Below are 54,681 nucleotides of genomic sequence, written 5' to 3'. Positions count from 1 at the left end.
GCGCAGGATGGCGGCAGCGTGAAGCTCGGGCTGCTGCATTCGCTCTCGGGCACCATCGCAATCGCCGAGGCCTCGCTGGTCGACGCCGAGAAGCTGGCCATCGAGGAGATCAACGCGGCGGGCGGCGTGATGGGCAAGAAGATCGAAGCCGTTGTGGAAGACGGCGCGAGCGAGAACCCGGTGTTCGCCGAGAAGGCGCGCAAGCTGCTGGAGCGCGACAAAGTCGCGGCCATCATCGGCTGCTACACCTCGGCCTCGCGCAAGGCACTTCTGCCGGTGCTCAACCAGGCCAAGGGGCTGCTGTTCTACCCGACCTACTACGAGGGCCAGGAGCAGGACAAGCGCGTGTTCTACCCCTCGCAGGAAGCCACGCAGTCGGTGATCGCGGCGGTCGAGTGGATGGCGCGCGAGAAGGGCAAGAGCTTCTTCCTCGTGGGCTCCGACTACATCTACCCGCGCACCTGCAACAAGATCGCCAAGCCCGCCATCGCCAAGGCCGGCGGCAAGGTGCTCGGCGAGGAGTACGCGCCGCTGGGCCACACCGAGTTCTCCTCGATCATCAACAAGATCAAGGCCGCCAAGCCCGACTGCATCTACAGCACCGTGGTGGGCGGCTCCAACGTGGCGTTCTACAAGCAGCTGCGCGCGGCGGGGCTCGATGGCGCCAAGCAGGTGCTGCTGTCGACCGTGGTGTCGGAGAACGAGATCGACGGCATCGGTAAGGACAACGCCGCGGGCTACTACGCCTGCATGGGCTACTTCCAGAGCATCAAGTCGCCGGCCAACGAGAAGTTCGTGAAGGCCTTCAAGGCGAAGTACGGGCAGGACCGCGTGATCGGCGACCCGATGGAGGTGGCCTACAACAGCGTGTACCTCTGGAAGCTGGCGGTGGAGAAGGCCAAGTCCTTCGACGTCGACAAGGTCACTGCCGCCGCCGCCGGCGTGGAGATCGAGGCGCCCGAAGGCACGGTGCGCGTGCACGCCACCAACCACCACGTGTGGAAGAAGGTGCGCGTGGGCCGCGCGCGGCCCGACGGGCAGTTCGACATCGTGTGGGAATCGCCCCAGCTCGTCGAGCCCAACCCCTTCCCGAAGGTCTGAGCGCGATGAACTTCGACATCGCGGTAATGCAGGTGTTCAACGGCGTGAGCCTGTTCACCATCCTGCTGCTGATGGCGATCGGGCTGGCCATCGTGTTCGGCCTGATGGGCGTCATCAACATGGCGCACGGCGAACTCATGGCCCTCGGCGCCTACATGACCTACCTGGCGGCGCGCTTCTTCGAGCACTTCGCGCCGGGCCTCATGGACCTGTACCTGTTCGCCGCGATTCCGTTCGCGTTCGCCGTGACCTTCGCGTTCGGCTACCTGCTGGAGCGCGGCTTTATCCGCTTCTTCTACGACCGGCCGCTGGACACCCTGCTCGCCACCTGGGGCCTGAGCCTGATGCTGCAGCAGGCCTACCGCTCGATCTTCGGCGCGCAGGAGGTGAGCGTGCCGCTGGCCTCCTGGCTCGCAGGAGCGTGGGAGCCGACGGCGGGCATCCAGCTGCCGCTGAACCGCATCTTCATCGTGGGGCTCACCGCGCTGGTGGCGACCGGCGTGTACCTGCTGCTGTACCGCACGCCCTGGGGACTCAAGGTGCGCGCGGTGACACAGAACCGCGCCATTGCGGGCGCGGTGGGCATCGACACGCACCGTGTCGACGCCATGACCTTCGCGCTGGGCTCCGGCCTCGCGGGCATCGCGGGCTCGGTGTTCACCATGATCGGCTCGACCAACCCGGGCACGGGGCAGCTCTACATCGTCGACTCGTTCATCGTGGTGGTGTTCGGCGGCGTGCAGAGCCTGGTGGGCACCGCGCTCTCGGGCTTCTCGATCGCGCAGTCCCAGACCTGGCTCGAGTACCTGATGAGCGGCTCGATGGCCAAGGCGACGATCCTGCTGCTGGTGATCGTGGTGCTGTACTTCCGCCCCAACGGGCTGTTCGCGATCCGTTCGAGGAGCTGAGCATGCTGTCCAAGCTCTCTCCCCAACGCAGGAGCGACATCGGCTCGATGGCCGCCGTCCTCGTTCTGCTGGCCCTGGTGCTGCCGCTCGCGCTCGACGCCTTCCGCCTGAACCTCGTGGGCAAGTACCTGTCTTTCGCCTTCGTGGCCGTCGGCGTGGTGCTCACCTGGGGCTACGGCGGCGTGCTGAGCCTGGGCCAGGGCATGTTCTTCGGCCTGGGCGGCTACATGATGGCCATGTTCCTCAAGCTCGAAGCTTCGGCGCCCGAGCTGCCCGACTTCATGGTCTGGAGCAGCGTGGAGCAGCTGCCCGCGTGGTGGCAGCCCTTCCACTCGCTGGGCTGGACCGTGGCGGGCATCCTCGTGGTGCCGGCGGTGCTGGCCTACGTGTTCTCGTACGCGATCTTCAAGCGGCGCGTGAGCGGCGTGTATTTCGCGATCGTCACGCTGTCGCTGGCGCTCACGCTCACCGTGGTGGTCATCGGCCAGCAGGGCGACACCGGCGGCGCCAACGGCATCACCGACTTCCGCACGCTGCTGGGCCTGGACATCGCAAGCGACGAGGCCAAGCGCACGATCTATTTCGTGGAAGTGCTGGCCATCGCGCTGGTGATGGCGCTGTCGCTGCTCGTCGTGCGCAGCCGCTTCGGCAAGATCCTCATCGCCATCCGCGACCGCGAAGACCGTGTGCGCTTCAGCGGCTACAACACGGCACACATGAAGGCCTTCGTGTTCGCGGTGGCCGCGGTGCTGTCGTCGATCGGCGGGGCCTTCTACAGCCTGCAGGTGGGCCTGATCGCGCCGGGCGTGATCGGCGTGGTGGCATCGGTGGAGATGGTGATCTACGCGGCGGTCGGCGGGCGGTTGTCGATTCCGGGCGCGGTCGTCGGCGCACTGCTGATCGGCTTTCTCAAGTCGTACCTGTCCGAGACCTTTCCCGAGGGCTGGCTGTACTTCCTCGGTGCCGTGTTCATCCTCGTGGTCTGGGCCATGCCCAACGGCCTCGCGGGGCTGGGCGGGAAGCTGCTGCGCCGTCGCGGCGCGGAGGCGGCGCCATGAACGCGACGATGACGATGCCCAATGCCAACTCCAGTGGCGGCTTGCCGCGCGCCGCTTCGGCGGTGCCGCCCTCCAGCGAGCAGATCCTGCGCGTGGAAGACCTCACCGTGTCCTTCGACGGCTTCAAGGCGGTGGACGGCCTGAGCCTCGCGGTGGAGCGCAACGAGCTGCGCGTGATCATCGGCCCCAACGGCGCGGGCAAGACCACGCTGCTGGACATGGTGTGCGGCAAGACCAAGCCGAGCTCGGGCCGCGTGCTCTTCAACGGCGCAGACCTCGGGCGCATGAACGAGCACGAGATCGTGCGCGCCGGCGTGGGCCGCAAGTTCCAGACGCCCTCGGTCTACGAAGACCTCACGGTACTGGAGAACTTCGAGATCTCGCTGCCGCGCATGCACGGCCTGCTGCAGTCGCTGACATTCCGCCGCACGGCCGCGCTGCGCGAGCGCATCGATGCGATGGCGGCCGACGTGTTCCTGCTCGACCAGCTCGACCGCCGCGCGGGCCAGCTCAGCCACGGCCAGAAGCAGTGGCTGGAGATCGGCATGCTGCTGATGCAGGAGCCCGAGCTGCTCCTGCTGGACGAACCGGTGGCCGGCATGAGCCCGCGCGAGCGCGAGCAGACCGGCGACCTGCTGCGGCGCATCGCCTCGGGCAAGTCGCTGGTGGTGATCGAGCACGACATGGATTTCGTCAAGCGCATCGCGCACCGCGTGACCGTGCTGCACCAGGGCCGCCTGCTGAGCGAAGGCACGGCCGCCGAGGTGCAGGCCGACCCGCGCGTGATCGACGTGTACCTCGGCCACTGAGCACGGAAGGAAGAACGCAGATGCTCGAAGTTTCCGGACTCAACGTGGCGTACGGCGAATCGCACGTCATCCGCGACGTGTCGCTGCATGTCGCGCCCGACGAGGCGGTCGCCGTCATGGGCCGCAACGGCATGGGCAAGACCACACTGCTGAAGTCGCTCATCGGCCTGCTGCCCGCGCGCAGCGGCCACATCCGCCTGGGCGGCGCGGACATCACTGCGCTGCCCAGCTACCGGCGCGTGGCGCAGGGCCTTGCCTTCGTGCCACAGGGGCGCATGGTGTTCCCCTTCCTCACGGTGGAGCAGAACATCCTCTCGGGCGCCGCGAAGTCGGGCCACCGCACAGTGCCCGAATACCTCTACCGGTTCTTCCCGGTGCTCAAGGATATGCGGCAGCGCAAGGCCGGCAACCTATCGGGCGGCCAGCAGCAGATGCTGGCGATCGCGCGCGCACTGATCTCCGAGCCGAAGGTGCTGATCCTCGACGAGCCGACCGAGGGCATCCAGCCTTCGATCATCAAGGAGATCGCGCAGACGCTGAACGTGCTGCGCGCCGAGCGCGGCTTCGCGGTCGTGGTGTCGGAGCAGGTGCTGAGCTTCGCGCTCGACCTGACCGACCGCTTTCTCGTCATCGACCGCGGCCGGCTCGTGCACGACGAGGCCCGCGCCAGCCTCGACCAGGACAAGGTCAGGTCCTTCCTGACCGTGTAGCCCTCTTTTTTCCTCAACCCCTCTTTCAGGAGCAGTCCCATGAGACACGGTGATATTTCGAGCAGCAACGATTGCGTGGGCGTCGCGGTCGTCAACTACAAGATGCCCCGCCTGCACACCAAGGCCGAGGTGCTGGACAACGCACGCAAGATCGGCGAGATGCTGGTCGGCATGAAGAAGGGCCTGCCGGGCATGGACCTGGTGGTGTTCCCCGAGTACTCCACGCACGGGATCATGTACGACGCGAAGGAGATGTACGACACCGCCGCCATCGTGCCCGGCGAGGAGACGGCAATCTTCGCCGACGCCTGCCGGCGCGCCAACGTGTGGGGCGTGTTCTCGCTGACCGGCGAGCGCCACGAGGAGCATCCGAACAAGGCGCCCTACAACACGCTGATCCTCATGAACAACAAGGGCGAGATCGTCCAGAAGTACAGAAAGATCATGCCGTGGGTGCCCATCGAGGGCTGGTATCCGGGCGACTGCACCTACGTGAGCGAAGGCCCCAAGGGCATGAAGATCAGCCTGATCATCTGCGACGACGGCAACTACCCCGAGATCTGGCGCGACTGCGCGATGCGCGGCGCCGAACTCATCATCCGCTGCCAGGGCTACATGTACCCGGCCAAGGAGCAGCAGATTCTGGTGTCGAAGGCCATGGCCTTCATGAACAACACCTACGTGGCGGTGGCCAACGCGGCCGGCTTCGACGGCGTGTACTCGTACTTCGGCCATTCGGCGCTCATCGGCTTCGACGGCCGCACGCTGGGCGAATGCGGCGAGGAGGAGATGGGCATCAACTACGCCGAGCTGTCGATGGGCCTGATCCGCGACGCGCGCCGCAATGGCCAGTCGCAGAACCACCTGTTCAAGCTGGTGCACCGCGGCTACACCGGCACCATCAACTCCGGCGACGGCGACAAAGGCGTGGCGGCCTGCCCCTACAACTTCTACACGAAGTGGATCAACGACCCCGAGGGCACGCGCGAGATGGTGGAGTCGTTCACGCGCAGCACGGTGGGCACGCCCGAGTGCCCGATCGAGGGCATTCCGAACGAACCGGCCAAGCACCGCTGAGGGAGCCGCGACGCACGATGAACGCACCCGTCCACGATCCGCTGGCCAGCTACCGCATCGAGACCGAGCCCTTCTACCGGCCCGCCGGCAACGAGGTGGCGCTCTACCGGCAGGCGTACCGCCACCGCATGCCGCTGATCCTGAAGGGGCCGACCGGCTGCGGCAAGACGCGCTTCGTGGAGCACATGGCGTGGTCGCTCGGGCGGCCGCTGGTGACGCTGGCCTGCAACGAGGACATGACGGCCTCGGACCTCGTCGGGCGCTACCTGCTCGACGCCAACGGCACCGCCTGGCACGACGGGCCGCTGACGCTGGCGGTGCGGCACGGGGGCATCTGCTACCTCGACGAGGTGGTGGAGGCCCGGCAGGACACGACGGTGGTGATCCACCCGCTGACCGACGCGCGGCGCATCCTTCCGCTCGACAAGAAGGGCGAGCTGGTGCATGCGCACCCGGACTTCCAACTCGTGGTGTCCTACAACCCCGGCTACCAGAGCAGCGCGAAGGACATGAAGCCGTCGACGCGCCAGCGCTTCGCGGCGCTGGAGTTCGACTACCCGGCGAGCACGCTGGAGGCGGAGATCGTCGCGCACGAGGCCGGGGTCGGGCTCGACCTGGCCTCGAAGCTGGTGGCCATCGCGCACTGCTCGCGGGAGCTCAAGCATCGCGGGCTCGACGAGGGCGTGTCGACACGCATGCTGATCTATGCGGGCGTGCTGATCCGCGACGGCGTGACGCCGCGCGAGAGCTGCGAGATGACGATGACGCGGGCGCTGACCGATGACCCCGACATGGCGAGCGCGCTGCAGGGCTTCGTCGAGGCGCAGTTCGGATGAAGGATGGACTCGCCGCGCTGGCCCTGCTGGCGCGCGGACTGGCCGGCATCGACGTGGAAGTGCAGACGCTGCCGGGCGCGCGCGCCGTGCTCACCGGTCGCAAGCTGCTCTTGCCGGAAAGCGCTGGCGGGCCCGGACTTCGCCGCGCCATGGTCGCGCATGCGGTCGCGCACCTGCGCCATTCGCAGACCGCGCGGCCGGCGCACACGCTCAGGCCCATGGGCATCGCCATCGTCTCGGCCATCGAGGATGCGCGCGTCGAGCGGCTGCTGTGCCGCGACTTTCCCGGCCTGCACGGCTGGTTCGCCGCGTCGCTGCCGCCAGCACCCGATCTGCTCGACCTGGGCTTCGCGGCACTCGTCTCGCGCATGGACCGCCTGCTTCTTCTGCCCGCGTCGCAGGACGACAACCACTGGGTGAACAAGGCACGCCGCCTGTTCGATGAGACCGCAGCCAACGCAGGGCTGGAGGACTACGACGCCTTCCGCGCCATCGCCTCGGTTCTCGCAAACGACCTCGGCCAGATGCGCGTGCGCTTCGAGCCCCGCGACTACACCGTGCCCGCACCCTGGCGCGACGACAACAGCTACCTGTGGGATTTCGGCGAGGCCGACGTGCCGCCCGACGAGGCCATCGCTTTGCAGCAGGCAGGCGCGCGCCCGCCCCCTCCGTCCGATGCGGGCGATGCACCGCCCCTCGAAGCCGGGAGCGACATGGAACTCGGCCGCTATACCTATCCCGAGTGGGACCGCAAGCTCGAACGCCTGCGCCCCGACTGGTGCACGGTGATCGAGAAGCTGCCGACATGGCAGGGGCTCTCGCCCGCACGCGAAGAGGCCGCGCTCAACGGCGAGCGCATCCAGCCGCTCGCCCTGCCCCGCGCGCGCCATCTCGACCGCACGCATCGCCTGCGCCGCCAGTGGGAAGGCGACGACATCGACCTGAACGCCGCCATCGAGGTGCTGGTCGACCGGCGACTGCGGCTGCGGCCCGACGCGCGGCTCTTCATGCGCGCGGGCAAGGGGCCGCGCCCGTCGAGCGTGCTGGTGCTGCTCGACCTCTCGGCCTCGGCCAACGACCCCGGCGCGAATGCCGCCTCGCTGCTGGACATCGAGAAACAGGCGGCGCTGCTGCTGGCGGCGTCGAACGCACGCGGCATCGACCGGCTCGCGATCCACGGCTTCTCGTCGAACACGCGCGCCGAGGTGTACTACTACCGCCTGCTCGAATCGGGCCGGCCGCTGGACGCGCCCGCGCGCGCCATGATCGGCGCGGTGCGAGGGCGCTACTCGACCCGCATGGGCGCCGCGCTGCGCCATGCAGCCGCGCTGATGCGCGACGAGCCGCCGGGCCAGCGCGCGGTGCTGCTGGTGACCGACGGTGCGCCTTCGGACATCGACGTGCACGACCCGCGCTACCTGATCGAGGACGCCCGCCAAGCCGTGGCCGAGGCGCGAGAGGCCGGCGTGCGCGCGGCCTGCATCGCGGTGGACGGCGCGGCCGACGCCTATGTGCGGCGCATCTTCGGCTGGCGCAACTATTGCATCGCCGACGATGCGCGCAGCCTGCCGGCGCGGCTGGCGCGTATGAGCGCACGGCTCGCGGCGGCGCACTGAAGCCCACTGCAGAGCACCGAGCGAAGACTATGATGATCCGACACCCCAGGAGACTTCAGCGTGGCTGACAAGGACCCCATTCGCGTCGGCATCCTCTATTCGGAAACCGGCGTCACATCGACCATCGGACTCTCGCAGCTGCAGGGCGCGCTGCTCGGCATCGAGGAGATCAACGCGGCCGGCGGCGTGGACGGCCGCGAGGTCGTGGCCGTGCGCTACGACCCGCAGTCCAACCCCGCGCGCTACGCCCAGCTGGCCGAGAAGCTGATCGTGCAGGACCGGGTCAACGTGATCTTCGGCTGCTACATGTCGAGCAGCCGCAAGGCCGTGATCCCGGTGATCGAGAAGTGGAACAAGCTGCTCTTCTACCCGACGCTCTACGAGGGCTTCGAGTACTCGGGCAACGTGATCTACACCGGCGCGGCGCCCAACCAGAACAGCGTGCAGCTGGCCGAGTTCATGACCACGAATTTCGGCGCGCGCGTGTACCTGATCGGCTCCGACTACATCTACCCCTACGAGTCGAACCGCATCATGGGCGAGCTGGTGATGCAGCGCCCCGGCAGCGAAAAGCTCGGCGAGCGCTATGTGGCACTGGACGCGGACGAGCGCGACTACCGGGCCATCATGGACGACATCCGCGACAAGCGGCCCGACTTCATCTTCTCGACCGTGGTGGGCGATTCCACCGCGAGCCTGTACCGCGCCTACGCCGAGGCCGGCTTCGACCCGAAGACCATGCCCATCGCCAGCCTCACGACCTCGGAGGCCGAGATCTCGCAGATGGGCCACGGCGTGGCGACAGGGCACTTCACGGCGGCGCCGTATTTCCAGTCGATCGACTCGGCCGCCAACCGGCGCTGCCTGGCGATGCTGCGCGCGCGCTTCGGCGACGGCTGCGTGCCCAACCTGTGCTGGGAAGCGTCCTACTTCCAGATGCACATCTTCGCCAACGCCTACCGGCAGGCGGGCAGCGACGGCATCGCGGAGATCCTGCCGCACATCCTGGGCAGCGAGTTCGACGCGCCGCAGGGGCTGGTGAAGATCGACCCGACCAACCACCACACCTGCCTGTATCCGCGCATCGGCCGGGTCGATGCGCACGGCCGCTTCACCATCGTGCGACAGGCGACGCGGGCGGTGTATCCGGACCCTTATCTGGTCACCCACTCGCTGGGCGACTGGACCGCCAGGCTCGACACGCTGGAGACCTGAAATGTGCCCCCACGCTCATCACTGCGTGTATTCGCTGCCCCCCGAGGGGGTGCCGGCCTCCCTTGGGGCGGCCCGGCGGGAGGCCTGAGTGGACAGCCCCGCCCCGAAACGGCACACCCTGCGCGTGACCCCGCCGCAGCTCAAGGAGCTGCGGCTGCTGAAGATCGCGGTGATCCACCCCGACGACAGCGACGGCCGCCAGCTCACGCAGCAGCTGCAGCGCATCGGCTGCCAGGTGCAGGCCTTCTGGCCGCCGGTGCAGGTGCTGCCCGAGGGCATCGACGTGGCCTTCATGGCGGTGCGGCCGGACTTCATCAACCTGCGCTTCGAGTGGACGAAGAGCGAGGACGCGCCGGCCATCATCGCCGTCGTGACCTACGAGAACCCGACCATCATCGAAGCCGTGCTGGAGATCGGCGCCAAGGCGGTGCTGCCCTCCCCGGTGCGCTCCTTCGGGCTGTTCTCGGCGCTGGTGGTGGCGCGCGAGGTGCACAAGGAGGCGCGCTCGCTGGCCAAGCGGCTGCGCAAGGTGGAGGCCAAGCTGCTGGGCCAGCGCCGCATCACAGAGGCCAAGGCGATCCTGATGAAGACGCACGACGTGTCGGAGGGCCAGGCCTACGACCTGATCCGCGACCAGGCCATGAGCAAGCGCACCACCACCGAAGAGATAGCGACGGCCATCGTGAACGCCAACGAGATCCTCTCGCTGGGCATGCGCAAGCCCGACGCGGCCTGAGCCGGGGCGGCGCGTTCTTTCAGGCCTGGCTGAAGGTCTTCAGCACCTCGAGCACGCTCAGCGTCGCGCCGTCGAGCAGCGCATGCTGGCGGTGCGCGATGCCCACGCGGCGCGTGAGCTTCGGGCTCACCGGCAGGATCTGCATGCGGTCGTTGCTCGGCAAGGTATCGGTGGACTGCTGCAGCGGCAGCAGTGCGGCGCCGTAGCCGGCGGCCACCAGGCTGCGCATGGCGGCGTCATAGTTGAGCTCGATGCGCGCGCGCGGCGCGAAGCCGGCGGCGGCGAACCACTCCATGGTGAGGCGGTACATGTGCGTGGTCGCCTCGTTGAAGATCAGCGGCTGCGCCGCCAGCCAGGCCGGCGTGACGCGCTTCGGCGCCTTCCAGCGGCGAGGCACGAAGGCCATCATGGGCTGCTCGCACCAGGGCGTGACGACGATGCCGCGCAGCGGCGGCTGCGGAATGGCGACCAGGCCGATGTCGAGCGTGCCCGCGGCCAGCCGCTCCATGGCCTCGAAGGAGCCGCGGATGCTCACCTCCACGTCGATGCCCGAGTGCTCCGCGCCCAGCGCCTCCAGCACCTGCGGCAGCAGGTCGACCAGCACGCCAGTGGAAGTGCCCAGCCGCACCCGGCCCACCCGCCCCTCGGCCTGCCGCTTGACCGCCTCGACCGCGTCGTCGGTGTCGCGCAGCAGCTTGCGCCCACGCTCGACCAGCGCCGCCCCGGCCGCCGTCGGCGTGATGCGGCGGTTGCCGCGCACCACCAGCGGCGCGCCCAGGCGCGATTCGAGTTCGCTGATGTGCAGGCTCACCGTGGGCTGGGCCAGGTGCAGCGCCTGGGCCGCGGCCGAGAAGGTGCCGAGGTCGACGATGGCGATGAGGGTGCGCAGTTGGTCGAGGTTGAGCTGTCGCATCGGAAGGTTAGGTATCAGGAAGCCTGATTGGCAGGCTCAGAATTCTCAACTTCCACAATATCACGCCCGGCGGGAAGATGAGCTCACCAACCAAGGAGCCCATCGTGACAGCGCACAAGCCAACGTCCTTTCATCAACGCCTGATCCATGCCCTGCGCGGCTGGCGCCGCCGCGTGGTGAATCGCCGCCGCGCACGCGCCGACTCGCGGCATCTCGCCGGCATGAGCGAACACGAGCTGCGCGACCTGGGCATCGGGCGCAGCGAAGTGCCCGGGCTGCTGGACGAGCACCGGTACTGATCCTGCACGCTCGTCCCCGGCATCTTCTTCAGGTAGCGCCCCGTTTTGAGGTTCAAATCGGGGCGTGCCCAAGCCAGCCCCACACGCCAACCAGGTTTCCATCGAACTCACCTCGCCGCAGTCGGTGAACGGCCGGCGCGCGGCCTTCCAGTCGCTGTGGCTGCTGGTACGCATGCAGCATGCCCACGAGGCCGGCGCCGATGTCGTGCGGCTGGCCGACCTGCGCGGCGAGGTCTCCGACGCCAGCACCCTGCGCATGGTGGTGAGCCGCGCGTTCCGCGACTTCAAGGCCTGGGGCATCGACGCCGGCTGGGGCGAGGACACGCAGCGCGAGCCCCGCTTCCTGAATGCCGAGCGGCGCAGCCAGGGCCCCTTCTGGCTGCCCGCCGCCGAGGCGAAGCGCCTGCGCGTGCTGGTGGAAGGCCGCGCGGCCACCGCGGCAGAAGTGGCGTCCTTCCTCGGCCTGCGCTCGCGCGCCTCGCGCCAGGCCGCTGGCTCGCCGCCGCCCGACGCGGTGCACCTGCAGGACGCGGCGTTCTGGAAGCAGCTCGTCGCCTCGCAGCAGGCGGCGCGGCAGGGGCGGCTGATGGCGCCTGTCGCAGGCGAGAAGGCCAGCGAGAACGCAGGGGGCAACGCCCTCGAATCGATCCGCCTCGCCGGCACGCTGGCGGCCACCGACTTCCAGCGCGCGCTGGTCACGCTCAACGAGGCCATGTTGTGGCGCCGCCTCGGCGACAACGAGCAGGCGCGGCGCCGGCTGCAGGCGCTCAAGAAGCAGCGGCTCGCGCACCACGTGGCGGGCAACGACTACCTGGGCGCGATGGAGTGCATCGTTTCCGCATGGTGCGCCTACACCGCGCGCGACCTGCCGCTGGCGCAGTCGCTGCTGAGCGGCATGGCCGAAGACGCGGTGCGCGCCCTGGTGCTGCGCCACCATCCCGACGTGCGCTTCGAGTGGTGCAACCTGTGGGCGCTGGCCTGCCGCTCGCGCGCGCTGGCGCTCGCGGCCGACGACAAGCCCGCCGCCGCCGCGCTGGCCGAGGAATCGCTGCAGCGCTTCGGCGAGGCGCTGGCGGCCGCCTTCGAATCGCACTCTTTCGACGCCGCGCAGCACGTGGCCGCCAACATGGGCATGGCCGCATGGCTCTTCGACCGCGTGGGCCTGGCCGACCTGCCGGCACTGGCGCACGACGGCAACGCCGACACCACCCGCCGCGCGGTGCAATGGATCGCCTTCAGCGAATGGCTCTGCGGCCACACCGACGGCCAGGGCCGCTCGGCATGGAACGCGATCTACCTGATGCGCATCGCGCGCGGCCACTGCCGGCCCGAGCGGCAGCCCACGCTCGCGCAATTCCGCGCGCAGAAGCCGCTGGACCCGGCCGCCATCTCGAAGCTGGCCGGCCCGCTCGCCGACGCCTTCGACGCGGCCAACTGGCCCGCGCGCTGGGTGCAGGTGGCGCAGGCGCGGCTGGCCGACCACCAGGCCGGACGCCGCCGCTACCCGGGCCTGCAGCACTGCAGCCTGCTCTTCGAGCACGCCTGGTACGCGGCGCATGCGGGCGAGCTGAAAGCGGCCGAGCAGTCGCTGGCGCTGCTGCGCGAGGCGCTGCCCCAGCTGGTGCCCAGCGACCGCGCCTACTTCACCGAATCGTGGAACGACCAGCTGCCGGCCGAGCTGGTGCTGGAGGCGAAGCCGCCGCGCCGGCCCGCCGCGCGCAGGAAACCCACGTCGCGCGCAGGTGTGGCACGCTAGCCGGATACGTTCTCACCAGAGCATGTCCGACAAGCCCAACGACCCCATCGACCTGGCCGCGCACCGCGAACGCCGCGCGCGGCTGCAGCAGCAGCGCCAGCGGGACGGGCGGCGCGACGCCGGCACGCCGCCGCCGGAGCCTGGCCCCGACGACGTGCCCTGTGCCCGGTGCGGGGAGCTCATCTACGGCAAGGTGCGGCAGTGCCCGCACTGCGGCGTGCACTTTCTGGGCGGTGCCGCGGTCTTCGCGCCGAAGCCGAAGATGTCGCTGCGCAGCAAGTGCATCGTCGTGCTGGTCACGCTGGTGCTGCTCTACATGGGCCTGAGCGACGACATCGCCCGCTGGTGGTGGTAGCGGCAGCAGCGGCGAAGGCTCAGCGCGTGCCTGCCGGCGCGGCGGTCGACTGGCGCACCACCAGCTCGGGGCGCAGCACCACGGTCGAGGCCGACATCGAATGGCCGTCGATCTCCTCGAACAGCATCTCGGCCGCGCGCCAGCCCAGCTCGCGGTGCGGCAGCCGGATGGTGGTCAGCGGCGGGTCGACCATGTCGACCAGGGGCATGTCGTTATGGCCGGTGACTGAAATGTCCTGCGGCACGCGCAGGCCCGCCTCGCGCAGCGCGTCGTAGGCGCCCAGCGCAACCAGGTCGTTGCAGCACACCACCGCCTGCGGCGCGGCTCCCGCCTCGAGCATCTGCTTCATCGCTGCGGCGCCGGCTTCGCGGCTGTAGCTCGCGCACTCCACCACGCGGAAGGGCTTCATGCGGTGGTCGCGCAATGCCTGCTCCACACCGAGGCGGCGGCCCACGCCGGTGGGAATGGTCTGCGGGCCCGCGAGGTGCGCGATGCGCTTGTGGCCCAGGCCCACGAGATGGTCGACCGCGAGCTTCATCGCGAGCCGGTCATCGCTCACCACGGCCGGCAGGCGCCCGGTTTCGTCGGCGCGGTTGACCAGTACGGCCGTCATGCCGGCTTTGGTGACGAAGTCGACCAGCGGATCGTCGCGCGTGGCGGTGGCCATGACCACGCCGTCGACGCGCTGCGCCAGCATGCGCTCCAGCACCGGCCGCGCGAGCGCATGGTCGACCACGTTGGTGACGAACACGAAGTAGCCGCGCGCGGCGGCGCTGGCCTCGATGCCCTGCAGGATCGGCGGGAACACCGCGTTGGTGATGTCGGGCACCAGCACGCCGATGGTGTGGGTGCGCCCCGTGCGCAGCGCCGAGGCCGCGCGGTTGGGCCGGTAGCCCAGGCGCTGCGCGGCCTCCTCCACCACGCGCAGCACCTCGTCGCTGATGAGCGAGCGCTTCTCGGGGCTGAGCGCGCGCGAGACGGTGGACACATGCACGCCGGCCTCGCGGGCGACGTCGCGGATGGTCACTGTGGCTGGTGTGGAAGGTTGATTGGCGCTCATTGGTGCAAACGATTGTCGCCGGGCTGCATGGCTTCGGGTGGCTTTCCCTCATTCCTGAAGTCCGGATTCCCTCCATTTTACTTTTCGGCGATTTGGACTAATATCATGCAAACGATTGCAAAGACCCGCCATGAACATCGCCACCTCCCCCCAATCGGTGCTGGGCCATGTGCTCGACGCCATGCGGCACACGCCCGACCCGCGGCTGCGCACCGTGATGGAAGCAGTCACGCGCCACCTTCACGCACTGGTGCAGGAAGTGAAGCTGACGGAAGAGGAGTTCGAGCAGGCGCTCGAATTCATCGTCGCCATCGGCCAGGCCACCGGCGAGACCAAGAACGAGGTCGTGCTGGCTGCCGACATCCTGGGGGTGTCGACCGTGGTCGCGCTGCAGAACAACCAGGACCCGCAGGGCGAGTCGCCGGCCGCGCTGCTCGGCCCTTTCTGGCGCGCCAACGCACCGGCCTGCGCGCAGGGCGAGAACATCGCGCGCTCGGGCACGCCGGGCACTCCGCTCGAAGTGACGGGCACGGTGCGCGACCACGAAGGCCGGCCGGTGGAAGGCGCCACCGTCGACGTGTGGCAGGCCTCGCCGGTCGGCCTCTACGAGAACCAGGACCCGTCGCAGGAGAACATGAACCTGCGCGGACGCTTTGCCACCGACGCCGAGGGCCGCTTCCACTTCCGCAGCGTGCGCCCCGCCGGCTATCCGGTGCCGACCGACGGCCCCTGCGGCGTGCTGCTGCGCGCGCAGAAGCGCCACCCGAACCGGCCCGCGCACCTGCACTTCATGGTGAGCAAGCCGGGCCACAAAGTGCTGATCACGCAGGTCTTCGCCGATGACGACGAGAACCTGGAAAGCGACCCGACCTTCGGCGTGACGCGCAGGCTCATCGGCCGCTTCGCGCTGGCTCCTGACGGCAAGAGTGCGTCACTCCACCACGACTTCGAGCTCGAACCCGGCGAGATGAAGTTCCCCCGCCCCCCCATTCCCTGACTCCACTTCCCACACCGACATGAGCTTCGACCCAGTCTCCAGACTCGACGGCAAGGTCGCCGTCATCACCGGCGGCCTCGGCGCCATCGGCTATGCCACGGCCACGCGCCTGGCCGCGCTCGGCGCCACCTGCGTGCTGCTGCACCGCAAGGGCGACGATGCGGCTGCGCGCGCGGCCGCCCTGCCCTCCGCCAGCGGCCAGCGCCATGCGGCGATCCGCGCCGACATCGTCGACACGCCCAGCCTCGTGGCCGCCGCCGCCGAGGTGAAGGCCACGCTCGGACGCTGCGACATCCTCGTCAACAGCGCAGGCCACACCAAGCCGGTGCCGGCCGGCGACCTCGACGCGCTGACGGATGAGCTGATCGACGACATCGTGCGTTCCAACTTCCGCGGCGTGTTCGCCACCATCCGCGCCTTCGCGCCGCTGCTGAAGACGAGCGGCGACGGCCTCGTGGTCAACATCTCGTCGATCGCGGGCTTCACCGGCGTGGGCAGCAACCTCGCCTACGTGGCGGCCAAGGCGGGGCTCGACGTAGTGGGCGACGCGCTGGCCAAGGCGCTGGCGCCGGCGGTGCGCGTGGTCTCGGTGTCGCCCGGCGCGGTGGAGTCGGGCTTCGTGCCCGGGCGCGGCGCGGAGTTCGCCAGCAAGATGGCCAGCACCACGCCGCTGGGACGCATCGGCCAGCCGGAGGACGTGGCCGCCACGGTCGAGGCGCTGGCCACCACCATGCGCTTCGTGACCGGCACGCGCATCGTGGTCGACGGAGGGCGCCACCTGTGAGCACCGCCAAGACCCTCATCACCTGCGCCGTCACGGGCAACCTCGTGAAGCCGGAGCAGACGCCGCACCTGCCGATCACGCCGGTGCAGATCGCCGACGAATGCCTGGCCGCGGCCGAGGCCGGCGCGAGCCAGGTGCACATCCACGTGCGCAACCCCGAGACCGGCAGGCCCTCGATGGAGGTCGATCTGTACCGCGAGGTGGTCGACCGCATCCGCCGCGGCAACCGCGAGCTGATCGTGAACCTCACGACCGGCCCCGGCGGGCGCTTCATTCCGAGCGAGGACGACCCGAAGATCGCGGCGCCCGGCACGACGCTGCTGCCGCCCGAGAAGCGCGTGGAGCACATCGCGCTCATCAGGCCCGATGTGTGCTCGCTCGACCTAAACACCATGAACTCCGGCCCCGACGTGGTCATCAACACGCCGCGCAACGTACGGCGCATGGCGAAGGTGATGCGCGAGGCGGGCGTGAAGCCCGAGCTGGAGATCTTCGACTCGGGCGACATCAACCTCGCGCTCGACCTGATCGCCGACGGCACGCTCGACGGGCCGGCCATGTGGACCTTCGTGCTCGGCGTGAAGTACGGCTTCGCGCCGACGCCCGAAACGCTGCTCTACGCGCGCAACATGCTGCCGCGCGGCGCCTTCTGGAGCGCCTTCGGCATCGGCCGCATGGAGTTCCCGATCGTCGCGCAGGCCTGGCTGCTGGGCGGCCACGTGCGCGTGGGCATGGAGGACAACATCTACCTGGAGAAGGGCGTGCTCGCCGAGAGCAACGCCCAGCTGGTGGCGAAGGCGCACGACATCCTCGTGAGCCTGGGCGGCGAAGTCGCCAACCCGCGCGAGGCCCGCGCCATGCTGGGCCTGCCCGATGCGAGGAGCTGAACGATGAGCGACACAGCCACGCACAGCCCGCGCGCACTTCGCTTGAACGAGAAGGCCGCCGACCTCGACGCGCTGAGGCTCGAAGCCGCGCCACAACCCGAACCTGTGCCGCCACCCGGCCACGCCGTGGTGCGCATCGCCGCCGCCGCGGTGAACCCCAGCGACGTGAAAGCGACGCTGGGCATCATGCCGCAGGCCGTGTGGCCCAGAACCCCCGGCCGCGACTTCGCGGGCACCGTCGTCAGCGGGCCTTCCGAATGGATCGGCCGCGAGGTCTACGGCTCCGGCGGCGACGTTGGCATCACCCGCGACGGCTCCCATGCGCGCTACCTGGTGCTGCCCGAGCAGGCGCTGCGCGCCAAGCCGCGCGGCATCTCGATGGACGAGGCCGGCGCGGTGGGCGTGCCCTTCGTCACCGCCTACGAGGGCTTCCGCCGCAGCGGCATGCCGCAGGCCGGGCAGACGGTGCTGGTGCTCGGCGCCAATGGCAAGGTCGGGCAGGCGGCGGTGCAGCTCGCCTCGCAGGCCGGCGCGCGCGTGATCGCGGTGCAGCGCCGCGCCGGGCCTTTCGAGGGTTTCGCGAGCGGGCCGGTGGACACGATCGACGCGCGCCACCACGCCGACGTGGGCACGCGGGTGCGCGAGCTCACCGACGGGCGCGGCGCGCACATCGTCTACAACACCGTGGGCAGCGCCTACTTCGAGGCGGCCAACAAGGCGATGGCCAAGGGCGCGACCCAGATCTTCATCGCCACGCACGACCGCGCGGTGCCCTTCGACATCTTCGCGTTCTACCGCGGCATGCACACCTACGTGGGCATCGACTCGCTGGCGATGGACTGCGTCGCCAGCACCGCACAGCTCGATGCGATGCGCGAGGGCTTCGAGCGCGGCACGCTCAAGCCCTTTCCGGTGGCGCGCCACTTCACGCTCGACGAGGCGCACGAGGCCTACCGGCTGGTGCTCTCGGGCAGCACCGACCGCGTCGTGCTGCGGCCCTGAGCCTGCGTCTATTTTCCGGAGCACATCCATGCACGTCACCCGTTTCGCCGAGGCGCCGCACTACGAGGCGCCCAACCATTTCGACATGCGCTGCCTGCGCCTTCAGGGCAAGGAGGCCGGCCCTTCCACGCAGATGTGGATGGGCATGAGCCAGATCCTGCCCGGCGGCCACACCGGCCTCGACGGCTCGCCGATGGAAAAGCTCTACCTCGTGCTCGAAGGCCAGTTGCATGTGGTCGGCGAAATCGACGGCGCGCACCAGGAAGAAGTGCTCGGCCCCTACGACAGCTGCCGCTTCGCGCCCGGCGAGAAGCGCCAGCTGGAGAACCGCGGCAACCGGCCGGTGCTTGTGGCGCTGGTGATGCCGAACGCGCCACCCGCGTAGCGCCCCTTCCCTCTTTTCAGTCATTCATCGCTCAACCAATTAAATCGACGGAGACAAGACGCATGAAGAAGACTTTCAACTGGAGCCGCCGGCAGACGCTGGCAGCCGCGGCGGCCATCGCGGCCTGCGCGCTCACGGGCGCCCATGCGCAGGGCAACTGGCCCGGCACACAGGCGGTAAGACTGGTCGTGCCCTTCACGGCCGGCAGCGGCACCGACATCGTCGCGCGCCTGGTGGCCGAGAAGCTCGGGCCGGCGCTGGGCACCAGCGTGATCGTGGACAACAAGCCCGGCGCGGGCGGCACGCTGGGCGCGGCCATCGTGGCCAAGTCGCCGGCCGACGGCTACACGCTGCTGGTGCATTCGGCCGGCCACCTGGTGAACCCGTGGATCTACAAGGGCCTGTCGTACGACACCCTCAAGGACTTCACCGGCATCACGCCGATGGCCAGCCTGCCCAACGTGCTGGTGACTGCGCCCTCGCACTTCGCCGACGTGAAGGACCTGGTGGCCAAGGCGAAGGCCAAGCCCGGCGGCTTCAACTACGGCTCCGCCGGCAACGGATCGGCCACGCACATGAACGCCGAGGTGTTCCGGCTCGCGGCCGGCGTCGACGCCCAGCATGTTCCCTTCCGCGGCACGCCCGAGGCGATGACCGAGGTGATGGCCGGGCGCGTCGACTGGTTCTTCGCGCCCATGGTGTCTGCCCTGCCGCTGATACAGACCGGCAAGCTGCAGGCGCTGGCGGTGGGCACGGGCAAGCGCTCGTCGGCACTGCCCAGTGCACCCACCACGGTGGAGGCCGGCGTGCCGGGCTCGGAGTACCTGTTCTGGGTCGGCCTGTTCGCGCCGGCGAAGACGCCGCAGCCGGTGGTCGACCGGCTGCAGGCCGAGGTCGCGAAGATCATGGTGTCGCCAGAGCTGAAGGAGCGGCTGGAGAAGCTGGGTGCGGAGCCGTTCACCATGCCTTCGGCTCAGTTCAACAAGTTCATCGTCGAAGAGACGGCGAAGGCGCAGCAGGTCGTGAAGGCCGCCAGCATCAAGGTGGACTGATGAGACTCACCCCCAGTCTTCGCGCACTTCGTGTCGCTTCGCCACCCCCCTCTCCGGGGGCGACACCTGCGGCCCGGCAAAGCCGGTTCCGCGGTGTCCCTGGCCGGACGCTGCTGCTGCTTACCAGCCTCTTCGCCCTGAGCTTTGCCGCGCAGGCTCAACCGGCCGACCTCGTCGTCACGAACGCGAAGATCGCCACGCTCGATGCCACCGGCACCATGGCGCAGGCGATCGCGGTGCGCGACGGTCGCATCCTGGCCGTAGGCAATGCCGCGCAGATGGGCGCGCTCGCAGGTCCCGCCACGCGCACGGTCGACGCGGGAGGCCGCACGGTCATTCCGGGCCTGATCGACTCGCACATGCACGCGGTGCGCGCCGCGCTGAGCTACTCCACCGAGGTCAACTGGATCGGCGCAGGCACCATCGCCGAGGCGATGGCGCGCATCCGCTCCGCCGCCGCCAATGCGCGGCCCGGCGGCTGGCTGATCGTGGCCGGTGGCTGGACCGAGCAGCAGTTCGCCGAGCGCCGCCGCCCCACGCTGGCCGAGCTGCAGGAAGCGGCGCCGAACAACCCGGTGTACGTGCAGCTCTTCTACGAGGCGGTGGTGATGACGCCCAAGGCGCTGGAGGCTCTCGGCGTCGCGCCCGGCACGCTGCCCGCCGGCATGAAGCCCGTGCCCGATGGCGCACCCGGCTGGATGAGCGGCGACATCGTCGGCATCTCCGCCCTCTTCGACAAGCTGCCCAAGCCGACCTACGACGACAACGTCGCCGGCACGCGCGCCTTCTTCACCGAGCTCAACCGCCTGGGCATCACCGGGCTGGTGGACCCGGGCGGCTTCAGCATCGCGCCATCGCAGTACGCCGCGCTCTTCCAGCTGTGGCGCGAAAAGGCGCTGACGCTGCGCGTGGCCTACAGCGTGTTCGCGCAGAAGCCCGGTGCGGAGCTGCAGGAGTTCCGCGACCTCACGCAGATGCTGCCGATGGGCTTCGGCGACGACATGCTCAAGTTCAACGGATTGGGCGAACGCGTGACGCTCGCCATGTACAACAACAACTTCCCCGACGAGGCCGCGAAGGCGAAGTTCTACGAACTCGTCAAGTGGGCCGCCACGAAGAAGATGGCCGTCACCATCCACTGGCAGGAGAACGGCTCGGTCGACCACCTGCTCGGGCTGTACGAGAAGCTGAATGCCGAAGTGCCGATCAAGGACCTGCGCTGGTCCATCGCCCACCTGGACGACGCCTCCCCCGAGACGCTCGCGCGCATGAAGGCGCTGGGCATCGGCTGGACCATGCAGGACGCGATGTACTTCCAGGGCGACCGCGCGCTCGCCGTGCGCGGCGACGCGGCTCGGCGCATGCCGCCCATAGGCACCGCGCTGCGCACCGGCGTGAACGTGGGCGCGGGTACAGACGCGCACCGCGTGGCCTCTTACAACCCCTTCGTCGCGCTGCAGTGGATGCTCGACGGCAGGACGGTGAGCGGCAAGGCCATGCGCGGCGCCGACGAGACGCCCACGCGCGAGCAGGCGCTGCGCCTGTACACGCAGGGCAGCGCGTGGTTCAGCTTCGACGAGGGCAGGCGCGGCACGCTGGAGGTGGGCAAGCTCGCCGACTTCGCCGTGCTCGACCAGGACTTCTTCAGCGTGCCGCTGGAGCGCATGGGCAAGACAACATCGCTGATGACGGTGGTGGGCGGGCGCATCGTGTATGCGGCGCGGCCCTTCAACGCCACGGGTGCTTCGGTCGCCTCGGCGCCCTGAAACCCACTCAGAGCCCGAGCGCGTGCCGCACGCGCTCGCGCAGCACCGGCAGCACGTCGCTCTCGAACCACGGGTGGTGCTTGAGCCAGCCTGTGTTGCGCGGCGACGGATGCGGCAGCGGAACGAAGCGCGGCGCGTAGTCGGCGAAGGCCTGCACGGTCTCGGTGACGCCCGCGTGCGCCTTCCTGCCGAGGAAATGGCGCTGCGCGTACTGGCCGATGAGCAGCGTCAGCTCCACCTGCTTCATCTGCGCGAACAGCTTCTCGTGCCACAACTCGGCGCATTCCCTGCGCGGCGGCAGGTCGCCGCTCTTGCCTCGGCCGGGGTAGCAGTAGCCCATCGGCACGATCGCCACGCGCGCGGCGTCGTAGAACACCTCGCGCTCGATGCCGAGCCAGCGGCGCAGCTGGTCGCCGCTGCGGTCGTTCCACGGTACGCCGGTCTGATGCACCGTGAGGCTGGGCGCCTGGCCGACGATGAGCAGCCTCGCGCTCGCGCTGGCCTGCACCACCGGCCTGGGGCCCAGCGGCAGGTGCACCGCGCACGCACGGCAGGCGCGGACCTCGGCGAGCAGCGCCTCCACGGCCTCAGTCTGCGAAGGGTTTGAAGAAGGCGTTGAGCTCGGCACCCGGCGCGGCATCGGCAAAGCCGTCGAAGCGCCCGTCGGCCAGCGTGCGCGCGGCCCGGATGAAGCCGCCCCACGCCGCGCGCGCCAGCCCGCCGCCCACGCTGACGCGGCGCACGCCGAGTTCGGCGATGTCCTTCAAGGTGAGTTCGCTGGGCGCGCCCACCAGCAGGTTGACCGGCTTGCCTCCCGCGGCGGCGACCACGGCGGCGATCTGCTCGCGGGTCTTGATGCCGGGGGCGTAGAGGCAGTCGGCGCCCGCATTCGCATACGCCTTGATGCGCGCGACGGCATCGTCCAGGTCGGGGCGGCCGGCGAAGAAGTTCTCGGCGCGGCCGACCAGCAGCACGTCGGCGCCCGATGCGTCGATGGCCTTGCGCGCGGCGCGCAGGCGCTCGATTGCCATGTCGAGCGGAAAAAGCGGATCGGCGGCATTGCCCGTCGAGTCCTCGATGGACAGGCCCGCCACGCCCATCTCGATGGCCAGGCTCACGCTTTCGGCCACGCCCTGCGCATCGGCGGCGAAGCCATTCTCGAAGTCGGCGTTCACCGGCAGGTCGGTGGCTTCCACCAGTTCGCGCAGGTGCGCGAGGATGTGCTCGCGCGACATCGCGCCGTCCGCCTGCCCCTGCGACCAGGCGAAGCCGGAGCTGGTGGTGGCCAGCGCCTTGAAGCCCAGGCCTTCGAGATAACGCGCGCTGCCCGTGTCCCACGGGTTCGGAATGACGAAGCAGCCTTGTTGATGGAGCGCGCGGAAATCGGCGCGTTTTTCGGCGATAGTGCGGATCATGGGGCCTCGGCTTTGAATGTTCAAGACGGTGGGCCGGCCATTCTGACGCAGCCTCGCGCCCTCAGCACTCCACGACGTTCACTGCCAGTCCGCCCAGCGAGGTTTCCTTGTAGGTGGCCTTCATGTCCTCGCCGGTCTGCTTCATGGTGCGGATCACGGCATCGAGCGACACATAGTGGCTGCCGTCGCCGCGCAGCGCCATGCGCGCCGCGTTGATGGCCTTCACGGCGCCCATCGCGTTGCGCTCCACGCAGGGAATCTGCACCATGCCGCCGACCGGGTCGCAGGTGAGGCCGAGGTTGTGCTCCATGCCGATCTCGGCCGCGTTCTCGACCTGCGCCGGCGTGGCGCCGAGCACTGCTGCGAGCGCGCCGGCCGCCATCGAGCAGGCCACGCCCACCTCGCCCTGGCAGCCGACCTCGGCGCCCGAGATGGAGGCGTTGGTCTTGTAGAGCATGCCGATGGCCGCGGCGGTGAGCAGGAAGTCGACGATGCCTTCGTCGCTCGCCTGCGGCACGAAGCGCTGGTAGTAGTGCATCACCGCGGGCACCACGCCGGCCGCGCCGTTGGTGGGTGCGGTGACCACGCGGCCGCCGGCGGCGTTCTCCTCGTTCACCGCCATCGCGAAGGCGTTGACCCAGTCCATGGCCGCGAGCGGATCGGCCGCGCCGGCCTGCGCGAGCAGCTCGCGGTGCAGCTCGGGCGCGCGGCGGCGCATGCGCAGCGGGCCGGGCAGCGACTGCGCGGCCAGCGGGTTGTCGATGCCGAAGCCGCGCTGAACACACTGCTGCATCACCTGCCACACGCGCAACAGGCCGGCGCGCACCTCGGCCTCGGGCCGCCACGCGCATTCGTTGCGCATGACGAGCGCGGCGACCGAGAGGCAGTGGTCGCGGCACTGCGCCATGAGCTCGTCGCCGGTGCTGAAGGGATGCGGCACGGCGGATGTCGCCGCAGCCGTCTGGGCCACGGCCTGCCCGCCTTCGACGACGAAGCCGCCGCCGACCGAGAAGTAGGTGCCCTCGGCCAGCGTGCCGCCATCGGCCGCGAAGGCGGTGAAGCGCATCGCGTTGGGATGCTCGGCCAGCGATTCCTGGCCCCTGAAGGCGATGTCTCGCACGCGGTCGAAGGCGATGGGCGTGGTGCCCAGCAGCTCGAGGCGGCCGGTGCGGCGCAGCGCCTCCAGCCGGGGCTGAACGGTCTCGGGCCGTACCGTGTCGGGCGCGTCGCCGAAGAGGCCGAGGATCACGCCCTGGTCGGTCGCGTGGCCGTGGCCGGTGGCGCCGAGCGAGCCGAAAAGGTCAACGCGCAGCCGCGCCACCTGCGCGAGCAGGCCGCGCGCTTCGAGCGAGCGCGCGAACATGAGCGCGGCGCGCATCGGCCCCACGGTGTGCGAGCTGGATGGGCCGATGCCGATCTTGAAGATGTCGAAGGCGGAGAGCATCAGCGCATCATGCTCTCATCTCTCGATGCAGGAAGCTGCTGTTTGACCAGTGCCACCCAGTAGGCGGCGCCCAGCGGCAGGATGTTGTCGTTGAAGTCGTAGTACGGGTTGTGCACGTTCGGGTCGTTCGGGCCCTCGCCCGCGCCGATGCCGATGTAGGCGCCCGGGCGCTTCTGCAGCATGAAGGCGAAGTCTTCCGAGCCCATGGCGGGCGGGATGTCGGTGTGCACCTGCGCGCGCTCGACCAGGCTGGCGGCGGCGGCGATGGCGGCGTCGGTCTCGGCGGGGGTGTTGACCACGCCGGGGTAGCCGCGGCGGTAGTCCAGCGCCACCTTCGCACCGTGTGTGGCGGCCACGCCGTCGCAGATCTGCTGCATGGCGGCCTGGGTCTTGTCCTGGATGGCCGGGTCCAGCGTGCGCACGGTGCCGCGCAGCACCACGGTCTCGGGGATCACGTTCCAGGTGTCGCCGCCATGGATCTGCGTGACGCTCACCACCGCCGAATCGGTGGCGCCGGTGCGGCGGCTCACGATGGTCTGCAGCGCGTTGACCAGTTGGGCCGAGACCACCACCGAGTCGATGCCGGTCTCGGGCATCGCGCCATGGCTGCCCTTGCCGGTGACGACGATCTCGAAGGTGTCGAGAAAGGCCGTCATCGTGCCCTTGCGGATCGCGAACTGGCCGCGCGGCAGGCTGGGGAAGTTGTGCATGCCGTAGACGGCGTCGGCCGGGAACTGCTCGAACAGGCCCTCGTCCACCATCACGCGGCCGCCGCCCTCGTTCTCCTCGGCGGGCTGGAACACGAAGTGCACCGTGCCCTTGAAGGGCCTGTGGCGCGAGAGATGCTCGGCCGCGCCCAACAGCATGGCAGTGTGGCCGTCGTGGCCGCAGGCGTGCATCTTGCCGGCGCACTTCGAGGCGTGCGGCTGGGTGCCCAGCTCCTGCATGTTGAGCGCGTCGAGGTCGGCACGCAACGCGATGCTCGGGCCCTCGCCGTTCTTCAGCGTGCCCACCACGCCGGTGCCGGCCAGGCCGCGATGCACCGGCAGGCCCATCAGCATCAGCGCGTTGGCGACGACGTTGGCGGTGCGGTGCTCCTCGAAGGCGGTCTCGGGGTTGGCGTGGATGTCGCGGCGCCAGGCCAGCATGCGGGCGCGGGTGTCTTCGGCGATTTCGGGGTCGCGGTACATGGCTTTTGGGGTTCTCTCGTGGGACGGGTTCAGTGGAAGAATTCTGCGATCACGGTGGCGCCGAGGAAAGTGCCGGCGGTCGCGGTGAGCGACACCACCACGATGCGCCACCCGAGCTGGCGGAACACCGGCAGGTCCTTCGCGACCGAGAAGCCGGCCAGCGCGAGCACGGGGGTGGTGAAGGCCAGGAAGTTGAGCTTGGCGGTGATCGCGATCAGCGCGTCGGAGAACGGGAACAGCCCCGGGATGCCGGCCACCGTGGCCACCACCGACAGCACCAGCACCATCGGCAGGCGCGGCACCAGGCGCTTGATGCCCTCGACGATCAGCGCGATCAACGCGACAGCCGCCAGGCCTTCGAGCGACACCAGCACCGGCACCTTGTAGGTCAGCGAATTGCCGATGAGCACGCCGCCGCTGACCACCGCCCAGGCGATGAGCGTGTCGCGCAGCGGCAATGCGCCGCCGTGGCCGACGCTGACCTGCGACACGGCGCCCGTGCCCGCGTCCTGCGCACCGCGCTTCGAGAAGCGGCCCAGCACCGGCTCCAGCTTGCCGTAGAGCCACGAGCACAGCGGCAGCGACAGGAACAGCGTGAAGTAGAAGCCCACCACCGTCGTCAGCAGGTTCGACGCGGCGGCGATGGCCGTGAGCTGCGGCAGCATCTCGGCCGGCTGCTGCGCCGCGATGGCGCCCAGCGCCGCCGCCATCAGGCTGCCCGAGCCCACGCCGGCACCCATGGCCAGCGAGCGCGGGTCGAAGATGTGCAGGCTGGCGATGAAGCCCGCCAGCACCGCGATGAAGAGCGCGCCCAGCACCGTGCCGGTGATGTACTCGGCCAGCACGCCACGGCCTTCTGGCGAGGCCATGCCGTACTTCTCTCCGATGATCACCAGGTTGCCCTCGCGCCCCACCGAGAAGGTGGCGCCCACCGCCTCGCGCTTGATGCCCAGCAGCAGCGCCAGCGGCAGGCCCAGCGCCAGCGTGCCCAGCGCGTGGCCGAACTCCTGGAAGAGCAGCGCCCAGCCCGCCTGCTTGACCTGCGGCAGCGCGGCACCCACCGTGAGGCCCAGCTTCACCACGAAGAGCAGCAGGCCCGCGTTCAGCAGGCCGCCCGCGAAGGACTGCTCGGCTGTCGCCACGCGCACCACGCCCGGCAGGCGGCGATGCGCGATGCCCCATGCGGCCGCGATCAGCAGCGCCCACAGCATCGGCAGCAGCGCCACCTTGCCCGGGCCGACGCTGAACTGCACCGGGCCGATGAGCTCGGCGGCGGCCACGACGGCCAGGGTGACGAGCAGGAGCCTGAGTTTTCCGGAAGCCGAGGAAGAGGCGACGGAGGGCAGCGTGGAGGTGGTTGAGGCGGCGGATGTCATCGGGTGGGGCATCGTGTGGCGCAGCGGCGGCTGCGGGGTGCCGGGGAGTTTCGGATCGCCCGCCTCTTGCATCAATGACCGCGAATTGACATATTTGTTGCATTGGATGCAACACTCAGGAGACAGGGCCATGGACGACAGGCTCGACACGCGCCGCGTGCGCTACTTCATGCAGGTGCTGGACAGCGGCTCCGTGCGCGGCGCCGCCGAGGTGCTCGACATGGACCCCTCGGCCGTCAGCCGCGCCATCGGCATCCTGGAGCAGGAGTGCGGCCTGCCGCTGCTGGAGCGCCACGGGCGCGGCGTGGTGCCCACCGACGCGGGCCAGATGCTGGCCGGCTACGTGCGGCGCCAGCACAGCCAGAAGCAGCACCTGATGGCGCAGCTCGACAGCATCCGCAAGATCGAGCGCGGCCACATCGACATCGTGGCCGGCGAGGGCTACGTGGACTGGCTCATGCGCCACAGCCTGCGCGACTTCATGATCTCGCACCCGAAGATCACGATCGATCTCGACGTGGCCAGCACCGACGAGATCGTGCAGCGGGTGGTGGAGGAGCGCGCCCACGTCGGCCTGCTGTTCCAGCCGCCGAAGGACGAGCGGCTGACCTCGCACCATTCCCACCCGCAGCCGATCCAGGCAATGGTGCTGCGCTCGCACCCGCTCGCGCAGCTCGACCGCCCTCTGACGCTCGCCGACCTGCACCCCTACCCGGGCGCCACGCTGCACCGCAATTTCGGCGTGCGCCAGCACATCGAGGCCGCCGAGATCAGCGAGGGCGTTCGCCTGGCCTCGCTCCTGACCACCACCTCCTTCAGCGCGCTCGGGCACTTCGTGTCGGCGGGGCTGGGCTATGCGCTGGGCACGCGCATCTCGCTCACGCCGAACGCGAGCAACCCCGAACTGGTGGAACTGCCGATGAAGAACCCGCTGCTGTCGCAGGGCCGCTCCCATATCGTCTCGCGACACGGGCGCATGCTCTCGCCGGCCGCATCGGAGTTGCTGCGGCAGGTGGTGGCGGACATGCGGCGTTTCGCGGAAACCAAGCCCTCCGGATGGCAATGAAGGGCTTCGTTGCGCGCCGGGGCCCTTCGGTGTTCTGATCGGGCCCAACATGCTCTACGTCACCGCCCTCTTCATCCACCTGCTGTGCGCCGCCTTCTGGGTCGGCGGCATGGCCACCATGCACTTCGCGGTGCGCCCCTCGGCCGTCGCCACGCTCGAACAACCGCCGCAGCGCCTGCGCATGATGGCCGCGACGCTCAGGCGCTTCTTCGTGGGGGTGGACGCATCGGTCACGCTGCTCTTCGCGACCGGCGTGGCGATGATCCTGGCTGGCGGCGGCTTCCGCGGCCTGCACTGGCGCATCGAGGCCATGATGAGCATCGCGATCGTGATGGCCGCCATCTACGTCTACATCCGCGCCTCTGTGTTCAGGACGATGCGCCGCGCGGTGGATGAAAGCGCCTGGCCGGTGGCTGCCGCGCGGCTGAACACGGTGCGCAAGCTGGTGACGGTGAACCTGGCGCTGGGCGTGATCGTGTTCGGCGTGGCGACCATCGGGCGCGCGGGCTGAACGAGCCCGCGTCTTTGATCCGGCTGACGGCCGCCGCGCCTGTCAGACCAGATTCAACTCCACCTCGATGTTGCCGCGCGTGAGCTTGGAGTACGGGCAGGTCTGGTGCGCGGTGTCGACCACGGCGCGCGCAGTTTCGCGGTCGAGGCCGGGCAGGCTCACGTTCAGTCGGGCCTGCAGGAAATACTGGCCTTCCTGCAGGACCAGGTCGACCTCGGCATCCACCGACAGGTCGGCTGGCAGCTTGACCTTCAGCGTGCCCGCGGCCTTGCCCATGGCGCCGATGAAGCAGGCCGACCAGCCGGCGGCGAACAGCTGCTCGGGATTGGTGCCGGTGCCATTGCCGCCGGGGGGCGACAGCTGGATGTCCAGGTGGCCGTCGCTGCTGCGCGATGCGCCGAGGCGGCCGCCGGTGGTGTGGGTCTTGCCGGTGTAGAGGACTTGCTTGTCGGTCATGGTGGTTCCTTTGGATGGAAGGTGGTTCGGAATGAGGCCCTGTCTCGGGCCCCATCGCCTCGTGTGACGTGCATCTGAAGCGATGCAGGAATTACACCGGCGGGCTGTATCCGCGATGTGTCGAACCACCTGCCGATTTGCATGCGCGTGTGTTCACTGCGTCGGGCAGACACAGTGGCGTACAAATCGGCGGAGAAAGAAGAAAGAGAGGAACGCTCAGGCCGCCGCGGGGCCCTTGAGCTCGACGCTGTTGCCGTCGGGGTCGGCGATGTAGATCGAGGGGCCGTTGCCCTCGGCGCCGAAGTTGTTCTGTACATCGCCGTACACCGTCACGCCATTCGCCGCCATCAACGCGCGGATGGCGGCTTCGTCGAAAGGCTCGATGCGCAGGCAGAAGTGATCGACGTTGCGGCCCTCGGTACCGGCGAGCGCCCCGCCCTGCCTGCCCAGCGGGCCGTCGGGCGTGACGAGGTCGATCAGGCTGGCGCCCGCGCGCAGGTGCACGAGCCCCAGGTCGTCGCGGCGCTTCTCGACGGTGCAGCCCAGCACGCCGCAGTAGAAGGCGATGGCGCGTTCGGCGTCCTTCACGCGCAGCACGACGTGGTCGATGCGCAGCACCGAGAACGGTGGCTGGCGCATCGGGTTCGTCATGCCGCCTGCCTCTTCGTCAGACCACGCCGGCCGAACGCAGCGCCTCGAAGCGGGCGGCGTCGATGCCCATTTCCGCCAGCACCTCCTGCGTGTGCTGGCCCAGCGCCGGGGGCGCGTGGCGAAGCACGGGCGGCGTGGCCGACAGGCGCAACGGGCTCGCCACGCCGGTGATGCTGGCGATGCCGTCACCCGCATCGCGCGGCAGCGTGACCGCGAGGCCCCGCGCCTTCACCTGCGCGTCGTCGAAGGCCTGCGCGATGTCGTTGATCGGGCCGCAGGGCACGGCCTTGTCTTCGAGCAGCGTGACCCACGCGGCCGTGGTGCGGGTGCGGGTGAGCTCTTCCATCATCGGAATGAGCACGCCGCGGTGCTTCACGCGCAGGGTGTTGGTGGCGAAGCGCGCGTCGGTCGCCCACTCGGGGTGGCCGCCGGCCTCGCAGAAGCGCGCGAACTGGCCGTTGTTGCCGATGGCCAGCAGCATCGCGCCGTCCTGCGTCGGGAAGTCCTGGTACGGCGCGAGGCTGGGGTGCGTGTTGCCCTGGCGACCGGGCGCCTTGCCGGTGTTGAGGAAGGCGCTGGCCTGGTTGGCGAGGATGGCCATGCCCACGTCGAGCAGCGCCATGTCGATGTGCTGGCCCTCGCCGGTGCGCTCGCGCACCTGCAGCGCCGCGAGGATCGCGGTGCTGGCGTAGACGCCGGTGAACAGGTCGGTCAGCGCCACGCCCACGCGCAGCGGGCCGCCGCCGGGCACGTCGTCGGGACGGCCGGTGATGCTCATCATGCCGGTCATGGCCTGGATCATCAGGTCGTAGCCCGCGCGCTCGGCGTACGGGCCGTCGTGGCCGAAGCCGGTCACGCTGCAGTAGATAAGGCGCGGGTTGGCCGCGCGCAGGCTCTCGTGGTCGAGGCCGTACTGCTTCAGGCCGCCGGTCTTGAAGTTCTCCACCACGATGTCGGCCTGCGCCGCCATCTGCCTGAGCAGCGCCTGCCCGTCGGGCGTGGCCATGTCGACGGTGACCGAGCGCTTGTTGCGGTTGCAGGCGGTGAAGTAGCTGGCCTGGTCGGTGTCGTTGCCGTCCGCGTCCTTGATGAAGGGCGGGCCCCAGGTGCGCGTGTCGTCGCCGACGCCGGGGCGCTCGATCTTGACGACGTCGGCGCCGAGGTCCGCGAGGATCTGCGTGCACCACGGGCCGGCGAGCACGCGGGAGAGGTCGAGGACTTTGATGCCGTCCAGGGCTGCTTGAGGGGTCATGGGTCTATCGAGAAGGAATACGGGGACAGAACGCAGAAGTCGCGAAGGTCACGCAAAGGTCACGCAAAGGTCGCAGAAGTAAAACCCAGGAATTTGCTTAGGCTTCCTTCTGCGACTTCTGCGTGCCTTTTGTATTTCTTCTGCGTTCGGCTGTCCGCTTTCAGTTCGAGAACGCCGCGATGCCCGTGATCGCACGGCCCAGGATCAGCGCATGGATGTCGTGCGTGCCTTCGTAGGTGTTGACCACTTCCAGGTTCACCAGGTGGCGCGCCACGCCGAACTCGTCGCTGATGCCGTTGCCGCCCATCATGTCGCGCGCCATGCGGGCTATGTCCAGCGACTTGCCGCAGTTGTTGCGCTTCATGATCGAGGTGATTTCCACCGCGGCGATGCCTTCGTCCTTCATGCGGCCCAGGCGCAGGCTGCCCTGCAGGCCCAGCGTGATCTCGGTCTGCATGTCGGCCAGCTTCTTCTGGATGAGCTGGTTGGCGGCCAGCGGGCGGCCGAACTGCTTGCGGTCCAGCGTGTACTGGCGGGCGCGGTGCCAGCAGTCTTCGGCGGCGCCGAGCGCGCCCCACGAGATGCCATAGCGGGCGCTGTTGAGGCAGGTGAAGGGGCCCTTGAGACCCTGCACTTCGGGGAAGGCGTTCTCTTCGGGGCAGAACACGCCGTCCATCACGATCTCGCCGGTGATGCTGGCGCGCAGGCCGACCTTGCCGTGGATGGCGGGAGCGCTCAGGCCCTTCATGCCCTTCTCGAGCACGAAGCCGCGGATCGGGCCGACGGCGCCGCTCTCGCTGACTTCCTTGGCCCACACCACGAACACGTCGGCGATGGGCGAGTTGCTGATCCACATCTTCGAGCCGGTGAGCGAGTAGCCGCCCGGCACCTTCTTGGCGCGCGTGGCCATGCTGCCGGGGTCGGAGCCGTGGTCGGGCTCGGTCAGGCCGAAGCAGCCGATCCATTCGCCGGTGGCGAGCTTGGGCAGGAACTTCTGCTTCTGGCCTTCGGAACCGAATTCGAAGATGGGCACCATCACCAGCGAGCTCTGCACGCTGGCCATCGAGCGGTAGCCCGAGTCGACGCGCTCGACTTCGCGGGCGATCAGGCCATAGGCCACGTAGTTGAGGCCGGGGCCGCCGTACTGCTCGGGGATGGTCGGGCCCAGCAGGCCGAGGGCGCCCATCTCGCGAAAGATGGCGGGGTCGGTCTCGCCGGTGCGGAAGCCTTCGAGCACGCGGGGTGCGAGGCGCTCCTGGCAGTAGGCATTGGCCGCGTCGCGGATCATGCGTTCTTCGTCGGTCAGCTGCTGGTCGAGAAGAAGGGGGTCGTCCCAGTGGAATTGCGCTTTGGCGGCCATGTGGCTGTCTCCGGAAAAGGGGGAAGAAAGAAAAACGAGGGGGATCGGCCGATGCTAGCCACGCGGGGGCCATGACGCAAACGATGATTCCGCACCCAGATATGCGTTCGTAGAATGTCTTGCAAGATGTTCGAGCGGCTTCTCCATTGACGAGCCATCGGATCCATACATACAGCCGAGGCATACATGCGCCGCAAGATCCCGCCCCTGCAGACCCTGGTGTGCTTCGACGCCGCCGCGCGCCACGAGAGCTACACCCGCGCCGCGCAGGAGCTGGCCCTCACGCAGAGCGCGGTGTCCCGCCAGATCGGCACGCTCGAGACCTTCCTGGGCGTGGCGCTGTTCCGCCGCACGCGGCACGGCGTGGCGCTCACGGCCAGCGGCGCGGCCTATGCGCGGCAGATCAGCAAACGGCTCGAAGCGATGGAGCGCGACACGCTCGACGCCATGGCGCACCAGGGCGAGGGCGGCTCGCTCTCGCTGGCGGCCGTGCCCACCTTCGCCACCCGCTGGCTGATGCCGCGCCTGAAGGGCTTCGCGGCGCTGCAGCCCGACGTGGTGGTGCACATCGAGACGCGCACCCGCCCCTTTCTCTTCGCCGACGCGGAGTTCGACGCCGCACTCTACGCCGGCACGCCCGCGCAAGTCGAGAACTGGGCCGGCACGCGCGCGCTGCTGCTGATGCACGAGGACGTGGTGCCGGTGTGCAGCCCCGCCCTTCTTCCGCGCGGCAAGGCCGTGACGCCCGCCGCCATCGCCAGGATGCCGCTGCTGCAGCAGAGCACGCGTCCCGACGGCTGGCGCCAGTGGTTCGACGCGCAGCAGATCGACGCGCCCAATGCACGCGGCGGCCCGCGCTACGAGCTGTTCTCCATCCTCGCCGCTGCCGCGTCGCACGGGCTCGGCGTGGCGCTGATGCCGACCATGCTGGTAGCCGACGAGCTCGCGCGCGGCGAACTGGTGGTGGCCTGCGCGCGGCCGCTCTCGGGCGAGCGCAACTACTACCTCGTGACGCCCGAACGGGCCGACCAGCGGCCGTTGTTGAAGTTCTTCAGCGAGTGGCTGCTGGAGCAGGCGCGGGCCGCCGCTAGCGCAGCGTGATCCCGAGCGAATCGAAGGGCGCGTCGAATTCGGCGCGCCACGACTGGCCGGGCTCCAGCGGCCAGGCGTCAGTCCATGTGCCGGTGGTGACCACGTCGCCGGGCATCAAGGCCGGTGCGCCGGCGCAGCGCTGGAGCTCATGGTTGAAGTGGTGCAAGGCATGCAGCGGGCCGTCGAGCACGTTGGCACCCTTGCCTTCCTCGACGAGTTCATCGCCGCGATGGAGCCTCACGCGCGTGCGGCCGAGCAGTTCGTCGAGCGCATGGGCGCTGGTGGCGAAGTGGCCGACGGGCGTTTCGCGCCCGATCAGCAGGCGCGCATGCAGGCCGCCGTCGGCCACGGTGTCAGCGGCGCTGAATTTCCAGCCGGGCAGGTGCGACTGCACGATCTCGAAACCCGGCGCGAGCCACGCGATGCAGCCGAAGAGGTCTTCCAGCGTGGCGTCGCGCGGCGGGGTGGCGGCCATGCCGAACACGATCTCCGGTTCGAGGCGCGGCTGGCACAGCCTGTCGAGGCTCACTTCGCCGGTGCCGCCGCTGCTGCGCGTGAGCGTGGTGTTCCACACGGTGCCCCAGATGGGCGCGTAGACCTCGTAGCGGGGCCAGATCGTGCGGTTGGTGAAGCCGATCTTGTAGCCCACTGCGCGTTCGCCGCGAGCGGCGCGAAGCGCGCGCAGGGCCAGCGCCTGCTGGTAGGCGGCGTCCAGGTCGGCGGCGATCGGGAGCGGGCGATCGGCGGGCCACAGCAGGCCCTGGTCATAGTGGTCGAGAACGGCCTGGGGCGTCATGGCGCCAGCCCTTCCGTCAGCGCTTCGGGGGCCGGGAGCCTTCCCGGGCATAGGCTTCGATGAGCGCCGGGAAGGCGTCCATCTTGGGCAGGGCGCCGAAGCTGTGCTTCGCGGGCGTATTGGCCCAGGGCAGCTTCTCGTCGGTCCAGGTCTCGACGAAGGGCTCGACCCATGCGTGGCTGTCAAGCATCGACGGCCGGAGGTTGACGAACTGGTCGAGGCCTTCGGCGCGCGTGAACATCCAGCTCTTGCAGTGCGGGCAGAAGTAGTGATGCGAATCGGCGCCGTGCAGCCCGCCGATGACGGGCTCGCCCGACACCACCTCGAAGCCCTGCGTGGGAATGGCGATGGAGAGCGAGAAGGCGCTCGCGCTCATGGTCTGGCAGCCGGTGCAGTGGCAAGCCATCGACAGCAGCGGCGGCGCGCTGATGCGCAGGCGCACCCGGCCGCAGCGGCAGCCGCCGGTCCAGGGAAGTTGCCAGTCGCCGGCTTGATCGGGGGATGGATTCGAGGTGCTCACAAAGGTCTCCGGTCAGGTTGTCGATGCGGTCGCCGGCGCTGCCGATGCCGCGCTGTTCTTCTTCGGCGGCGAAACGCGCTGCGGCCTGAACGGCCCCGTGACCTTCTCCAGCCACGGGTCGCAGACGGCGCGCAGCTGCGGGTCGACGTCGAACTGCGGGTCGCGCGCGTCGAACAGCACCGACTTCTTCGCCTGCGCGCGCACCAGCGAGAAGGCGTCCTTTTCCGAGCGGCTGTTGTCGAACATGAGCGTCATGTTCGCGATCTGCGCCGCGTGGCCGACCGCCGCCTGCGTGCGGGGAAAGCGCTCGATGAGCTTCCTGCGGTCCACGTCGTGCCCTCCCTGCTGCCTGCGCGTGCTCACGCGAAAGACCGACATGTCCACCGACACCAGCCCCACGAAGAGCAGCACGACGAAGTAGCCGGCTTCCTGCATTGCGCGGATGTCGTCGGCCTTCGACTCGTGGCCGCCGCCGGGCAGCGGCTTCCAGTGCGAGAACACGGTCTCGAAGGCGAAGGGCATGCGCTGGTCCATCACCAGGCTCTTGAAGGCGCGCACGCCCTTCTGCGAGAGGATCTGCCAGCGCTCGTCGTCGTCGCGCAGGCGCTGGGCCCAGGCGGGGATGTGTCCGGTGGCGGGGTCTGCGTCGGGCAGGATGGACATCATCATCCGGTCGGCATTGACCAGCGGCAGGCGCAGCGAGGGCGCCAGGCGCGAATACCAGAGGGTGGATTTGCCGGAGCCGTTGTGGCCGGCCAGCACGAAGGCCACGGGACGCGGGCCCTGCGTCTGCTCCAGCAGTTTTTCGAGCTTCGGCGGGCGGCTGATGCTCACGCCTTGCTCGCGCGGAACCTGCCGTCGACCATGCGGCCGATGACCTTGGTGCCGTCGGCCGCTTCGCGCACGATCTTGCTCGGGTCCGGCGGATAGGCCGAGTAGGCGTACACCTTGGCCGCGTTGGGTCCGCGGAAGACCACCGACCTGTCGATGCCGGGCTTGCCCAGCGCACGGGCCGCCTTCTTCATCAGCGCCGTGGTGTTGTCCTCGGGCCGCACCTGCGGACGCGGCGCCTTGCCGACCTTGACCAGCGCCATGCCGCGCCCCAGCACGGCCACCGGCCGGCCCTGCACCAGTTGCCCCGTGGAGCCTTCGCGCGAGGTGGTTTTTTCTCTTGCCATGAGGGGATGATCGCTCAAAACCCCGGACGGCCTCCGCTTGGCCCTCCAAAGCCCGCGATGCGAACCGGTGCGGAAAGCCGCGTCCGGAAACGGCCAGCCGCTCGGCGCCGAAGACGGGACACTGCACGCATGACAGCAGCAACCCCAGCCTCCCTGGTCGAAGCCCTCGACTGGCCCCGCATCGAAGCCGACATCGCCGCCCGCGGCTGCGCCACCACCGGCACACCGCTTTTCACCCCGACGGAATGCGCCGCGCTCGTGGCGATGTACGACCGGCCCCGTCATTTCCGCAGCCGCGTGGTGATGCAGCGCCACGGCTTCGGCCAGGGCGAGTACCAGTACTTCGCCTATCCGCTGCCGCCGAAGCTGGCGGCGTGGCGCGCCGCGCTGTACGAGCGCCTCGCGCCGCTGGCCAACGCGTGGGCGGCGGCGATGGGCCAGCCGGCCGACTATCCGGCGGAACACGCCGCGTACCTGGCGCGCTGCCACGCCGCCGGCCAGGAGCGCCCCACCCCGCTGCTGCTGCGCTACGGCGAGGGCGACTACAACTGCTTGCACCAGGACCTGTACGGCGACCTGCAATTCCCGTTGCAGCTCACGGTGCTGCTGAGCGAGCCCGGCAGCGATTTCGCCGGCGGCGAGTTCGTGCTGACCGAACAGCGCCCGCGCATGCAGTCGCGCGCCGAGGTGGTGTCGCTCTCGCGGGGCGAGGCGGTGATCTTCGCGGTCAACCAGCGGCCGGTGGCCGGCACGCGCGGCAGCTATCGCGTGACGATGCGCCACGGTGTGAGCCGCGTACGCTCGGGGCGCCGGCATACGCTGGGCATCATCTTCCACGACGCGCGCTGACGGACGAGCCGCCTCTTTTTTCAGCAGCTTCCCCGGACTGGTCTAGACAGGCTCGAGCCACCGCCGCGCCGTGCAATACCGCACGGCAAGCCGAAGTCGAGCGAAAATCACGCCCGCTTCCGCGCAGCCACGGACCCCGACACCAACGATCGGCGCCGCGGGCCTGACGGAAGCCGGCCCGCGGCTTCGGCCTTGCGGCGTCGAGTGGTTGTCAGGGAGCTGTATGAACAAGAACTCGTCCGGAAATCCGGAAGCGGCTGGAAAGCCGCCGGTCAAATCTGTCACGGGAGCGTCGCCCCCCACGCCGGCGCTCGTCGCACCTCCCGGGCGCTCGCGCCGCTTCCGGGTGGACGTGGGCACCATCGTGAGCGCGGTGGCGCTGGCGCAGTCGCTGCTGCTGGTGTCGCTGGGCTACTGGGGCTCGCAGAGGCTGGTGTCGCGCATCGGCGTGTCGGCGCACAAGTCGAACCACGACCGCACCGAGGACAAGGTGCTGGCCTTCCTGCAGAAGGCGGAATCGGTGATCAACGCAGTGGGCTCCGCGCCCAGCCTGCGCCCAGCGGGCGAGCAATCGGAGAAGACGGCGGAGCTGCTCTGGACACTGCTGCAGCAGTCGCCCGAGCTCGACAGCATCTACGTGAGCAACGAGAGGGGCCAGATGCTGATGGCCCTGCGCTACCCGGTGCCGGCCATGCGCCACATCGAGCTCGACGAAGGCTTCACCACTGAGACCTGGCAGTACAAGCTGCCGCTGGGCGCCGAGGCCAACGTGCAGCAGCGCTACGCCACCCAGCGCCTGGGCGCATTCCGCAGCGACTACGACCCGACCAGGCGCAGCTGGTACCTGCAGGCCTCGAAGGCGGGCGGTCCGGTCTGGACGCAGCCCTATGTGTTCGCCGCCGCGCAGGAGCTCGGCGTGACATACGCGCTGCCCAGCCAGCGCAGCTACCCGGGCGATGCGCAGAAGCTGGTGGTGGCGGGCGACGTTTCGCTCGGCCGGCTCTCGGAATTCGTGCGCCAGTTCAACAGCGACGGCTACGGCGACAGCGCGCTGCTGAGCGCCGACTTCCGGGTGCTCGCGCGCAGCGACATGCCCGGCGTGCTTCACAAGCTGGAGCCGCCCAGCGGCGTGCTGGGCGCGCTGCACGCCCACATGCTCACTGCCGGCACCGCGGGCAGCGGCAGCGACACGGCGTTCTCCTTCACCTACGAAGGCCGCCGCTACCTGGTGCAGACCTCGCTCATCCCGAGCACCGGCTGGCAGCTGGTGAGCTGGGTGCCCGAAGACGTGCTGCTGGGCGACTTGCGCCGTGCCGTGCTCTGGGGCCTGGGGCTGGCGATGGCCTTCCTGGTGATCGCGCTGTTCATGTCGCTGAAGCTCTCGAAGCTGGTGACCGCGCCGGTGGAAAACCTCTCGCACATCGCGCGCCGCATCGGCCTGCTGGAGCTCGACAACTTGCCGCGCGAGCCTAGCCGCGTGCTCGAGATACAGCACCTGGACCAGGCGCTGGACGATTCGGCGCGCAGCCTCAAGGCCTTCAGCAAGTTCGTGCCGGTGGACGTGATCAACCAGCTCATCGACGAAGGCCACGCGCTCGCTCCTTCGGGTTCGCCGCGCCGCGTGACGGTGATGTTCACCGACGTGGAGGGCTTCACCTCGATCTCGGAGTCGCTGGACACCGACGTTCTGGTGGACATGCTCACCGAATACTTCAACCTCGCGACCGGCGTTTTCTCGCGGCACGGCGGCGTGATCGACAAGTTCATCGGCGACGGCATCATGGTGCTGTGGGGCGCGCCCTCCGACCTCAAGGACGCGGAGTACAAGGCCTGTCTGGCCACGCTGGAGCTGCACGTGGAGATGGACGAGCTCAACCGCAAGTGGGCCGAGCAGGGCCTGCCCGAGTTCCGCACGCGCGTGGGCATTCACACGGGCACGGTGATCGCGGGGGTGCTGGGCTCGAACGACCGGCTCTCGTACACCGCGTTCGGCGATGCGATCAACGTGGCGAGCCGCATCGAGGGCATCAACAAGCAGCTGGGCACGCTGGCGCTGATCTCGGAAACCACTTTTGCCGGCCTCGACGGCCGGCTGCATGCGCGGCGCATCGAGGAACAGGTGGAACTGCGCGGCCGGCAGACGCGCATGGTGCTCTACGAGCTGGTGATGTCCTAGCGGGGAGCCTGGGTGACGCGCACCAGCACGAGATCGGCGCTGGTGGCACCGCCCTGGGTGAGCACCGGGTACTGCGTGTCGTTGATGAAGAGGAGCTGGTCGCCGCGCGTGATGCGCGCCGATACCGCGTAGCGCATGCGCGGTTCGATGCGCGCGGCATCCACCTTCAGCTCGTAGGCGAAAGGCACCTGCCTGCCGTTGGCCTTGATGCGCTGCTCGGCGAGAACTTTCGAGGGCGCGTCCATGAGCGACACGTCGAGCAGCTGCACCACGATGTCGGCCGCGGGGTCGAGCGCGATGCGTTCGCGGTAGGTGACGGTACCGGCCACGCGCAGCTGCGCGGTGCCGCCCGCTGCGGGAGAAGAAGGCACTGCGCAGGCGCTCAGCAGCGAGGCGCCCGCGATGGCGGAGAACATGAGGAGGCTGGTGCGTCTTTTCATCCGCCCATTATGCGGAGGCACGCTGCGCGGCAAAGGCCACGTACCAGTCGAGGCTGCCGGGGTTCGCCATTGCTTCACGGTTGACAACCTTTTCTATCGGCTGGCCCAGCAGCAGCTTCTTGATCGGCAGCTCCTGCTTCTTGCCCGAGAGCGTGCGCGGTATCTCGGCCACCTGGAAGATGTCGTTGGGCACGAAGCGCGGCGACAGCGATGTCTTGATGGCGTTGTTGATCCTCGCGCGCATGGCGTCGTCGAGCGCCACGCCGGGGCGCAGCACCACGAACAGCGGCATGTAGCTGTCGCGGCCCAGGTATTCGAGGTCGACCACCATCGAGTCGAGCACCTCGGGCAGCCCCTCGACGGCGCTGTAGATCTCGCTGGTGCCCATGCGCAGGCCCTGGCGGTTGATGGTGGCGTCGCTGCGGCCGTAGATGATGCAGCCGCCGTCCTCGCCGATCCTGATCCAGTCGCCGTGGCGCCAGACGCCGGGGTAGGTGTCGAAGTAGCTCGACACGTAGCGCGCGTTGCCCTCATCGCCCCAGAAGTACAGCGGCATCGACGGAATGGGCCGGGTGCAGACCAGCTCGCCGACCTCGCCGATCACGGGCTGGCCCTGCTCGTTCCAGGCCTCGACCGAATGGCCGAGCTCGCGGCACTGCATCTGTCCGGGCACTTCGGGCAGGTCGCGGCTGCCGCCGACGAAGGCGCCGCAGAAATCGGTGCCGCCGGAGATGTTGCACCACCACACCTCCTTCGAGCCCGCGTCGAGGATCTGCCTCGAGCCCCAGCGCTGCACCTCCTCGGGCAGCGGCGAGCCGGTGCTGCCCAGCGCGCGCACGCGCGAGAGATCGCCGCACTCCTTCGCGACGAGCCCGGCCTTCATGCAGTTGGTGAAGTAGGCCGCGCCCGCGCCGAAGAAGGTGACCTTGTGGCGCGCCACGAAGCGCCACAGCACGCCCCAGTCGGGCTTCTCCTTGCTGCCCGCCGGGTTGCCGTCGTAGATGCAGATGGTGGCGCCGAAGGCCATGCCCGAGAGCTGCGAGTTCCACATCACCCAGCCGGTGGAGCTGAACCAGTGGTAGCGCTCGCCGAAGTTGTTGGCGCCGTAGCTCGCGCCCACGTCGTTGTGCAGCCCGCAGGCATGCATGGTGAGAATGATGCCGCCCTGCCCGTGCACGATGGGCTTGGGCAGGCCGGTGGTGCCGCTCGAATAGACGATCCAGATCGGGTGGTCGAAGGGCAGCCACTCGGGCTCGAAGGCGGCGACCTCGGCGTCGTCGCGCGCGATGGCCTGCGTCCATTCGACGTCGTGCGGCACCGTGCTGGCTGCGTAGGGCGACTTCACCAGCAGCAGCTTCTGCACGCTGGGCAGCTGGCCGCGCAGCTCCTGCAGCACGGCGCTGCGGTCCAGCGGCTTGCCGCCGTAGTGCACGCCGTCGACAGCGATCAGCACCTTGGGCTCGATCTGGCGGAAGCGGTCGGCCACGGCGGCCGTGCCCATGTCGGGCGCGCACACGCTCCAGATCGCGCCGATGCTGGAGCATGCGAGAAAGGCGACCATGGTCTCGGGCACATTGGGCATGTAGGCCGCGACGCGGTCGCCGCGCTTCACGCCCAGCGACTTCAGCGTGAGCGCCACCGATGCGACCTGGCGGCGCATCTCGGGCCACGACATCTCGCGCACCTGGCCCAGTTCGTTGTCGCTCACGATGGCGGGCATGCCTGCCGCATGGGCCGCGTCGACGTGGCGCAGCACCTCGCGCGCGTAGTTGACCTGTGCACCGGGGAACCAGCGCGCGCCGGGCATGCGCGATTCGGCGAGCACCGCCGTGTGCGGTGTGGGCGACTCGATGCGGGCGTAGTCCCAGATGCTCTGCCAGAAGGCATCGAGCTCGGTGACGGACCAGCGCCACAGGGCGTCGTAGCTGTCGAATGCGAGGCCGCGCGTCTCGCGCAGCCAGTCCTGGTAGAGGCGGATCTGGGGGATGTTGGGAGCGGGCATTGCACGAGCGTAGCGCCGCGAACGACCGTGCTCAATGAGGGTTGACCTCAGGGTTTGTACGCGTGTTCAATGTTTTTGTACAAGCGTTCAATACGGCCCCGATGAGTACCCGCACACCCACCGCAAAGCGCCAGGTCTCGCGCGCCCCGGCACAGGCCGCGGCCGCAGTCGCCATCGAGACTGCGCGGCCCGACCGCAAGCAGGCGATCCTGCTGGCGGCGGAGAAGCTTTTTTCGCAGCACGGCTACCACGTGGTGACGATCCGCCAGATCGCCGAGGAGGCCGGCGTGCCGCTGGCGCTGGTGGGCTACTACTACGGGCAGAAGCACGAGCTCTTCCACGCGATCTTCGAGCACTGGGGCCATTCCATCGAGGCGCGGCTGGCCGGCCTGGCCGCGGTCGACATCGACCCCGACGACGCACGCACGCTGCCGCGCATCATCGACGCCTTCACCGCACCCGTGCTGGCGCTGCGCGCGAGCGCCGAGGGCGAGTACTACGCACTGCTGGTGGCGCGCGAGCTCTACCACGCCACCGAGGAAGCCGACCGCGTGCTGCGCGCCTACTTCGATCCGCTGGCCGAGGCCTACATCGACGCGCTGCATCTCGCGATGCCGCACGCCACGCGCAGCCAGGCCGCCTGGGGCTACCAGTTCGCGCTGGGCGCGCTGCTGCACCACCTGAACGACAGCCGCATCGAACGGCTCTCGCGCGGCGAGAACACGCGCGCCGACCCGGCCGTGGCTCCCATGCTGGTGAACTTCATCGTCGGCGGCCTGCGCGCTGCGCTGCCGCGCCCGAAAGCCGCCAAGCCATCGCAGAAGAAAACCACCCCCAGGAGACAGAAGACATGATGAAACGACGCACCCTGCTGTCGGCGCTCGCCGCAGCGTCGGCTGCCGCGGCGCTGCCTTCGCGCGCCCAGTCCACCACGAAGATCGTGTTCGGCTACACGGCCGTGACCGACTTCGCATCGGTGTTCGTGGCCGCCGAGGAGGGCTACTTCAAGAAGCGCGGCCTCGACGTGGAGCTCAAGTTCATCCCGCTGAACTCGACGATTCCGGCCGCGCTGCAGTCCGATTCGCTGCAGATCGGCGGCCCCACGCCCTCGGTGTTCCTGCAGGCGGTGGACGGCGGCCTGGACCTGGTGCTGGTGGCCGGCGGCGGCCTCACCTCGAAGACCATCACCGGCTTCGGGCTGGTGGCGCGTGCGGGCTCGGGCATCAAGAGCGCGCAGGACTGCGTGGGCAAGAAGATCGGCGTGCCGGGCCTGGGCGCCTTCCTGCACGTGACCTTCCGCGCATGGCTGAAGGACAGCGGCGTGGACTACCGCAAGGTCAACTTCGTCGAAGCCGCGTTCCCGCAGCATGCCGACCTGCTGCGCGGTGGCTCGGTCGACGCGGTGGTGTCGGCCGACCCGTTCATGAGCCGCATCACCGAGAGCGGCGCAGGCTACGTGGCCTCCTACTACTCGACCTTCCTGCCCGAGAACAACCAGACCATCGTGCACGCGGCCAAGCGCGAGTGGGTGGCGAAGAACCCGGCGGCGGCGCGCGCCTTCCGCGAGGCGCTGGTGGAAGCCGCCACGTTCATGCAGCAGCCGAAGAACGACGCCAAGGTGCGCGCATCCATCGGCAAGTACATCAAGCTGCCGCCCGACGTGCTCGCCAAGGTGCAGGTCTCGCCGCCCGGCCCCGTGGTGACGGACAAACAACTGTCCTACTGGACCGGGCTGATGAAGGAGCAGGAGATGCTCAAGACGAACATCGACGTGGCGAAGCTGGTGGCGAAGTGATCGCAGCGCCCGCTCCAGTCACCGCGCGTGCCGCATTGCAGGCGGGCGCCTTTCACGCACCGGCCGGCACCGCGGCGCAGGCCGTGCCCTTCCTGCGATTCGACGGCGTGACCATCCGCCTCGGCGGGCGCGAGATTCTTTCGCCCACCTCGTTCGACGTGGCGCGCGGCGAGTTCGTCTGCATCGTCGGCCCCAGCGGCTGCGGCAAGACCACGCTGCTGCGCGCGGCCAGCGGGCTGGTCACGGCCAGCGCGGGCGAGGTGCGGCGCAACGGCGTGAAGATGACCGAGCCCTCGCGCGAAGTGGCCTTCGTGTTCCAGGACTACGGACGCGCCCTGCTGCCCTGGCGCACGGTCGAAGGCAACGTGAGCCTGGCGCTGGAAGCGGCCGGCGTGCCCGCCGCGCAGCGCGCGCCACGCATCGCCGACGTGCTCGGCAAGGTCGGCCTCGCGAAGCATGCGCACAAGTTCCCGGTGCAGCTGTCGGGCGGCATGCAGCAGCGCGCGCAGATCGCCCGCTGCCTCGCGCAGAAGCCTGAGCTGATGATGATGGACGAGCCCTTCGGCGCGCTGGACGCGCTCACCCGCCAGAGCCTGCAGGACGAGCTCGCGCGGCTGGTGCGCGAGGACGGGCTCACCGTCCTCTTCGTCACGCACGATCTCGAAGAGGCCATCTACCTCGGCGACCGAGTGATCGCGCTGCAGGCCAACCCAGGGCCGGGCCGGCCCAGCCTCGCGCGGATGATCGACGTGAAGATCCCGCGCCCGCGCGACCAGCTCTCGACCAAGGAGCATCCGGAATACCTGCACCTGCGCCGCGAACTCTTCGCCTTCATCGAGCAGGGCCATGACTGACGGCCGCCTCTTCCGTTGGCTGCGGCCGTGGGTGTTTCCCGTCGTGCTGATCGGCGCCTTCGAGTGGTACGCGCGGCGCGCGGCCGCTCTCGGCAGCGACGCGCTCGCGCCGCCCAGCGCAGCGGCAAAGGCTTTCGTGGGTGCGGCCATGGACGGCTCGCTCTGGACCGCCACCGGCTTCACGCTGGGCACTGCCGCGCTCGGGCTGCTGCTGGGCGCGGTGCTCGGCATCGCGCTGGGCGTGGCGCTCGGGCTCTCGCGCCGCGCGGCGCAGTTGGGCTCCGTCTCCATCGAAGTGCTGCGGCCCGTGCCATCCGTCGCCCTGATTCCGCTCGCGATGCTGGGCTTCGGCTTCGGCGTGCGCATGGAACTGGCCATCGTCGCCTTCGCCACCTTCTGGCCGCTGCTGGTGCTGGTGCAGGCGGCGGTGCAGCAGGTCGATCCGCGGCTGCTCGAGGTCAGCCGCGTGCTGGGGCTTTCGGCGCGCGAGCGCGCGTTCAAGATCGTGCTGCCGGCCATCGTGCCGCGCCTTTTCGTCGCGCTGCGGCTGGGTGTGGCGGTGGCGCTGGTGGTGGCCGTGACGGTGGAGATCGCGGCCAACCCCAACGGCATGGGCTACGCGATGATGATCGCGCAGCAGAGCTTCGACCCCGCGCTGATGCTCGCCTGGCTGGGCTGGATCGGCGTCGTGGGCTTCGCGGTCAACGCAGGCATGCTGATGCTGCAGCGCGCGGTGTCGCGGCGCATGGGAGTGCCGTCATGAACGACAACCGCATCGGCCTGTACAGGTTCGGCTCACTGGGCGTGCTGCTGGCACTGGTCGCGCTGTGGTGGGTCGCGAGCAATGCCGGCTGGGTGAGCCGCGTGTTCCTGCCGACGCCGCAGGCCACCTTCGCGAGCCTGCTCGAAGGACTGAATCTCTCGGGAAGCGGCGATGGCGGCGAGCTGCTCGGCTTCACGCGCGCCACGGTGGGCCGGATGATCGAAGGCTGGCTGCTCGCCTCGCTCTTCGGCGTGCTGCTGGGCGTGGCCATCGGCGTGTCGCCCCAGGTGCGCGCATGGGTGCAGCCGACGCTCGAGTTCATCCGCCCCCTGCCCGCCTCCGCGCTGCTGCCGCTGGCCATCTCCATCTTCGGGCTGAACCCCGGCATGGTGCTCTTCGTGGTGGCTTTCGGCGCGATGTGGCCGGTGCTGCTGGCCACGGTGCACGGCTTCGCGGCCGTGGAGCCACGCCTCGCGGAAGTGGCGCGCTGCCTGCAGATGTCGCGCGCGGCGTACATCTGGAAGATGGGCCTTCCCAACGCGATGCCCGACATCCTGGCCGGCATGCGGTTGGCGCTGACCATCGCGCTGATCGTCGCGGTGGTGGGCGAGATGATCGCCTCGCAAAGCGGCCTGGGCCAGGCCATCCTGCTGGCCGCGCGCGCCTTCCGCGCAAGCGACCTGTTCGCCGGCATCGTGCTGCTCGGCCTCATCGGCTTCGTGAGCAATGCGCTGCTGGCCTTCGCGGAACAGCGCCTGCTGCGCTGGCAGCGCCCCTGATTCCTTCGTCTTCTTCCAACACGTACACCCCACAAGGAGTTCCCATGCCACGCAAATTCGTCGATCTCTCGATCTTTCTCGAGAACGATGTGCTCTCCGACCCACCGGCCTTCGCGCCGAAGATCCAGTACTTCACGCACGAGCAGACCTACGAGCAGATCGAGCCCTTCTTTCCCGGCCTGAAAAAGGAAGACCTGCCCGACGGCGAAGGCTGGGCCGTGGAGCTGGTGCAGCTGTCGACGCACAACGGCACGCACCTCGACGCGCCCTATCACTTCCACTCGACCATGGACAAGGCGCTGGGCGAGAAGAAGCCCGCCATCGCGATCCACGACGTGCCGCTCGAGTGGTGCTTCCAGCCCGGCGTGAAGCTCGACTTCCGCCACTTCGCCGACGGCTATGTAGTGACGGCCGCCGACGTCGAGGCCGAGCTCAAGCGCATCGGCCACACGCTGAGCCCGCTGGAGATCGTGGTGGTCAACACCCGCGCGGGCTCGCGCTACGGCCACCCCGACTACGTGTCGGCCGGCGCCGGCATGGGCTACGAGGCGACGATGTACCTGCTGGAGCGCGGCGTTCGCCTCACGGGCACCGACGCATGGAGCTGGGACGCACCCTTCGTGCACACCGCGAAGAAGTACGGCGAGACGCAGGACGCCTCGCTGATCTGGGAAGGCCATAAGGCCGGCCGCGACATCGGCTACTGCCACATCGAGAAGCTGCACAATCTGGAGGTGCTGCCGCCCACGGGCTTCTACATCAGCTGCTTTCCGCACAAGATCCGCGGCGCTTCGGCCGGATGGACGCGCGCGGTCGCCATCTTCGACGACGCGCTGATGGCGTCGGCATGAGGCACGGCTCATGAGCATTGCACTCAACCACACGCACGACGTTCACGCGCGCAGCTGGGTCGAATCGGCCAATGCGACGGACAGCGACTTTCCGATCCAGAACCTGCCGCATGCGGTGTTCCGCCGTGCCGGCAGCGCGGAGGCATTTCGCGGCGGCGTCGCGATCGGCGACCAGGTGCTGGACCTGGCCGTGCTCGTCACCAAGCAGCAACTCGACGGCCTCGCGCTCGACGCGGCGAAGGCGGCCGCGCTGCCAGCGCTCAACGACTTCTTCGCGCTCGGCAATACCGCATGGAAGGCGCTGCGCCACGCCCTCTTCGACCTGCTGAAGAACGACGCGCCCGTCGCCGCGGTGCAGGCCGTGCGCGAATGCCTCGTGCCGCAGGCCGAAGCCGAATACACCGTGCCCGCGCGCATCGGCGACTACACCGACTTCTACACCTCGATCGACCATGCGCTGAACATCACCCGCCTGATGAACCCGGACGGCGACGTGACGCCCAACTTCCGCTGGATTCCGATCGCCTACCACGGGCGCGTGTCGACCATCGGCGTGAGCGGCCAGCGCTTTCATCGGCCGATGGGGCAGGCGATGGCGCCCGGCGCGAAAGCGCCCACATATCAGGCATGCGCGCGGCTCGACTACGAACTGGAACTCGGCGTGTGGATCGGCAAAGGCAATGCTCAGGGCGACGCGATTGCGCTCGAACATGCGGACGAACACATCTTCGGCATCTGCCTGCTGAACGACTGGTCGGCGCGCGACATCCAGTTCTGGGAAATGGCACCGCTCGGGCCCTTCCTGGCGAAGAACTTCGCCACCACCATCTCGCCGTGGATCGTGACGATGGAAGCGCTCGCGCCCTACCGCCAGGCATGGACCCGCCCGTCGAACGAGCCCCAGCCGCTGGCCTACCTGGAGCATGCGTCGAACCGCGAGAGCGGCGCGCTCGACATCCGGCTGGAGGTCTGGCTCGAAAGCGAGAAGGCACGCCGCGAGAAGACCGGGCCATCGCGCCTGTCCTCCACCAGCTTCAGGCATCAGTACTGGACCGTCGCACAGATGGTGGCGCACCACACCATGGGCGGCTGCAGCCTGAACCCGGGCGACCTCTTCGGCAGCGGCACGATCTCCGGCCCCGGCGAAGGCGAGGCCGGCGCGATCATCGAGCTGACGCGCGCAGCGCAGAGCCCCGTGACGCTCGCCAATGGCGAACAGCGCGGCTTTCTCGAAGACGGCGACGCGGTACTGCTGCGCGGCTGGTGCGAGAAGCCGGGGCATGCGCGCATCGGGTTCGGGGAGAGCCGGGGGACGGTGCTGGCGGCAAAAGGCTGAACTGAAGCGCCAAAGAAAAAGGCCACCTGATGAGGTGGCCTTTTTGCAATTTGGAGCGGGAAAAGAGTCTCGAACTCTCGACCTCAACCTTGGCAAGGTTGCGCTCTACCAACTGAGCTATTCCCGCGTGAGCCTCAGATTATATAGCGATCTTTGGCGGATTCTTCCGGATTCCGGAAAAAAGTTCTTTTTCCTCTTGGCGAGGCACTTTCAGGCGTCGAACACCATCGAGCGGTGCATCGACACGCCCGCCATCAGCCCGTCCGCCGATGCCATCGTGGCGTTGGAGAACATCATCGCCAGATCGCCCGCGCCGTAGACGCCGGGCACGGTCGTCATCTTCATCGCGTCGACGCGCAGCACCTTGCCGAGCGGGCCGTCGTCGAAGGCGCAGCCCAGCCGCTCGGCCAGCGGACTCGCGGGCCGCGTGCGCGGCGCCACGTAGAGCGCCTCGATGGGCACCAGCCTGCCGTCACCGATGCGCACACCGGTCAATTCTTGCCCCTCGCCTTCAAGGCCGGCGATGCGCCCGGGTTCGATGATCACGCCACGCGCCTGCAGCTTCGCGCGCGCCTCGGCATCGGGCCCTTCGCCGCCATGCAGGAAGAGCGTGGTCGGGCCCCATTCGGCGATCAGCAGCGCATGGTCCGGCGGCTGCGCGCCGTGGTGATAGAGCACGCCCAGCTGGCGCTCGCTGAACTCGTAGCCGTGGCAATAGGGACAGTGCAGCACGCTCGAGCCCCAGCGTTCGCCGATGCCGGAAATCTCCGGCAGGCCGTCCTGCACGCCATAGGCCAGCAGCAGCTTGCCGGCCGAGCGGTGCTCGCCGTTGCTCAGCGATACGGTGAATCCACCTGCCTCCTCGGCACCCGCATCCACCACGGCCGCCTCGACGAACTCGACGCTGGGATACGCAAGCAGCTTCTCGCGCGCATCCGCAATCATCTTCAGGGGCGGCACGCCGTCCTGCCCGAAGAAGCCGTGCGACGCGGCCGCGAAGCGGTTGCGCGGCGCGCCGGTGTCGACGACGCAGACCTTGCGCCGCGCCCGTGCAAGCTGCATCGCAGCGGAAAGGCCGGCAAAGCTGCCGCCCACGATCAGAGCGTCATGACGCATGTTCGATGTCCTTCGATGTGAAGCCGCCGCCCGTCATGCGGCGATGGAAGTCCCTGGAAAGATCGGCCAGCGTGATGCTGTTGAAGCGCCTGAGCAGCAGCGCCTCGGCCTCGTCGCAGACGCCGTCGAGCGCCGCGTTCACCGCCTGCTCGACGATGCACCCCGGGCTCTCGGTGCGGTTGCCCATGGCCAGCAGCGCGGGCGCGCCCACCGCGTTGTGGACGTCGCCCAGCGTCACCGCCGACAAGGTGCACGACAGCATCCACCCGCCGCCATGGCCCTTGGCCGAACTCACGAACCCCGCCTGCCGCAGGCCGGCCATGAGTCGGCGCACGACCACCGGGTTGGTCTGCATCGCAACCGCGAGCGACTCGGAGGTGACGGGCGTCTTCATCTCGGCCATGTGCAGCAGCACGTGGAGGACGGCGGAGAGCTTGCTGTCGCGTTTCATGCAACATTATGAGTTGCGTGTGTTTGCCATGACGAGCGAAAGGGTCTTGCATCGCCCCGGGCGGCGAGAATCGGCCCGGCTGCACTGCCCCCTGCCATGACACCCGCCCCGATCACCCTGCTCGACGCCGCCCTGCTCGACGCCGCCCTGCGCGGCGTGCTGCTGGCCCTGCTGCTCGTGCTCGCGCTGATCCTCGGCCGCGACCGCCCTCGCCTGCCGGCGGCGCGCGCGGGCGTGTTGCTCGCGCTGGGGTTGTGCATCCAGGTCGTCGGCTCCACGCCGATGTTCGAAGCCTCCGTGCCGCGCACATGGCAGGCGCCCTTCGTCGCGGTCTCCGTCGGCAACGCGGTGCTGTTCTGGGTGTTCGTCCGGGCGCTGTTCGACGACGACTTCGCCCTGCGGCCGGTGCACGTCGCCTCATGGCTGGCCGTGGCGGCGCTGGCGGCGCTCAACTGCGCGATCGTCGCGGGCAGCGCCTCGGTGCTCGCGCCGGTCATCATGGGTATCCAGCGCGCCGTGCCGCTGTTGTTCGCGGTGCTGGCCGCGATGGCGGCGGCTTCGCAATGGCGCGCGGACCTGGTGGAAGGCCGGCGCCGGCTGCGCGTGTTCATCGTGGCAGCGGGCGTCGGCTACAGCCTCGGGATGCTGGCCGTGCGGCTGGCCTCGCCGCGCGGACAGCTCTCGGGCCCTTCCGCCACGGCCGACGTGGCGATGCTGCTGCTGATCGTGGCGGTGGTGGCGTGGCGGATGGTCCGGCTGGCGGGGTCTGAGCTCTTTCCGGCGGCGCAGGCGCCGGCCACGATCCCGCTGCCCCCACTGCCGGCACCGCAACCTCCCGTCGAAGCACCGGCCGATCCCCCGCCCCCTGAACCGGAACCCGGGCCAGCCTCCGACCCCGCCGAAGACCGCCTCGCCGATTCCCTCCACCACGCCATGGCGGTCGAGCACGCCTACCGCAGCGAAGACCTGAGCATCGCCGCCCTTGCCGCCCGGCTCTCGGTGCCCGAGTACCGCTTGCGCCGCCTCATCAACCAGCGGCTGGGCCATCGGAATTTCAACGCCTACGTCAACGGCTTCCGGCTGGCCGAGGCGATGGCGGCGCTGGCCGATCCGTCGAAACGCGAGCTGCCGGTGCTGACCATCGCTCTGACCGCGGGCTTCCAGTCCATCGGCCCGTTCAACCGCGCCTTCAAGGCCGCCACGGGCCTCACGCCCACCGAATTCCGCAGGAAGAAGCTGGCCGAATCCTGAAATCTCTGGCCGAAAACTGGCGCTCGCGGCTTTCGGCAAGACCGGGCAGCAGCACCCCGGCATCGTGTGGGCTTCCAAAGGCAAGGAACCAACGATGCGACGTTCTTCTTCTCTCTTCTTCCTGTTTCTGGCGTTTTTCTGCGGCTGGACGCGGGCCTCGATGGGCATGGCGGAGCTTCCCGCCGCGCCCGGCGACGGCCCGGTCACGGTGTTCTATCCCTCGGCCGGCGCAGCCCGACCGACCCAGCGCGCCCGCTTCACGCTCGACTTGGCCGTGCAAGGCGCGCCAGTGCCCGGCAATGGCCGGCTGGTGATCGTCTCTCACGGCTCGGGCGGTGCGCCGTGGGTGCATGCGGACATCGCGCGCAGCCTGGTCGAGGCCGGCTTCGTGGTCGCCATGCCCGAGCACAAGGCCGACAACTACAAGGACGACAGTGACCCCGGCCCCGCCAGCTGGACGATGCGCCCAGCCGAGGTTTCGCGCGCCATCGACGCGGTGGCACGCGACCCGCGCTTCGCGCCGATGCTGCGGCTCGACAAGGTCGGGATGTACGGCATGTCGGCGGGCGGCCACACGGCCCTGAGCCTGGCCGGCGGGCGCTGGTCGCCGGCCGCCTTCGCGCGGCATTGCGAGGCGAACCTGGTGGACGACTTCCAGTCCTGCGTCGGCCTCATCACGCGGCTGACCGGTGGCCCGCTCGACGGCGTCAGGAAATGGGCGGCGCTCTTCGTCATCCGCCACCGCTTCGGCGACGACGTCGCGCCGCGCGAGCACACCGATCCACGAATCGCGGCCATCGTGGCGGGCGTGCCTTCCTCGGCCGATTTCGACATGGCCTCGCTGGCCGATCCGCGCGTGCCGCTGGGCCTCATCACCGCCCGGCAGGACCGCTGGCTGATCCCGCGCTTTCACAGCGACCGCGTGCTCGCGGCCTGCCTGCCGCGCTGCGAGCTGATCGCCGACATGCCCACCGGCGGCCACGGCGCGCTGCTCTCGCCACCCCCGCCGGAGCTGAGCGGGCTGATCGGCGACATGCTCGACGACCCACCGGGCTTCGACCGCCAGAACGTGTTGCCGGATGTGAACACGAAGACAACGGCTTTCTTCCGTAAGCATCTGTTGCCTTGATGGGCCGAACGTCGATCCGGGGGCCTAACGCACGAGCCCCCGATTTCGCCGACGGCCGATTCCCACGCGAGCGGGCGAAAGCGGCGCACATGGCGACAGATCGCGGCACAGCCATGGTTGCACCCGGATCGATCGAACCCGATCGGTCCATGAAACCGTGACCATGCAACGAAAGGAACAGTCACCCATGAAGCAACAGCATCAACACAAGCGCATCGTCCTCGGCACCCTGCTCGCAGGCATGCTGGCCATCGGCGGCGTCGCCCAGGCGCAAGGCGTCGGGGTGGGCGTAGGGGTCAATGCCGACGTGAATGCCTCGGGCTCCACTGCGGGCACACGCGGCGGTGCGGGTGCGGCAACCGGCGCCAACGCCGGTGCCGGCGCGAACACCAATGCCGGCGGCGCGGCGAGCGGTGCCACGGGCGCGGCTGGCAATGCAGTCGGCGGCGTTCTGGGCGGCGCCACGAACGCGGTGGGCGGAGCAACGAATGCCGTGGGCGGCGTGACCAACACCGTGGGCGGTACGCTCGAAGGCGCGACAGGGGCTGTCGGCTCGGCCGGCGGCGCGGTGAAGGCACCTGCCGTAGGCGCGAAGGCTCACGGCAAGGCCCAGGGTTCGGGCGCTGTCGACATCAAGAAGTAACGACGGCAGCAGCCCGATGACAAAGGCCCGCGGCGCCGGAGCGCCGCGGGCCTTTTCACGTTCTGTCGCCTGATTCCGTCGCCTGGTCGGCCGGCTTGAGCTTGAACAGGCTCGTGACCTCCGCATCGAGCACCATCAGCTCGCGCTGGTTGAAGAGCCGCCAGCGCCAGCGCAGGATGCCCAACGTCGGTCGCTTCTCTGAACGGCGCACCTCGATCACGTCGGCCACCAGCCGCAGCGCGTCTCCCGGTCGGACCGGGTTGGGCCAGCGCACATGCTCCAGCCCCGGCGATGCGAAAGATTCGGAACCGGCCAACGCCGCCTCCACCACCAGCCGCATCGCGATGGAGCAGGTATGCCAGCCGCTTGCGATGAGCCCGCCGAAGGGGCTGTCGGCCGCCGCTTGCGCATCGGTGTGGAACCACTGCGGGTCGTAGGCCCGCGCGAACTGCAGAAGCTCGGCCTCTGTGAGCACATAGGGCCCGGCCTCGATGACCTGGCCCGCGTGGAAGTCGGCGAACTTCATCCGCCGCGGCTCAGTAGGTCTCGAGATGCAGGCGGCCTTCGCGCTTGAGCGCCGCGCCCACCGTGTCCCAGTCGAGCCCGGCTTCCTTCGCCACGTCGCGCAGCGCGAGCACGACGCCCTCTTCCATGCTTTTCAGGCCGCACACGTAGAAGTGGCTGGCCCCGTCCTTCAACAGCGCGGCCAGGTCGGCGGCGCGCTCGCGCATCAGGTCCTGCACGTAGCGCTTGGGTTGCCCCGGCGTGCGCGAGAACGCGAAGTTGATGTCGATGAAGTCCTTGGGCAGCGACTGCAGAGGGCCGAAGTACGGCAGCTCCTGCTGCGTGCGCGCGCCGAAGAACAGCATCAGCTTGCCGCCTTCGAACTTGCCGCTCTTGCGCAGGCGGCGGCGCCACTCGGTCATGGCGCGCATCGGGGCGCTGCCGGTGCCGGTGCAGATCATCACGATGTGCGACTTCGGATGGTTCGGCATCAGGAACGAGGAGCCGAAGGGCCCCACCACCTGCACCGTGTCGCCCACCCTCAGGTCGCACACGTAGTTGGAGCACACGCCGCGCACGGGCGTGCCGTCGTGGTCTTCGGTGACGCGTTTCACGGTGAGCGAGACGTTGTTGTAGCCGGGCCGCTCGCCGTTGCGCGGGCTGGCCACCGAGTACTGGCGCGCATGGTGGCGCTTGCCCATGGCGTCGGTGCCGGGCGGCACGATGCCAATCGACTGGCCCTCGAGCACCGGGAACGGCAGCGCGCCGAAGTCGAGCACGATGTGGTGCGTCTCGCTGTCGAAGCCAGCCTCGGTGCAGTTGTAGTTGCCCACCACGGTGGCGGTGGTCGGCGTCTTCGGCGGAAAGAGGTTGGTGTAGGCGTGCGCGGCCGACCAGGGCGGCACGGTGGCGCCGTACTGCGCGGAGTTGAAGGCCGGCTCGAGCGTTTCGACCGCGGCCTGGGTTTGCGCTTGTGCCTGCGTCTGGGCGGGAGGCGCGGCTTCCGCGCCCGCCGACACGCCGGCCGCTTCGAGCTCCTCGGGCGAGAGTTCGGCGGGCAGCGATTCCCAGGTGAACTGCTCCTCGATGGAGTACGCGCGCACCAGCGGCATGGTGCGCCAGTTGTCGATCGAGCCCGTGGGGCACGGCGAGATGCAGGCCATGCAGCCATTGCAGACGTCGGCGCGCACGACGTAGTTGTTGTCGTCGTGCGTGATCGCGTTGACCGGGCAGGTGGCCTCGCAGGTGTTGCAGCGGATGCAGATCTCGGGGTCGATCAGGTGCTGCTTGATGACTCCGGCTTCGACGGCCATGTCCATGTTCTTTCTCCTTTCCCTCGCCCCTTGGGGAGAGGGTCAGGGTGAGGGGGCAGCAGCTTGTCGTGGGGACGCTGCCAACCTCACCCCCGCCCTCTCCCCAAGGGGAGAGGGAGTCATACCCCATTGCAAATCAACCGAACCGCACGTACTCGAAATCCACCGGCTGGCGGTTGATGCCCATCACCGGCGGCGAGATCCAGCCGGCGAACTTGCCCGGCTCCACCACGCGGCCCATCAACGATGCCACGAAAGCGAAGTCTTCGGCACTGGGCAACCACTCGTCGCGCTTGGCGGCCCATTCCACGTCGTTCACCACGCGGCCCTCGGGCGACATCTTGATGCCGGCGAGCGCGCCGATCTGGCGGTTGAACGCCTTGTGCGGCACCACCAGGCGAGTCGGGATGCCTGCTTTTTCCAGCACCTTGTTCCAGCGGCCCACGCCGGCCACCGAGTCCTTGATGAAGTCGTCGCGCAGCACTTCGTTCAGCGCGTTGAGCATCGGCACTTCCTTCTCGACGAGCTGGCCGTCCTTCACCTCGAGCACCTTGTAGGTCTGGCCCTTGAGCACGTGGTCGTCGGTGCGCTTGCCTTCTTCGTAGCGGCCCTTCAGGCCCGAGCTGTAGAAGATGGCGGCGTTGCTCGACTGGTCGGCGCCGAACAGGTCGATGGTCACGCTGTAGTGGAAGTTCAGGTAGCGCTGGATGGTGCCCAGGTCGATGCAGCCGGCCGCGCGCACCTTCTGCGGGTCGTCGGTCTTCAGCTCGTTCATGACCTGCGCGGTGCGTGCGATGACG

At 69.1% G+C, this 54,681-nt stretch carries 57 protein-coding genes, 1 tRNA gene and 1 pseudogene (2 of these 59 cut by a window edge); 36 read left to right on the top strand and 23 right to left on the bottom strand.

All coding sequences use genetic code 11. The features are described from left to right. From urtA to ABL844_RS00925, 11 genes and pseudogenes are all read left to right on the top strand, one after another. Positions 1 to 1,101, top strand: partial view of an urea ABC transporter substrate-binding protein gene (urtA, locus tag ABL844_RS00975; RefSeq protein ID WP_418130222.1) — the 3' portion only. 93 nt of this gene lie to the left of the window's left edge; the window shows 1,101 of its 1,194 coding nt (coding positions 94–1,194); its start codon lies beyond the left edge, outside the window; it ends in the stop codon at positions 1,099 to 1,101. Between the two features lie 5 nt (positions 1,102 to 1,106). Further along, on the top strand, positions 1,107 to 2,009 hold the full coding sequence (gene urtB, locus ABL844_RS00970; protein ID WP_418130221.1) for an urea ABC transporter permease subunit UrtB: 903 nt from the start codon (positions 1,107 to 1,109) through the stop codon (positions 2,007 to 2,009). A 2-nt stretch (positions 2,010 to 2,011) separates the two neighbouring features. Then, positions 2,012 to 3,067, top strand: a complete 1,056-nt coding sequence (gene urtC, locus ABL844_RS00965; RefSeq protein ID WP_418130220.1) for an urea ABC transporter permease subunit UrtC — start codon at positions 2,012 to 2,014, stop codon at positions 3,065 to 3,067. Then, positions 3,064 to 3,813, top strand: a pseudogene (gene urtD / locus ABL844_RS00960) (urea ABC transporter ATP-binding protein UrtD); the annotation flags it as partial. The gene urtC and the pseudogene urtD, both read left to right, overlap by 4 nt. Then, positions 3,787 to 3,876 (top strand): hypothetical protein, encoded by a 90-nt coding sequence (locus ABL844_RS00955; RefSeq protein WP_414080255.1) that lies wholly within the window; start codon positions 3,787 to 3,789, stop codon positions 3,874 to 3,876. The pseudogene urtD and the gene ABL844_RS00955, both read left to right, overlap by 27 nt. A 20-nt stretch (positions 3,877 to 3,896) precedes the next feature. Beyond that, positions 3,897 to 4,586: an urea ABC transporter ATP-binding subunit UrtE gene (urtE, locus tag ABL844_RS00950; RefSeq protein ID WP_418130219.1), complete on the top strand. Its 690-nt coding sequence runs from the start codon at positions 3,897 to 3,899 to the stop codon at positions 4,584 to 4,586. Between the two features lie 39 nt (positions 4,587 to 4,625). Further along, positions 4,626 to 5,663, top strand: a complete 1,038-nt coding sequence (locus ABL844_RS00945; RefSeq protein ID WP_418130218.1) for an aliphatic amidase — start codon at positions 4,626 to 4,628, stop codon at positions 5,661 to 5,663. 17 nt (positions 5,664 to 5,680) lie between these two features. Beyond that, a complete protein-coding gene (locus ABL844_RS00940) occupies positions 5,681 to 6,499 on the top strand; it encodes a CbbQ/NirQ/NorQ/GpvN family protein (protein WP_418130217.1) in 819 nt (272 codons plus the stop codon). Further along, positions 6,496 to 8,115, top strand: a complete 1,620-nt coding sequence (locus ABL844_RS00935; protein WP_418130216.1) for a nitric oxide reductase activation protein NorD — start codon at positions 6,496 to 6,498, stop codon at positions 8,113 to 8,115. Before ABL844_RS00940 ends, ABL844_RS00935 begins: the two co-directional genes overlap by 4 nt. 60 nt (positions 8,116 to 8,175) lie before the next feature. Beyond that, on the top strand, positions 8,176 to 9,330 hold the full coding sequence (locus tag ABL844_RS00930; protein ID WP_184638881.1) for a transporter substrate-binding domain-containing protein: 1,155 nt from the start codon (positions 8,176 to 8,178) through the stop codon (positions 9,328 to 9,330). Between the two features lie 88 nt (positions 9,331 to 9,418). After that, positions 9,419 to 10,066 (top strand): ANTAR domain-containing response regulator, encoded by a 648-nt coding sequence (locus ABL844_RS00925; protein WP_418130215.1) that lies wholly within the window; start codon positions 9,419 to 9,421, stop codon positions 10,064 to 10,066. A 19-nt stretch (positions 10,067 to 10,085) separates the two neighbouring features. Here ABL844_RS00925 and ABL844_RS00920 read toward each other — a convergent pair whose 3' ends face one another. Further along, on the bottom strand, positions 10,086 to 10,979 hold the full coding sequence (locus ABL844_RS00920) for a LysR family transcriptional regulator (protein ID WP_418130214.1): 894 nt from the start codon (positions 10,977 to 10,979) through the stop codon (positions 10,086 to 10,088). Between the two features lie 104 nt (positions 10,980 to 11,083). Here ABL844_RS00920 and ABL844_RS00915 point away from each other — a divergent pair, with 104 nt between their 5' ends. The 3 genes from ABL844_RS00915 to ABL844_RS00905 all read left to right on the top strand — a co-directional run bounded on the left by ABL844_RS00915 (position 11,084) and on the right by ABL844_RS00905 (position 13,389). Beyond that, complete coding sequence (locus ABL844_RS00915) at positions 11,084 to 11,278, top strand: DUF1127 domain-containing protein (RefSeq protein ID WP_418130213.1); 195 nt, start codon at positions 11,084 to 11,086, stop codon at positions 11,276 to 11,278. Between the two features lie 64 nt (positions 11,279 to 11,342). Next, on the top strand, positions 11,343 to 13,034 hold the full coding sequence (locus tag ABL844_RS00910) for a hypothetical protein (RefSeq protein WP_418130212.1): 1,692 nt from the start codon (positions 11,343 to 11,345) through the stop codon (positions 13,032 to 13,034). A gap of 22 nt (positions 13,035 to 13,056) precedes the next feature. Continuing rightward, positions 13,057 to 13,389, top strand: coding sequence for a hypothetical protein (locus ABL844_RS00905; protein ID WP_184638889.1), 333 nt, complete (start codon positions 13,057 to 13,059; stop codon positions 13,387 to 13,389). Between the two features lie 19 nt (positions 13,390 to 13,408). On the opposite strand, the gene ABL844_RS00900 is transcribed toward ABL844_RS00905, so the two are convergent. Continuing rightward, a complete protein-coding gene (locus ABL844_RS00900; protein WP_126020531.1) occupies positions 13,409 to 14,449 on the bottom strand; it encodes a LacI family DNA-binding transcriptional regulator in 1,041 nt (346 codons plus the stop codon). Between the two features lie 130 nt (positions 14,450 to 14,579). Here ABL844_RS00900 and ABL844_RS00895 point away from each other — a divergent pair, with 130 nt between their 5' ends. The 7 genes from ABL844_RS00895 to ABL844_RS00865 all read left to right on the top strand — a co-directional run bounded on the left by ABL844_RS00895 (position 14,580) and on the right by ABL844_RS00865 (position 21,322). Then, entirely contained in the window at positions 14,580 to 15,446 is an 867-nt protein-coding gene (locus tag ABL844_RS00895) for a dioxygenase (protein ID WP_418118671.1), read from the top strand. Positions 15,447 to 15,465: 19 nt separating this feature from the next. Continuing rightward, the gene (locus ABL844_RS00890; protein ID WP_418130211.1) at positions 15,466 to 16,230 is read left to right on the top strand and encodes an SDR family NAD(P)-dependent oxidoreductase; all 765 of its coding nucleotides are present in this window, start codon (positions 15,466 to 15,468) and stop codon (positions 16,228 to 16,230) included. Then, on the top strand, positions 16,227 to 17,117 hold the full coding sequence (locus ABL844_RS00885) for a 3-keto-5-aminohexanoate cleavage protein (protein ID WP_418130210.1): 891 nt from the start codon (positions 16,227 to 16,229) through the stop codon (positions 17,115 to 17,117). Before ABL844_RS00890 ends, ABL844_RS00885 begins: the two co-directional genes overlap by 4 nt. A gap of 3 nt (positions 17,118 to 17,120) precedes the next feature. Next, positions 17,121 to 18,119, top strand: coding sequence for a quinone oxidoreductase family protein (locus tag ABL844_RS00880; protein WP_418130209.1), 999 nt, complete (start codon positions 17,121 to 17,123; stop codon positions 18,117 to 18,119). A gap of 28 nt (positions 18,120 to 18,147) precedes the next feature. Continuing rightward, a complete protein-coding gene (locus ABL844_RS00875; protein WP_126020541.1) occupies positions 18,148 to 18,504 on the top strand; it encodes a cupin domain-containing protein in 357 nt (118 codons plus the stop codon). A 62-nt stretch (positions 18,505 to 18,566) separates the two neighbouring features. Beyond that, on the top strand, positions 18,567 to 19,556 hold the full coding sequence (locus ABL844_RS00870; protein ID WP_418130208.1) for a Bug family tripartite tricarboxylate transporter substrate binding protein: 990 nt from the start codon (positions 18,567 to 18,569) through the stop codon (positions 19,554 to 19,556). Beyond that, entirely contained in the window at positions 19,556 to 21,322 is a 1,767-nt protein-coding gene (locus tag ABL844_RS00865; protein ID WP_418130207.1) for an amidohydrolase, read from the top strand. Before ABL844_RS00870 ends, ABL844_RS00865 begins: the two co-directional genes overlap by 1 nt. A gap of 7 nt (positions 21,323 to 21,329) precedes the next feature. On the opposite strand, the gene ABL844_RS00860 is transcribed toward ABL844_RS00865, so the two are convergent. The 5 genes from ABL844_RS00860 to ABL844_RS00840 all read right to left on the bottom strand — a co-directional run bounded on the left by ABL844_RS00860 (position 21,330) and on the right by ABL844_RS00840 (position 26,747). After that, positions 21,330 to 21,905, bottom strand: a complete 576-nt coding sequence (locus ABL844_RS00860; RefSeq protein ID WP_126020545.1) for a uracil-DNA glycosylase family protein — start codon at positions 21,903 to 21,905, stop codon at positions 21,330 to 21,332. Between the two features lie 4 nt (positions 21,906 to 21,909). Beyond that, positions 21,910 to 22,737 carry an isocitrate lyase/PEP mutase family protein gene (locus tag ABL844_RS00855; protein WP_418130206.1) on the bottom strand — a complete coding sequence of 276 codons (828 nt, stop codon included), beginning with the start codon at positions 22,735 to 22,737 and terminating at the stop codon, positions 21,910 to 21,912. A gap of 61 nt (positions 22,738 to 22,798) precedes the next feature. Then, positions 22,799 to 24,184: an L-serine ammonia-lyase gene (locus tag ABL844_RS00850; protein WP_418131972.1), complete on the bottom strand. Its 1,386-nt coding sequence runs from the start codon at positions 24,182 to 24,184 to the stop codon at positions 22,799 to 22,801. After that, positions 24,181 to 25,371: a M20 aminoacylase family protein gene (locus ABL844_RS00845; RefSeq protein WP_418118664.1), complete on the bottom strand. Its 1,191-nt coding sequence runs from the start codon at positions 25,369 to 25,371 to the stop codon at positions 24,181 to 24,183. The genes ABL844_RS00850 and ABL844_RS00845 overlap by 4 nt, the downstream gene beginning before the upstream one ends. Positions 25,372 to 25,400: 29 nt before the next feature. Further along, on the bottom strand, positions 25,401 to 26,747 hold the full coding sequence (locus ABL844_RS00840; RefSeq protein WP_418130205.1) for a DUF3100 domain-containing protein: 1,347 nt from the start codon (positions 26,745 to 26,747) through the stop codon (positions 25,401 to 25,403). A 130-nt stretch (positions 26,748 to 26,877) separates the two neighbouring features. Here ABL844_RS00840 and ABL844_RS00835 point away from each other — a divergent pair, with 130 nt between their 5' ends. Both ABL844_RS00835 and ABL844_RS00830 read left to right on the top strand, forming a co-directional pair. Continuing rightward, complete coding sequence (locus ABL844_RS00835) at positions 26,878 to 27,813, top strand: LysR family transcriptional regulator (protein ID WP_418130204.1); 936 nt, start codon at positions 26,878 to 26,880, stop codon at positions 27,811 to 27,813. Positions 27,814 to 27,862: 49 nt separating this feature from the next. After that, positions 27,863 to 28,324, top strand: a complete 462-nt coding sequence (locus ABL844_RS00830) for a CopD family protein (RefSeq protein ID WP_418130203.1) — start codon at positions 27,863 to 27,865, stop codon at positions 28,322 to 28,324. Positions 28,325 to 28,366: 42 nt separating this feature from the next. Here the strand turns inward: ABL844_RS00830 and ABL844_RS00825 are convergent, their stop codons facing one another. From ABL844_RS00825 to ABL844_RS00810, 4 genes are all read right to left on the bottom strand, one after another. Further along, complete coding sequence (locus ABL844_RS00825; RefSeq protein ID WP_126020558.1) at positions 28,367 to 28,780, bottom strand: organic hydroperoxide resistance protein; 414 nt, start codon at positions 28,778 to 28,780, stop codon at positions 28,367 to 28,369. A gap of 216 nt (positions 28,781 to 28,996) precedes the next feature. Further along, complete coding sequence (locus ABL844_RS00820) at positions 28,997 to 29,431, bottom strand: VOC family protein (protein ID WP_418123661.1); 435 nt, start codon at positions 29,429 to 29,431, stop codon at positions 28,997 to 28,999. 16 nt (positions 29,432 to 29,447) lie between these two features. Then, entirely contained in the window at positions 29,448 to 30,683 is a 1,236-nt protein-coding gene (locus ABL844_RS00815) for a CaiB/BaiF CoA transferase family protein (RefSeq protein ID WP_126020562.1), read from the bottom strand. Between the two features lie 160 nt (positions 30,684 to 30,843). Beyond that, positions 30,844 to 32,043 carry an acyl-CoA dehydrogenase gene (locus ABL844_RS00810; RefSeq protein WP_093195687.1) on the bottom strand — a complete coding sequence of 400 codons (1,200 nt, stop codon included), beginning with the start codon at positions 32,041 to 32,043 and terminating at the stop codon, positions 30,844 to 30,846. Between the two features lie 186 nt (positions 32,044 to 32,229). Between ABL844_RS00810 and ABL844_RS00805 the strand changes: the two genes are divergently transcribed. Further along, positions 32,230 to 33,144 carry a LysR substrate-binding domain-containing protein gene (locus tag ABL844_RS00805; protein WP_418130202.1) on the top strand — a complete coding sequence of 305 codons (915 nt, stop codon included), beginning with the start codon at positions 32,230 to 32,232 and terminating at the stop codon, positions 33,142 to 33,144. On the opposite strand, the gene ABL844_RS00800 is transcribed toward ABL844_RS00805, so the two are convergent. The 4 genes from ABL844_RS00800 to ABL844_RS00785 are packed head-to-tail and all read right to left on the bottom strand — an operon-like array spanning position 33,131 to position 35,629. Then, positions 33,131 to 33,931, bottom strand: a complete 801-nt coding sequence (locus ABL844_RS00800; protein WP_418130201.1) for a 2-keto-4-pentenoate hydratase — start codon at positions 33,929 to 33,931, stop codon at positions 33,131 to 33,133. The genes ABL844_RS00805 and ABL844_RS00800 overlap by 14 nt on opposite strands. Positions 33,932 to 33,947: 16 nt before the next feature. Further along, positions 33,948 to 34,451 carry a GFA family protein gene (locus ABL844_RS00795; RefSeq protein WP_418130200.1) on the bottom strand — a complete coding sequence of 168 codons (504 nt, stop codon included), beginning with the start codon at positions 34,449 to 34,451 and terminating at the stop codon, positions 33,948 to 33,950. 12 nt (positions 34,452 to 34,463) lie between these two features. Continuing rightward, positions 34,464 to 35,285, bottom strand: a complete 822-nt coding sequence (locus tag ABL844_RS00790) for a zeta toxin family protein (RefSeq protein ID WP_418130199.1) — start codon at positions 35,283 to 35,285, stop codon at positions 34,464 to 34,466. Beyond that, positions 35,282 to 35,629, bottom strand: a complete 348-nt coding sequence (locus ABL844_RS00785) for a hypothetical protein (protein WP_221297555.1) — start codon at positions 35,627 to 35,629, stop codon at positions 35,282 to 35,284. Before ABL844_RS00785 ends, ABL844_RS00790 begins: the two co-directional genes overlap by 4 nt. A gap of 129 nt (positions 35,630 to 35,758) precedes the next feature. On the opposite strand from ABL844_RS00785, the gene ABL844_RS00780 reads away from it, so the two are divergent. Further along, a complete protein-coding gene (locus ABL844_RS00780) occupies positions 35,759 to 36,478 on the top strand; it encodes a 2OG-Fe(II) oxygenase (RefSeq protein ID WP_126020570.1) in 720 nt (239 codons plus the stop codon). Between the two features lie 223 nt (positions 36,479 to 36,701). Further along, entirely contained in the window at positions 36,702 to 38,654 is a 1,953-nt protein-coding gene (locus tag ABL844_RS00775; RefSeq protein WP_418130198.1) for an adenylate/guanylate cyclase domain-containing protein, read from the top strand. On the opposite strand, the gene ABL844_RS00770 is transcribed toward ABL844_RS00775, so the two are convergent. Both ABL844_RS00770 and ABL844_RS00765 read right to left on the bottom strand, forming a co-directional pair. Next, complete coding sequence (locus tag ABL844_RS00770) at positions 38,651 to 39,094, bottom strand: YbaY family lipoprotein (protein WP_418130197.1); 444 nt, start codon at positions 39,092 to 39,094, stop codon at positions 38,651 to 38,653. The two genes, ABL844_RS00775 and ABL844_RS00770, sit on opposite strands and share 4 nt — an antisense overlap. 7 nt (positions 39,095 to 39,101) lie before the next feature. Further along, complete coding sequence (locus ABL844_RS00765; protein WP_418130196.1) at positions 39,102 to 41,096, bottom strand: acetoacetate--CoA ligase; 1,995 nt, start codon at positions 41,094 to 41,096, stop codon at positions 39,102 to 39,104. Between the two features lie 101 nt (positions 41,097 to 41,197). Here ABL844_RS00765 and ABL844_RS00760 point away from each other — a divergent pair, with 101 nt between their 5' ends. From ABL844_RS00760 to fahA, 7 genes are read left to right on the top strand one after another with little or no spacing between them, the layout of a single operon-like run. Beyond that, complete coding sequence (locus tag ABL844_RS00760; RefSeq protein ID WP_418130195.1) at positions 41,198 to 41,950, top strand: TetR family transcriptional regulator; 753 nt, start codon at positions 41,198 to 41,200, stop codon at positions 41,948 to 41,950. Then, positions 41,947 to 42,891 (top strand): ABC transporter substrate-binding protein, encoded by a 945-nt coding sequence (locus ABL844_RS00755; RefSeq protein ID WP_418130194.1) that lies wholly within the window; start codon positions 41,947 to 41,949, stop codon positions 42,889 to 42,891. The genes ABL844_RS00760 and ABL844_RS00755 overlap by 4 nt, the downstream gene beginning before the upstream one ends. Then, a complete protein-coding gene (locus ABL844_RS00750) occupies positions 42,888 to 43,745 on the top strand; it encodes an ABC transporter ATP-binding protein (RefSeq protein WP_418130193.1) in 858 nt (285 codons plus the stop codon). Before ABL844_RS00755 ends, ABL844_RS00750 begins: the two co-directional genes overlap by 4 nt. Continuing rightward, positions 43,738 to 44,508 (top strand): ABC transporter permease, encoded by a 771-nt coding sequence (locus ABL844_RS00745; RefSeq protein WP_418130192.1) that lies wholly within the window; start codon positions 43,738 to 43,740, stop codon positions 44,506 to 44,508. The genes ABL844_RS00750 and ABL844_RS00745 overlap by 8 nt, the downstream gene beginning before the upstream one ends. Further along, a complete protein-coding gene (locus ABL844_RS00740; protein WP_418130191.1) occupies positions 44,505 to 45,287 on the top strand; it encodes an ABC transporter permease in 783 nt (260 codons plus the stop codon). Before ABL844_RS00745 ends, ABL844_RS00740 begins: the two co-directional genes overlap by 4 nt. 44 nt (positions 45,288 to 45,331) lie before the next feature. Then, on the top strand, positions 45,332 to 46,138 hold the full coding sequence (locus tag ABL844_RS00735; RefSeq protein ID WP_418130190.1) for a cyclase family protein: 807 nt from the start codon (positions 45,332 to 45,334) through the stop codon (positions 46,136 to 46,138). 10 nt (positions 46,139 to 46,148) lie between these two features. Continuing rightward, positions 46,149 to 47,474: a fumarylacetoacetase gene (gene fahA / locus ABL844_RS00730; protein ID WP_418130189.1), complete on the top strand. Its 1,326-nt coding sequence runs from the start codon at positions 46,149 to 46,151 to the stop codon at positions 47,472 to 47,474. 51 nt (positions 47,475 to 47,525) lie between these two features. On the opposite strand, the gene ABL844_RS00725 is transcribed toward fahA, so the two are convergent. From ABL844_RS00725 to ABL844_RS00715, 3 genes are all read right to left on the bottom strand, one after another. After that, positions 47,526 to 47,601: transfer RNA gene (locus tag ABL844_RS00725), tRNA-Gly, on the bottom strand. 83 nt (positions 47,602 to 47,684) lie between these two features. Further along, positions 47,685 to 48,590, bottom strand: coding sequence for an NAD(P)/FAD-dependent oxidoreductase (locus ABL844_RS00720; protein ID WP_418130188.1), 906 nt, complete (start codon positions 48,588 to 48,590; stop codon positions 47,685 to 47,687). After that, positions 48,580 to 49,041: an RrF2 family transcriptional regulator gene (locus ABL844_RS00715; protein WP_369660139.1), complete on the bottom strand. Its 462-nt coding sequence runs from the start codon at positions 49,039 to 49,041 to the stop codon at positions 48,580 to 48,582. The genes ABL844_RS00720 and ABL844_RS00715 overlap by 11 nt, the downstream gene beginning before the upstream one ends. A 96-nt stretch (positions 49,042 to 49,137) precedes the next feature. Here ABL844_RS00715 and ABL844_RS00710 point away from each other — a divergent pair, with 96 nt between their 5' ends. The 3 genes from ABL844_RS00710 (at position 49,138) to ABL844_RS00700 (ending at position 52,064) form a co-directional block, all read left to right on the top strand. Further along, positions 49,138 to 50,292, top strand: a complete 1,155-nt coding sequence (locus ABL844_RS00710; protein WP_418130187.1) for a helix-turn-helix domain-containing protein — start codon at positions 49,138 to 49,140, stop codon at positions 50,290 to 50,292. A gap of 94 nt (positions 50,293 to 50,386) precedes the next feature. Continuing rightward, positions 50,387 to 51,421 (top strand): alpha/beta hydrolase family protein, encoded by a 1,035-nt coding sequence (locus tag ABL844_RS00705; RefSeq protein WP_418130186.1) that lies wholly within the window; start codon positions 50,387 to 50,389, stop codon positions 51,419 to 51,421. 187 nt (positions 51,422 to 51,608) lie between these two features. After that, a complete protein-coding gene (locus ABL844_RS00700) occupies positions 51,609 to 52,064 on the top strand; it encodes an adhesin (RefSeq protein ID WP_184638963.1) in 456 nt (151 codons plus the stop codon). 55 nt (positions 52,065 to 52,119) lie between these two features. Here ABL844_RS00700 and ABL844_RS00695 read toward each other — a convergent pair whose 3' ends face one another. The 3 genes from ABL844_RS00695 to boxB form a co-directional block, all read right to left on the bottom strand. Further along, positions 52,120 to 52,590, bottom strand: a complete 471-nt coding sequence (locus tag ABL844_RS00695; protein ID WP_418130185.1) for a MaoC family dehydratase — start codon at positions 52,588 to 52,590, stop codon at positions 52,120 to 52,122. 10 nt (positions 52,591 to 52,600) lie between these two features. After that, entirely contained in the window at positions 52,601 to 53,887 is a 1,287-nt protein-coding gene (boxA, locus tag ABL844_RS00690; RefSeq protein ID WP_418130184.1) for a benzoyl-CoA 2,3-epoxidase subunit BoxA, read from the bottom strand. Between the two features lie 130 nt (positions 53,888 to 54,017). Beyond that, positions 54,018 to 54,681, bottom strand: partial view of a benzoyl-CoA 2,3-epoxidase subunit BoxB gene (boxB, locus tag ABL844_RS00685; RefSeq protein ID WP_126020605.1) — the 3' portion only. The gene runs 764 nt beyond the window's last position; only the last 664 of its 1,428 coding nucleotides appear in the window; its start codon lies beyond the right edge, outside the window; its stop codon occupies positions 54,018 to 54,020.

The sequence above is a fragment of the Variovorax sp. 278MFTsu5.1 genome (assembly GCF_048305045.1).
Lineage (GTDB): Bacteria > Pseudomonadota > Gammaproteobacteria > Burkholderiales > Burkholderiaceae_C > Variovorax > Variovorax guangxiensis.
This window is presented reverse-complemented; position numbering and strand designations above follow the sequence as displayed.

Excerpts from the sequence above, each read along its gene's own strand:
- urtB (WP_418130221.1), top strand. The coding sequence starts at position 1,107 with ATGAACTTCGACATCGCGGTAATGCAGGTGTTCAACGGCGTGAGCCTG.
- urtC (WP_418130220.1), top strand. The coding sequence starts at position 2,012 with ATGCTGTCCAAGCTCTCTCCCCAACGCAGGAGCGACATCGGCTCGATG.
- urtE (WP_418130219.1), top strand. The coding sequence starts at position 3,897 with ATGCTCGAAGTTTCCGGACTCAACGTGGCGTACGGCGAATCGCACGTC.
- ABL844_RS00945 (WP_418130218.1), top strand. The coding sequence starts at position 4,626 with ATGAGACACGGTGATATTTCGAGCAGCAACGATTGCGTGGGCGTCGCG.
- ABL844_RS00940 (WP_418130217.1), top strand. The coding sequence starts at position 5,681 with ATGAACGCACCCGTCCACGATCCGCTGGCCAGCTACCGCATCGAGACC.
- ABL844_RS00935 (WP_418130216.1), top strand. The coding sequence starts at position 6,496 with ATGAAGGATGGACTCGCCGCGCTGGCCCTGCTGGCGCGCGGACTGGCC.
- ABL844_RS00920 (WP_418130214.1), bottom strand. The coding sequence starts at position 10,979 with ATGCGACAGCTCAACCTCGACCAACTGCGCACCCTCATCGCCATCGTC.
- ABL844_RS00905 (WP_184638889.1), top strand. The coding sequence starts at position 13,057 with ATGTCCGACAAGCCCAACGACCCCATCGACCTGGCCGCGCACCGCGAA.
- ABL844_RS00900 (WP_126020531.1), bottom strand. The coding sequence starts at position 14,449 with ATGAGCGCCAATCAACCTTCCACACCAGCCACAGTGACCATCCGCGAC.
- ABL844_RS00895 (WP_418118671.1), top strand. The coding sequence starts at position 14,580 with ATGAACATCGCCACCTCCCCCCAATCGGTGCTGGGCCATGTGCTCGAC.
- ABL844_RS00890 (WP_418130211.1), top strand. The coding sequence starts at position 15,466 with ATGAGCTTCGACCCAGTCTCCAGACTCGACGGCAAGGTCGCCGTCATC.
- ABL844_RS00880 (WP_418130209.1), top strand. The coding sequence starts at position 17,121 with ATGAGCGACACAGCCACGCACAGCCCGCGCGCACTTCGCTTGAACGAG.
- ABL844_RS00875 (WP_126020541.1), top strand. The coding sequence starts at position 18,148 with ATGCACGTCACCCGTTTCGCCGAGGCGCCGCACTACGAGGCGCCCAAC.
- ABL844_RS00870 (WP_418130208.1), top strand. The coding sequence starts at position 18,567 with ATGAAGAAGACTTTCAACTGGAGCCGCCGGCAGACGCTGGCAGCCGCG.
- ABL844_RS00865 (WP_418130207.1), top strand. The coding sequence starts at position 19,556 with ATGAGACTCACCCCCAGTCTTCGCGCACTTCGTGTCGCTTCGCCACCC.
- ABL844_RS00855 (WP_418130206.1), bottom strand. The coding sequence starts at position 22,737 with ATGATCCGCACTATCGCCGAAAAACGCGCCGATTTCCGCGCGCTCCAT.
- ABL844_RS00845 (WP_418118664.1), bottom strand. The coding sequence starts at position 25,371 with ATGTACCGCGACCCCGAAATCGCCGAAGACACCCGCGCCCGCATGCTG.
- ABL844_RS00840 (WP_418130205.1), bottom strand. The coding sequence starts at position 26,747 with ATGACATCCGCCGCCTCAACCACCTCCACGCTGCCCTCCGTCGCCTCT.
- ABL844_RS00835 (WP_418130204.1), top strand. The coding sequence starts at position 26,878 with ATGGACGACAGGCTCGACACGCGCCGCGTGCGCTACTTCATGCAGGTG.
- ABL844_RS00830 (WP_418130203.1), top strand. The coding sequence starts at position 27,863 with ATGCTCTACGTCACCGCCCTCTTCATCCACCTGCTGTGCGCCGCCTTC.
- ABL844_RS00825 (WP_126020558.1), bottom strand. The coding sequence starts at position 28,780 with ATGACCGACAAGCAAGTCCTCTACACCGGCAAGACCCACACCACCGGC.
- ABL844_RS00820 (WP_418123661.1), bottom strand. The coding sequence starts at position 29,431 with ATGACGAACCCGATGCGCCAGCCACCGTTCTCGGTGCTGCGCATCGAC.
- ABL844_RS00815 (WP_126020562.1), bottom strand. The coding sequence starts at position 30,683 with ATGACCCCTCAAGCAGCCCTGGACGGCATCAAAGTCCTCGACCTCTCC.
- ABL844_RS00810 (WP_093195687.1), bottom strand. The coding sequence starts at position 32,043 with ATGGCCGCCAAAGCGCAATTCCACTGGGACGACCCCCTTCTTCTCGAC.
- ABL844_RS00805 (WP_418130202.1), top strand. The coding sequence starts at position 32,230 with ATGCGCCGCAAGATCCCGCCCCTGCAGACCCTGGTGTGCTTCGACGCC.
- ABL844_RS00800 (WP_418130201.1), bottom strand. The coding sequence starts at position 33,931 with ATGACGCCCCAGGCCGTTCTCGACCACTATGACCAGGGCCTGCTGTGG.
- ABL844_RS00785 (WP_221297555.1), bottom strand. The coding sequence starts at position 35,629 with ATGGCAAGAGAAAAAACCACCTCGCGCGAAGGCTCCACGGGGCAACTG.
- ABL844_RS00780 (WP_126020570.1), top strand. The coding sequence starts at position 35,759 with ATGACAGCAGCAACCCCAGCCTCCCTGGTCGAAGCCCTCGACTGGCCC.
- ABL844_RS00775 (WP_418130198.1), top strand. The coding sequence starts at position 36,702 with ATGAACAAGAACTCGTCCGGAAATCCGGAAGCGGCTGGAAAGCCGCCG.
- ABL844_RS00770 (WP_418130197.1), bottom strand. The coding sequence starts at position 39,094 with ATGAAAAGACGCACCAGCCTCCTCATGTTCTCCGCCATCGCGGGCGCC.
- ABL844_RS00765 (WP_418130196.1), bottom strand. The coding sequence starts at position 41,096 with ATGCCCGCTCCCAACATCCCCCAGATCCGCCTCTACCAGGACTGGCTG.
- ABL844_RS00760 (WP_418130195.1), top strand. The coding sequence starts at position 41,198 with ATGAGTACCCGCACACCCACCGCAAAGCGCCAGGTCTCGCGCGCCCCG.
- ABL844_RS00755 (WP_418130194.1), top strand. The coding sequence starts at position 41,947 with ATGATGAAACGACGCACCCTGCTGTCGGCGCTCGCCGCAGCGTCGGCT.
- ABL844_RS00745 (WP_418130192.1), top strand. The coding sequence starts at position 43,738 with ATGACTGACGGCCGCCTCTTCCGTTGGCTGCGGCCGTGGGTGTTTCCC.
- ABL844_RS00740 (WP_418130191.1), top strand. The coding sequence starts at position 44,505 with ATGAACGACAACCGCATCGGCCTGTACAGGTTCGGCTCACTGGGCGTG.
- ABL844_RS00735 (WP_418130190.1), top strand. The coding sequence starts at position 45,332 with ATGCCACGCAAATTCGTCGATCTCTCGATCTTTCTCGAGAACGATGTG.
- fahA (WP_418130189.1), top strand. The coding sequence starts at position 46,149 with ATGAGCATTGCACTCAACCACACGCACGACGTTCACGCGCGCAGCTGG.
- ABL844_RS00720 (WP_418130188.1), bottom strand. The coding sequence starts at position 48,590 with ATGCGTCATGACGCTCTGATCGTGGGCGGCAGCTTTGCCGGCCTTTCC.
- ABL844_RS00715 (WP_369660139.1), bottom strand. The coding sequence starts at position 49,041 with ATGAAACGCGACAGCAAGCTCTCCGCCGTCCTCCACGTGCTGCTGCAC.
- ABL844_RS00710 (WP_418130187.1), top strand. The coding sequence starts at position 49,138 with ATGACACCCGCCCCGATCACCCTGCTCGACGCCGCCCTGCTCGACGCC.
- ABL844_RS00705 (WP_418130186.1), top strand. The coding sequence starts at position 50,387 with ATGCGACGTTCTTCTTCTCTCTTCTTCCTGTTTCTGGCGTTTTTCTGC.
- ABL844_RS00700 (WP_184638963.1), top strand. The coding sequence starts at position 51,609 with ATGAAGCAACAGCATCAACACAAGCGCATCGTCCTCGGCACCCTGCTC.
- ABL844_RS00695 (WP_418130185.1), bottom strand. The coding sequence starts at position 52,590 with ATGAAGTTCGCCGACTTCCACGCGGGCCAGGTCATCGAGGCCGGGCCC.
- boxA (WP_418130184.1), bottom strand. The coding sequence starts at position 53,887 with ATGGACATGGCCGTCGAAGCCGGAGTCATCAAGCAGCACCTGATCGAC.